39 protein-coding genes and 1 rRNA gene (1 of these 40 cut by a window edge) are annotated in these 41,490 nt (G+C 69.3%); 20 read left to right on the top strand and 20 right to left on the bottom strand.

What is annotated here, in order from left to right:
• Positions 1 to 8: 8 nt before the first annotated feature.
• Positions 9 to 125 (top strand): 5S ribosomal RNA (rrf, locus tag P2Q00_RS38610).
• Between the two features lie 69 nt (positions 126 to 194).
• Positions 195 to 746: a GNAT family N-acetyltransferase gene (locus tag P2Q00_RS38605; RefSeq protein WP_275778945.1), complete on the top strand. Its 552-nt coding sequence runs from the start codon at positions 195 to 197 to the stop codon at positions 744 to 746.
• 4 nt (positions 747 to 750) lie between these two features.
• Here the strand turns inward: P2Q00_RS38605 and P2Q00_RS38600 are convergent, their stop codons facing one another.
• From P2Q00_RS38600 to P2Q00_RS38565, 8 genes are all read right to left on the bottom strand, one after another.
• The gene (locus P2Q00_RS38600; RefSeq protein WP_275778956.1) at positions 751 to 2,253 is read right to left on the bottom strand and encodes a type IV secretory system conjugative DNA transfer family protein; all 1,503 of its coding nucleotides are present in this window, start codon (positions 2,251 to 2,253) and stop codon (positions 751 to 753) included.
• Positions 2,254 to 2,273: 20 nt separating this feature from the next.
• The gene (locus P2Q00_RS38595; protein WP_275778943.1) at positions 2,274 to 3,701 is read right to left on the bottom strand and encodes an ATP-binding protein; all 1,428 of its coding nucleotides are present in this window, start codon (positions 3,699 to 3,701) and stop codon (positions 2,274 to 2,276) included.
• Between the two features lie 12 nt (positions 3,702 to 3,713).
• On the bottom strand, positions 3,714 to 5,273 hold the full coding sequence (locus tag P2Q00_RS38590; RefSeq protein ID WP_275778942.1) for an SCO6880 family protein: 1,560 nt from the start codon (positions 5,271 to 5,273) through the stop codon (positions 3,714 to 3,716).
• Positions 5,270 to 6,616, bottom strand: a complete 1,347-nt coding sequence (locus P2Q00_RS38585; protein ID WP_275778941.1) for a hypothetical protein — start codon at positions 6,614 to 6,616, stop codon at positions 5,270 to 5,272. The genes P2Q00_RS38590 and P2Q00_RS38585 overlap by 4 nt, the downstream gene beginning before the upstream one ends.
• Complete coding sequence (locus tag P2Q00_RS38580) at positions 6,606 to 7,436, bottom strand: DUF8175 domain-containg protein (protein ID WP_275778940.1); 831 nt, start codon at positions 7,434 to 7,436, stop codon at positions 6,606 to 6,608. The genes P2Q00_RS38585 and P2Q00_RS38580 overlap by 11 nt, the downstream gene beginning before the upstream one ends.
• 198 nt (positions 7,437 to 7,634) lie before the next feature.
• Positions 7,635 to 7,943 carry a DUF8827 family protein gene (locus P2Q00_RS38575; protein WP_014673544.1) on the bottom strand — a complete coding sequence of 103 codons (309 nt, stop codon included), beginning with the start codon at positions 7,941 to 7,943 and terminating at the stop codon, positions 7,635 to 7,637.
• Between the two features lie 372 nt (positions 7,944 to 8,315).
• Positions 8,316 to 9,629 carry a S53 family peptidase gene (locus P2Q00_RS38570; protein WP_275778939.1) on the bottom strand — a complete coding sequence of 438 codons (1,314 nt, stop codon included), beginning with the start codon at positions 9,627 to 9,629 and terminating at the stop codon, positions 8,316 to 8,318.
• Between the two features lie 316 nt (positions 9,630 to 9,945).
• On the bottom strand, positions 9,946 to 11,310 hold the full coding sequence (locus P2Q00_RS38565; RefSeq protein WP_275778938.1) for a S53 family peptidase: 1,365 nt from the start codon (positions 11,308 to 11,310) through the stop codon (positions 9,946 to 9,948).
• Positions 11,311 to 11,656: 346 nt separating this feature from the next.
• Between P2Q00_RS38565 and P2Q00_RS38560 the strand changes: the two genes are divergently transcribed.
• From P2Q00_RS38560 to P2Q00_RS38545, 4 genes are all read left to right on the top strand, one after another.
• The gene (locus P2Q00_RS38560) at positions 11,657 to 12,262 is read left to right on the top strand and encodes a hypothetical protein (RefSeq protein WP_275778936.1); all 606 of its coding nucleotides are present in this window, start codon (positions 11,657 to 11,659) and stop codon (positions 12,260 to 12,262) included.
• A gap of 408 nt (positions 12,263 to 12,670) precedes the next feature.
• Positions 12,671 to 13,444, top strand: a complete 774-nt coding sequence (locus P2Q00_RS38555; protein WP_275778934.1) for a trypsin-like serine peptidase — start codon at positions 12,671 to 12,673, stop codon at positions 13,442 to 13,444.
• Between the two features lie 76 nt (positions 13,445 to 13,520).
• A complete protein-coding gene (locus P2Q00_RS38550; protein WP_275778932.1) occupies positions 13,521 to 14,528 on the top strand; it encodes a C40 family peptidase in 1,008 nt (335 codons plus the stop codon).
• Between the two features lie 241 nt (positions 14,529 to 14,769).
• Entirely contained in the window at positions 14,770 to 15,471 is a 702-nt protein-coding gene (locus tag P2Q00_RS38545; protein ID WP_275778931.1) for a phosphatase PAP2 family protein, read from the top strand.
• 80 nt (positions 15,472 to 15,551) lie between these two features.
• Here P2Q00_RS38545 and P2Q00_RS38540 read toward each other — a convergent pair whose 3' ends face one another.
• Positions 15,552 to 17,108 (bottom strand): FAD-binding oxidoreductase, encoded by a 1,557-nt coding sequence (locus P2Q00_RS38540; protein ID WP_275778929.1) that lies wholly within the window; start codon positions 17,106 to 17,108, stop codon positions 15,552 to 15,554.
• Positions 17,109 to 17,447: 339 nt separating this feature from the next.
• Here P2Q00_RS38540 and pstS point away from each other — a divergent pair, with 339 nt between their 5' ends.
• The 4 genes from pstS to pstB all read left to right on the top strand — a co-directional run bounded on the left by pstS (position 17,448) and on the right by pstB (position 21,591).
• Entirely contained in the window at positions 17,448 to 18,575 is a 1,128-nt protein-coding gene (gene pstS, locus P2Q00_RS38535; protein ID WP_275778927.1) for a phosphate ABC transporter substrate-binding protein PstS, read from the top strand.
• 138 nt (positions 18,576 to 18,713) lie between these two features.
• Positions 18,714 to 19,718, top strand: coding sequence for a phosphate ABC transporter permease subunit PstC (gene pstC, locus P2Q00_RS38530; protein ID WP_275778925.1), 1,005 nt, complete (start codon positions 18,714 to 18,716; stop codon positions 19,716 to 19,718).
• The gene (gene pstA / locus P2Q00_RS38525; RefSeq protein WP_275778924.1) at positions 19,715 to 20,770 is read left to right on the top strand and encodes a phosphate ABC transporter permease PstA; all 1,056 of its coding nucleotides are present in this window, start codon (positions 19,715 to 19,717) and stop codon (positions 20,768 to 20,770) included. The genes pstC and pstA overlap by 4 nt, the downstream gene beginning before the upstream one ends.
• A gap of 44 nt (positions 20,771 to 20,814) precedes the next feature.
• Positions 20,815 to 21,591 carry a phosphate ABC transporter ATP-binding protein PstB gene (pstB, locus tag P2Q00_RS38520; protein ID WP_275778923.1) on the top strand — a complete coding sequence of 259 codons (777 nt, stop codon included), beginning with the start codon at positions 20,815 to 20,817 and terminating at the stop codon, positions 21,589 to 21,591.
• Between the two features lie 259 nt (positions 21,592 to 21,850).
• On the opposite strand, the gene P2Q00_RS38515 is transcribed toward pstB, so the two are convergent.
• Complete coding sequence (locus P2Q00_RS38515) at positions 21,851 to 22,849, bottom strand: inorganic phosphate transporter (RefSeq protein ID WP_275778921.1); 999 nt, start codon at positions 22,847 to 22,849, stop codon at positions 21,851 to 21,853.
• Between the two features lie 7 nt (positions 22,850 to 22,856).
• Positions 22,857 to 23,477 carry a DUF47 domain-containing protein gene (locus P2Q00_RS38510; protein ID WP_030941586.1) on the bottom strand — a complete coding sequence of 207 codons (621 nt, stop codon included), beginning with the start codon at positions 23,475 to 23,477 and terminating at the stop codon, positions 22,857 to 22,859.
• 188 nt (positions 23,478 to 23,665) lie between these two features.
• Here P2Q00_RS38510 and P2Q00_RS38505 point away from each other — a divergent pair, with 188 nt between their 5' ends.
• Positions 23,666 to 23,995, top strand: coding sequence for a metal-sensitive transcriptional regulator (locus P2Q00_RS38505; RefSeq protein WP_275778918.1), 330 nt, complete (start codon positions 23,666 to 23,668; stop codon positions 23,993 to 23,995).
• Positions 23,996 to 24,019: 24 nt separating this feature from the next.
• On the opposite strand, the gene P2Q00_RS38500 is transcribed toward P2Q00_RS38505, so the two are convergent.
• The 8 genes from P2Q00_RS38500 to P2Q00_RS38460 form a co-directional block, all read right to left on the bottom strand.
• The gene (locus P2Q00_RS38500) at positions 24,020 to 24,187 is read right to left on the bottom strand and encodes a hypothetical protein (RefSeq protein ID WP_275778958.1); all 168 of its coding nucleotides are present in this window, start codon (positions 24,185 to 24,187) and stop codon (positions 24,020 to 24,022) included.
• Between the two features lie 127 nt (positions 24,188 to 24,314).
• Positions 24,315 to 25,145: an SCO4651 family lipoprotein gene (locus P2Q00_RS38495; RefSeq protein ID WP_275778916.1), complete on the bottom strand. Its 831-nt coding sequence runs from the start codon at positions 25,143 to 25,145 to the stop codon at positions 24,315 to 24,317.
• Between the two features lie 287 nt (positions 25,146 to 25,432).
• Positions 25,433 to 25,885, bottom strand: a complete 453-nt coding sequence (locus tag P2Q00_RS38485; RefSeq protein ID WP_275778912.1) for an NUDIX hydrolase — start codon at positions 25,883 to 25,885, stop codon at positions 25,433 to 25,435.
• A 52-nt stretch (positions 25,886 to 25,937) separates the two neighbouring features.
• Positions 25,938 to 27,095, bottom strand: a complete 1,158-nt coding sequence (locus tag P2Q00_RS38480; protein ID WP_275778910.1) for a CHAD domain-containing protein — start codon at positions 27,093 to 27,095, stop codon at positions 25,938 to 25,940.
• Positions 27,076 to 29,310, bottom strand: a complete 2,235-nt coding sequence (locus P2Q00_RS38475) for an RNA degradosome polyphosphate kinase (RefSeq protein ID WP_425579667.1) — start codon at positions 29,308 to 29,310, stop codon at positions 27,076 to 27,078. Before P2Q00_RS38475 ends, P2Q00_RS38480 begins: the two co-directional genes overlap by 20 nt.
• Before the next feature lie 350 nt (positions 29,311 to 29,660).
• The gene (locus tag P2Q00_RS38470; protein ID WP_275778907.1) at positions 29,661 to 30,620 is read right to left on the bottom strand and encodes an ABC-2 membrane transporter-related protein; all 960 of its coding nucleotides are present in this window, start codon (positions 30,618 to 30,620) and stop codon (positions 29,661 to 29,663) included.
• Complete coding sequence (locus P2Q00_RS38465) at positions 30,617 to 31,504, bottom strand: ATP-binding cassette domain-containing protein (protein WP_275778955.1); 888 nt, start codon at positions 31,502 to 31,504, stop codon at positions 30,617 to 30,619. The genes P2Q00_RS38470 and P2Q00_RS38465 overlap by 4 nt, the downstream gene beginning before the upstream one ends.
• Positions 31,505 to 31,620: 116 nt before the next feature.
• Positions 31,621 to 32,007: a GntR family transcriptional regulator gene (locus P2Q00_RS38460; protein ID WP_275778905.1), complete on the bottom strand. Its 387-nt coding sequence runs from the start codon at positions 32,005 to 32,007 to the stop codon at positions 31,621 to 31,623.
• 111 nt (positions 32,008 to 32,118) lie between these two features.
• On the opposite strand from P2Q00_RS38460, the gene P2Q00_RS38455 reads away from it, so the two are divergent.
• From P2Q00_RS38455 to P2Q00_RS38435, 5 genes are all read left to right on the top strand, one after another.
• Complete coding sequence (locus P2Q00_RS38455; RefSeq protein WP_275778902.1) at positions 32,119 to 32,658, top strand: RNA polymerase sigma factor; 540 nt, start codon at positions 32,119 to 32,121, stop codon at positions 32,656 to 32,658.
• 187 nt (positions 32,659 to 32,845) lie between these two features.
• On the top strand, positions 32,846 to 33,685 hold the full coding sequence (locus tag P2Q00_RS38450; RefSeq protein WP_275778900.1) for a cupin domain-containing protein: 840 nt from the start codon (positions 32,846 to 32,848) through the stop codon (positions 33,683 to 33,685).
• Positions 33,682 to 34,545, top strand: a complete 864-nt coding sequence (locus tag P2Q00_RS38445) for an ABC transporter ATP-binding protein (protein WP_275778899.1) — start codon at positions 33,682 to 33,684, stop codon at positions 34,543 to 34,545. The genes P2Q00_RS38450 and P2Q00_RS38445 overlap by 4 nt, the downstream gene beginning before the upstream one ends.
• On the top strand, positions 34,542 to 36,125 hold the full coding sequence (locus P2Q00_RS38440; protein ID WP_275778898.1) for an ABC transporter permease: 1,584 nt from the start codon (positions 34,542 to 34,544) through the stop codon (positions 36,123 to 36,125). The genes P2Q00_RS38445 and P2Q00_RS38440 overlap by 4 nt, the downstream gene beginning before the upstream one ends.
• A gap of 13 nt (positions 36,126 to 36,138) precedes the next feature.
• Positions 36,139 to 36,807: an ABC transporter gene (locus tag P2Q00_RS38435; RefSeq protein WP_275778897.1), complete on the top strand. Its 669-nt coding sequence runs from the start codon at positions 36,139 to 36,141 to the stop codon at positions 36,805 to 36,807.
• 49 nt (positions 36,808 to 36,856) lie between these two features.
• Here P2Q00_RS38435 and mshD read toward each other — a convergent pair whose 3' ends face one another.
• Positions 36,857 to 37,783, bottom strand: coding sequence for a mycothiol synthase (gene mshD / locus P2Q00_RS38430; RefSeq protein ID WP_275778896.1), 927 nt, complete (start codon positions 37,781 to 37,783; stop codon positions 36,857 to 36,859).
• A 181-nt stretch (positions 37,784 to 37,964) separates the two neighbouring features.
• Between mshD and P2Q00_RS38425 the strand changes: the two genes are divergently transcribed.
• From P2Q00_RS38425 to P2Q00_RS38410, 4 genes are all read left to right on the top strand, one after another.
• Entirely contained in the window at positions 37,965 to 39,764 is a 1,800-nt protein-coding gene (locus P2Q00_RS38425) for a bifunctional metallophosphatase/5'-nucleotidase (RefSeq protein WP_275778895.1), read from the top strand.
• 58 nt (positions 39,765 to 39,822) lie between these two features.
• Positions 39,823 to 41,004 (top strand): LmeA family phospholipid-binding protein, encoded by a 1,182-nt coding sequence (locus P2Q00_RS38420; protein ID WP_425579668.1) that lies wholly within the window; start codon positions 39,823 to 39,825, stop codon positions 41,002 to 41,004.
• A 187-nt stretch (positions 41,005 to 41,191) separates the two neighbouring features.
• Positions 41,192 to 41,314 carry a hypothetical protein gene (locus tag P2Q00_RS38415; protein WP_275778893.1) on the top strand — a complete coding sequence of 41 codons (123 nt, stop codon included), beginning with the start codon at positions 41,192 to 41,194 and terminating at the stop codon, positions 41,312 to 41,314.
• A 121-nt stretch (positions 41,315 to 41,435) separates the two neighbouring features.
• Positions 41,436 to 41,490, top strand: partial view of a hypothetical protein gene (locus tag P2Q00_RS38410; protein WP_275778892.1) — the 5' end (the start) only. Its footprint extends 74 nt past the window's final position; the window shows 55 of its 129 coding nt (coding positions 1-55); it begins with the start codon at positions 41,436 to 41,438; its stop codon lies off the right edge, out of view.

Raw genomic sequence — 41,490 nt, 5'->3', positions numbered from 1 at the left:
CATAGTGTTTCGGTGGTTATAGCGTGAGGGAAACGCCCGGTTACATTCCGAACCCGGAAGCTAAGCCTTACAGCGCCGATGGTACTGCAGGGGGGACCCTGTGGGAGAGTAGGACGCCGCCGAACAAATCTTGAAAAAGGCCCACACCGTAAATCGGTGTGGGCCTTTTTGCGTTTGCCGTTAATGTGATGCGCATGAACTACGTCATCCGCTCCATACGTGCCGACGAGTGGCCCGCCGCCAAGAAGCTGCGGCTCGCCGCGCTCCAGGATCCGGTCGCGCACCTTGCCTTCCTTGAGACGTACGAGGAGGCCGTGGCCAGGCCGGACTCCTTCTGGGAGGAGCGGGCCGAAGGCGCTGCGGAGGGTGCGGCTGGGGCGCAGCAGATCATTGCCGAGGGCCCGGACGGGGAGTGGGTCGGCACCTTGACCGTGCTGGTCGAGGAGGCGGGCACGAAGGACTGGGCCGGCTTTCCCGTCGAGCGGAGGCAAGGGCATGTCGTCGGGGTGTTCGTGCGGCCCGAGTACCGGGGGATCGGGCTGACGGAGGTGCTCTTCGATGCCGGTGCGGAGTGGGCCTGGGGTATCGGAGCCGAGCGGGTGCGGCTGATCGTGCACGAGGAGAACGGGCGGGCGCAGCGGCTCTACCGCAAGGTCGGGTTCGTACCCAGCGGTGTCGTTGTGCCGTTGGAGCAGACACCCGGGGAGATCGAGCTGGAGTTCGTTCTCGAGCGCGATGGAAGCTGACGGGCTACACCGGCAGTTCGTCGTGCGGCCAGCGGGCACGGCCCTGTTCGCGGGAGCGGAGCAGGGCCAGGGTCGGCAGGCCCCGGTCCGCGCCCGTGGCCAGTAGCTCCGGGAGCTGGGGAAGGGGAGCCACGGCTGCGACGTCGTCGAGGACGAGCGTCAGTGGTGGGTCGAGGCGACCGGAGGATGACCGTTCGGCCATGCGCCGGCCGCACTCGACCACGCTTGAGACGAGGGCCGTCAGAAGGGGCATCGCGCCCGGGTTGGTTCTGGGGTCCTCGATGGATTCCCCCACCACATAAAGCGTGCCCCCTTCGTGGACGAAGGAATCCAAGGCAAGGGCATCTGTTCGGTTTGGAGTGCAGGCCTCGCGGATGTTGACCGTGAAGAGGGCCGAGAGGGCTCGGCTGGTCAACTCCTGGGCCATGTCGCGGCGTTCGGGGTGTGCGGTGAGAGCGGCCTCGAGTTCGCCCGCGGAGCCGGGGGCCGCCTTGGGATTCGTACGGAGGATGCGGACCGCGTCCTGGACCTGGCTGCCCTGGGACCAGCGGTGGACGTGGCGGATGGTGCGGCCGTCGACGGCGGCGGCGTGCACATAGCTGCGCAGGAGCGTTTCGGCTGTTGCGGACAGAGCCTGGTCGAGTTTGGCCGTGGGGCGGATCGGGGCCAAGAGGGCGGCTGCTCTGGCTGCTGCTGTCTGCTTGTCCTCGCAGCCCGTGGTGGGAGACCAGTGGAGGCGGGCCGGGGTGTCGCAGAGGTGGGCGGGGTCGTAGAGGAGGACGGGGCCCAGTTTGGCCCGGGCGTCCTTGGTGTCCGACCAGACCGCCGGGTTGGAGGTGATGACGAGGGCCGGGCCTTCCGCGTCGCGCACGGCCTGGGTGGCGGTGACCTGGCGGCTTTCCCTGGGGGCTACGACGAGGGTTTCCCGGGCGCCGCCCACCCCGCCCACCGTCGTCCGTTCATCGGCGAACAGGGGGGTGGAGGGCGCGGGTGCGGCTTCCTGGTGGAGTTCCGTCGGCTGGGGTTCGGGCGGTGCCGTCCTCGGTGTCGGCACCTCATGAGGGGCCGGTACGTCGTAGTGCGTCGGTGGCGGCTCGGGCGTGGGGCGATCGAGCGCCGTCGGCCCTTCTGTGCGTCTCTTCAGACGGCCTGCGCGCCAGCGTGCGAACGTCCCCATCACAAAGACCATCAGTACGAACAGCACCATCAACTGGCCGATGAACAGGCCCCAGAAGAGGCCGTAGCCGGAAAGCTGAGTGCCCGGTGTCGCGGGCCAGGCGCCCGGGATGTCATGCGGTTGGCCGATGAGGTGGCGCATGGCGAGGGGGGTGCGGGTGAAGGTGACGCCGTCCGGCCAGCTGCCCTTGGCGAACCAGCCGGCGAGGCCCGTGGCCGACCACACCAGCAGGGTCATGCCGAGGAGGAAGGCCAGTATGGCGAGCAGGAGTCCGTCCGGGATGCCGCCCTGGGCCTCCCGGGCATCCCTTCGTCGGTCGTCCGGTCTCACCACGGTCCGCCTCCTGCTGGCTACGCCACTGTCGACTCGGACGGGCCCTCGAAGTCGCTCACGTGCTGTTCCATGAAGGCGGCCGCGCGTTCTTCCGCCTCCAGTTCGGCGGCGCGCAGGGCGTCGTCGTTCAGGGCGTGGTCGGCGGACGACTCCGTCATCGCGCGGTCGGTGAAGACCAGTGGGCGTTCCGTCTCGGTGATCAGGTGTTTGACGACCTGGACATTGCCGTTGACGTCCCACACCGCGATGCCCGGGGTGAGGGTGGGGATGATCTCCACCGCCCAGCGGGGGAGACCGAGGACGCGGCCGGTCGCCCGTGCTTCGTCGGCCTTCTGGGCGTAGATCGTCCTCGTCGACGCCATCTTCAGGATGGCCGCCGCTTCCTTCGCCGCCGCCCCGTCCACCACGTCGGAGAGATGGTGGACGACCGCGACGAAGGACAGGCCCAGCCGCCGGCCGAACTTCAGCAGCCGCTGGAACAGCTGGGCCACGAACGGGCTGTTGATGATGTGCCAGGCCTCCTCGACCAGGAAGATGCGCTTCTTCCGGTCGGGGCGGATCCAGGTGTGTTCCAGCCATACGCCGACGATCGCCATCAGGATCGGCATGGCGATGGAGTTGCGGTCGATGTGGGACAAATCGAACACGATGAGGGGTGCGTCGAGGTCGATGCCGACCGTCGTCGGGCCGTCGAACATGCCGCGCAGGTCACCGTCGACCAGGCGGTCCAGGACCAGCGCCACGTCCAGGCCCCAGGCCCGTACGTCCTCCACGGCGACGTTCATCGCCTCGGCGGACTCCGGTTCGGGGTGCCGTAGCTGCTCGACGATGTCGGTGAGGACGGGCTGGCGTTCGACGATCGTCTCGTTGACGTAGGCGTGCGCGACCTTGAGGGCGAAGCCCGAGCGCTCGTCCAGGCCATGGCCCATCGCTACCTCGATGATGGTCCGGAGCAGGGCGAGCTGACCGGTCGTCGTGATCGCCGGGTCGAGGGGGTTGAGGCGGATTCCCATGTCCAGGGCGGCCGTCGGGTCCAGGCGGATGGGAGTTATCCCCAGCTCCTGCGCGATGAGGTTCCATTCGCCGACGCCGTCCTCGCCCTGGGCGTCCAGGACGACGACCTGGCGGTCGCGGAAGCGCAGTTGCCGTAGGACGTAGGTCTTCTCCAGGGCCGACTTGCCGTTGCCGGACTCGCCGAGGACCAGCCAGTGGGGGGCCGGGAGCTGCTGGCCGTAGAGCTGGAAGGGGTCGTAGATATAGCCCTTGCCGGAGTAGACCTCGCGGCCGATGATCACGCCCGAGTCGCCGAGGCCCGGGGCGGCCGTGGGCAGGTAGACCGCCTGGGCCTGGCCCGTCGAGGTGCGGACGGGCAGTCGGGTCGTCTCGACCTTTCCGAAGAGGAAGGACGTGAAGGCGTCGGTCAGGACGGACAGCGGATCCCGCATCAGAGCTCAGCCCTACCTTCGGATGCCGGTGGCGAACGGGAGCGTGTTCACGAAGGCGCGATGGTGTTCTCTGTCGCACCACTCCAGCTTCAGGTACGACTTTCCGGCCGAGGCGCGGATGGTCCGCTTGTCGCGGGCGAGGGCCTCGGGGGAGCGGGAGGAGACGGTGATGTAGCCGACGAGGTTCACACCGGCCGCGCCGCTGGCGAGGTCCTCGCCGCGCTGGTCGAGGCGGTTGTGGGCGGCGACGTCACGGGGGTCCACGGTGCGGTTCATCTTGGCGGCGCGGGAGGCCTCCGCCTCGTCGTTGGTCTTCTCGGTCAGCATGCGTTCGATGGCCACCTCGGTGGGTTCGAGGTCCATCGTCACGGCGACCGTCCGGATGACGTCCGGGGTGTGGACCAGGAGCGGGGCCAGGAAGTTCACGCCGACCGGGGTCATCGGCCATTCCTTCACCCAGGCGGTGGCGTGGCACCAGGGCGCGCGGGTGGACGACTCCCGGGTCTTGGCCTGGAGGAACGTCGGCTCCATGGCGTCCAGTTCGGCCGGCCAGGCGTTGCGCTTCGTCATCGCCTGGATGTGGTCGATCGGGTGGTCGGGGTCGTACATGGAGTGGATGAGCGACGCCAGCCTGCCCTGCCCCAGAGGCTGGCGGACGCGGATGTCGGCCTCCTGGAGGCGCGAGCAGATGTCCGTCAGCTCACGCGCCATGACGACCGCGAGACCCGAGTCCCGGTCCACCTTGCGGCCGCTCTGGGGGCGGGCCGCGCGGGCCATCGCGTGTGCCTCGGCCGCGAGGTCGCGGGTGAAGTGCATGCAGGCGACGAGGTAGGCGCGGTGCTGCTCGCTGCTCGTCGACACCATGGACTGCAGTTGGTCGTACGACTGCTGCAGCCAGCCCAGCGACTTCTCGTCCCCGCGGATGGCGACGTCCTTGGCGTGGGCGTCCGGGTCGGCGGGGAGGGTGCGGGCGAGCATCTGCAGGCGGGTGACGAAGCCGTCGCCGTTGGCCACGTGCTTGAGGAGGGTGCCGAAGCGGTCGACGAGCGCTTCCTGGTCCTCGGAGTCGCGCAGGCCGACGCCGGGGCCCTCGATCTCGATGGCGGCCGTCACCGTCCTGCGGTCCGCGTGGAGGAGTACGGCGATCTCGTCCGGGCCGAAGGGGGCGGCCAGCCAGGAGATGCGGCCGATGCCGGGGGGCGGGCCGATTTCCACCTCGCGTCCGTCGAGGCGGGTGCCGGCCTCGATGACGCCGCTGCGGTAGAGGGTGCCCTGCTTGAGGGTGCGCTTGTAACTGCGGTTGATCTCGAACCACTTGTAGAACGTGCGGTGCTTGTACGGCACGTAGACCACCATCAAGGCGATCAGCGGGAAGCCCATCAGCAGCACGATGCGCAGGGAGAGGACGGGGACCAGGAGCCCGCACATCATGCCGAGGAACGCGCCCGCGATGATCAGCGCGATCTCGCCGGACTCGCGGTTCCGGCCGACGATCGCGTTCGGCCGGGCGCGGCCGATGAGATATGTACGGCGGGGCGTGACCGGATGGGACAGGTGGGACTCGGTCGTCAACGCCCTTCACCTCCCGTGCGGTTGGTACTGCTGTTGCGGGTGTTGCCGGCGTGCGGGCTGTTCACCGGGTTCGACGAACGGGGTGCGGGTGCGGCGGAAGGGACGGATCCGCCGCCACCTCCGTTCGAGGGGCGGGTGCTGTGGGCGGCTACTCCGCCGGCGGCCGGGTTGGCCGGGCGGGGGCCGCCGCCCGAGGACGACTGGCCGCCGCCTCCGTTGTCGTTGGCGCGGGCACTGTGCGTCTTGATGCCCTGCGCGACCATGGTCGCCGGGGAGCTGATGACCGCGGCGGCCTTGCCCTCGGCGCCCGCCATGATGCGGTTGTTGCGGCCGTTGGCGATCTCGTCGCCGAAGCCGGGTACGAAGCGGTAGATCATCGCGCTGGCGAAGATGGCGAGCAGGATGATCGCGAGGCCGGAGACGACGGCGGAGAAGGAGTCGGGGCCGTTCGCGGAGGAGAGCGCGCCCGCGAGGCCCAGGACGATGACAATGATCGGTTTCACGAGAATGACCGCGATCATGATGCCCGCCCAGCGGCGGACGTGGCCCCAGAGGTTCTTGTCGACCAGGCCCGCGTAGACGACGGTGCCGAGGAGGGCGCCGACGTAGAGGAGGGCGGCGCGGATCACCAGCTCCAGCCAGAGCACGCCTGCGGCGAGGATGCTGACCAGGGACACGACGATCAGCATGATGGGGCCGCCGCCGATGTTCTCGCCCTTGTTGAGGGCGCCGGAGAACGTGCCGAAGAAGGTGTCCGTCTGGTTGCCGGTCGTCTTGGCGAGGACGTCGGTCACGCCGTCGGTCGCCGATACGACGGTGTAGAGGATCAGGGGTGTGAACGCCGAGGCCAGGACGGTGAGCCAGAGGAAGCCGATCGCTTCGCCGATGGCCGTCGTGAGGGGGACACCTCGGACGGCCCGCTTGGCCACCGCCAGCAGCCAGAGCAGCAGGGTGAGGATGGTCGACGCCGCGAAGACGACTGCGTACTGCTGCAGGAACTTGGCGTTGGTGAAGTCGACGTTCGCGGTTTCTGTTACGGCCTTGCTGAGCTTGTCGATGGTCCAGGAGGCGGCGTCTGCGCAGCCCTTGGCGAGGGAGGAGAGGGGGTCGAGGGTGGAGGTGGGGTCGAGGGAGGGGGATCCGCCGGAGGATCCGCCTCCGGAGTCACCTTCGCAGATCTGCCTGGCCTGGCCCGACAGGAGGCCGCAGTTGCCGGCGGACTTGGTGGGGGTAGGCGTGGGCGTGGGTGCCGCTGCGGCGCGGGTGGCCAGCAGTACGGCGGCGGTCTGTACGGTGGCGACTGCGGCGGTGACCTTGAGTGCGAGGCGCTGGCTACCGGGCATAAGTGAAGCCTCCGTACTCCTCGACGGCCTTTGCCATTGCGTCAGCGCTGGAGGCCTTGTCGTCGCCGGGGACGGGCGCAGGGCCGTCCTTCTGAGACTGGGTCACGATCTTCCAGTCACCGTGGTTCCATTCGAGGCGCATCGTGGTGGTGAACCAGCTGTTCGTCACGGGGTTCGTCGAGTTCTCCCCGGCAAGTCCGAGGAGGCCGCTGCACCAGACCTCTACGGTCGCGCGGCTGTCAGTGGCCTCGGTGACTTTGGTGCCGATCGGGCTCGTACGCGATACGAACGTGGAGCCGGACGGGGCTGAGCCGTCCTCGTTCAGGCCGACGGACTTGTTGAGTTCCGGCGTGTAGGCCTTGTCCAAGGCCGACTCGAAGTTCGCGACCTGGGACGGGGTGATGACGGTCTGCAGAATTGCGTCACGCCTGGTCTTGCTGAACATGTCGGCCGAGCCCAGCGTCACCGCGTAGTTCGCGGCAGCGCTCTGCGCCCCCTGCTGGTCATGCGCGAACCCCGTAGGAATCCCGCCCGCCGTCGACCGCACCGGCTTGGTCCCGCTCGCAGCCGTGGACGCGGCCTTGGGCTTGCTCCCGTTCCCGCTGCTCGAAGAGGAATCGCCTCCTCCGCGGTTCGCGAAGGCGATCGCCGCGATGAGCAGTACCACCACGCCGACCACCGTGATCAGGCTCCGGGACGACGAGCGGCCGCCGCGCCGTGCGCCTCCGTACACATCGCCGCCGCTGTCGGGCAGTCGGGTCCGGGTCTGGCCCGTGCCGCCGTAACCGCCGGAGGCCTCGTGCTCGTCTCCGAGACTCATGCCGTGTACGCCCTCTCCAGCTCGTAGACATACGACGGTAGCCGTGCTGGTTCCCGCATGGGCGCGGTGTGGTGACTCGACATCAGGGAAACGCAACCTCAGCCGGTGGGCACGACGGGCGGGTGGGGTGGACGTGGACCGGGCGTGCCCGGCGGGGACTGGAGGACGCCTGCCGCAAACGGCCTGCTAGACCGCCATCTAGACGGCCATGCCGTACACGATGGTGAAGAGCGTGCCCAGGGAGCCGATGATGAATACCCCGGTCAGGCCGGCGATGATGAGGCCCTTGCCCTGTTCCGCGCTGAAGGTGTCGCGGAGTGCGGTCGCGCCGATGCGCTGCTTCGCGGCGCCCCAGACGGCGATGCCGAGGCAGAGGAGAATGGCGACCGCCATGACCACCTCGATCATCACCTTCGCCTCGTTGCCCAGGCTGCCGAAGGGGCCCCAGTCCGGAGCGATCCCGCCGATGATGGTGTTGATGTCTCCCTTGTCGGCCGCAAAGAGCATGTAAGTCACCGCCCCTGGTGGGTAGTTCCGGTTCCGCAGTCCCCTGCGGGTGCAGAGGTCAGGCTTATTCTCGCCGACGATGTCGCCGTCGTATGTCGACTTGGCGTCATTGATTGGCGGGTTTCGTACGAATAGCTGTTAGGTCACTCTGTGTATCACGGCAGGTCACGCCGGGCAATGAGGCCTGAGCGGAACCTGTGGTGGGGTTCCGTCGTTGACCCCTCTTACGACCTGAATCGTTTCTGACGGTGGGTCGGGTGAGCGGTCGTGCCGGTGTTCTCCGGGTGACGGACGAACGGAAGAAGAGTATCCGGTACGGCGAACGGGCCGCGGCTGGTGGCCGCGGCCCGCTCGGTGACGGAGAGTCAGTCGTCAGCCCGTGAAGGCGGAGACACCCTCCGGGGTGCCCCAGCCGGTCGGGCCGTCGTACCCCGACTGGGCGGTGCACAGGTAGGTGGTGGAGCAGCTGCCGTTGTTGCCGCTGGTCACGTCGTTCAACGCCGAGGTGCCGGCCTTCGTGTAGGGGAAGGAGGCCGGGTAGGAGGACGACGAGGGGGTGCCGGCGAGTGCGTAGACGCCCGCGATGATCGGGGACGAGGCGCTCGTGCCGCCGAAGGTGTACCAGCCTGCGGTGATGCCGTAGGAGTCGTAGACGGAGACGCCGGTGGCCGGGTCGGCGACCGCTGACACGTCCGAGATGGTGCGCTTGGTGCAGCCGGTGTCGGTCTGCCAGGTCGGCTTGGTGTCGTAGGAGGAGCAGCCGGAGCCGGTGCCCTCGGTGCTCGATGTCTTCCAGACCGTCTCCGACCAGCCTCGGGTGGTGGAGGTGGCCTTCGAAAGGGCGGTGCCGCCCACGGAGGTCACGTACCTGGAGGCGGCCGGGTATTCGGCGCCGTAGCCGCTGTCGCCCGCGGAGACGGTGATGGCGACGCCCGCATGGTTGAAGTACGAGGAGTCGTAGCTCGTGTCCGACGAGGACTCCGAGCCGCCGTAGCTGTTCGACACGTACTTGGCGCCGAGGGTGACCGCGCGGTTCACGGCCGTGCCCAGGTTGGCCATCGTCGCGGAGGTCGCCTCGACGAGCAGGATGTTGCAGTTCGGGCAGATGGCGGAGGCCATGTCGAGGTCGAGGGAGATCTCCTCGGACCAGCCGGTGTCGGAGGAGGGCAGGGAGGTCGTCGAGCCGGTCTGGCTGACCTTCTTGAAGCAGCCGTTGGCGGTGGTGCAGGCGGAGAGGCCGTAGTACGAGCGGTATGTGGCGAGGTCGGCCTCGGCGTTCGGGTCGTTGTAGGCGTCGACGATGGCGATGGTCTCGCCGGAGCCGTTGGAGGAGGCGGCGGAGGTGAGGCCGTAGGCCGACTGGAGGTCGGTGGGGCCGTAGCCGGAGGGGGTGGAGGCGTCGGCGGCCTTGGGGGTGACGCCCGTCTTCGCCGCCTGCTGCTTCTGGAAGGCGGTGAGGCCGCCGGTGACGCGGTAGGAGTTGCAGGCCAGTTCGCCCTTGTGCTGCGGGGTGGCGCAGGGGGTCGCGGTCCAGCTCGCCTTGGTGGAGGCGGTCTGCTGCGCCGCGTCGGCCTGGACTGCCGTGCCGAAGCCGGCGAGGAGCAGGGCGACCGTGGCGGCCGCTGCGGTGCCCATACGGCGCCGGCCGCGGCGGGCGGAGGGTCTGTTGGGGGGAGTGGAACGCATCGTGCAGCCTCCTGGTGTTCCGGTGGTCCTGATGGGGGTGGAACAGGGGCGGTGCGGGTGCGAGGCCGACCATCTCTTGTTGAGTACACAACAACAAGGGGCTGCTGGAATCCTGACCTCCGGCTTACCGAAGTAGGTGTGCCTTTTTACTCAACTCACAGCTTTTTCAAGGGAGTTGCATGGGAACGGGAAAACGGGCCGCGGCCGGCTGCCGTGACCCGTTTCCCTTTCCATGCCGCCGAGGAGGCCCCACGTACTCCCTCATTCCGGCGGCTCCCCGTGACCCGACGGGGAGGTGTTGTGCTGCGTACTGCTGTCAGCTCGCGGTGAAGGCGCCCAGGCCCTCCGGGGTGCCCCAGCCGGTCGGGCCGTCGTAGCCCGACTTCGCGGTGCAGAAGTAGCTGGTGGAGCAGGAGCCGTTGCTGCCGCTGGTCACGTCGTTGAGGGCGGACGTGCCGGCCGCGTTGTACGGGTACTGCGCCGGGTAGTCGCTGCTGCCCGGGGTGCCGGCGAGGGCGTAGACCGACGCGATGAGCGGGGACGAGGCGCTGGTGCCGCCATAGGTGTTCCAGCCGGTGCCGTCGGAGCCGTAGGTGTCGTAGACGGAGACGCCGGTGGCCGGGTCGGCGACCGCGGAGACGTCACCGATCATGCGCTTGGTGCAGCCGGTGTCGGTCTGCCAGGACGGCTTCGCGTCGTACGACGAGCAGCCGGAGCCGGTGCCCTCGGTGCTGCTGGTGTTCCACACGCTCTCGGTCCAGCCGCGGCTGTTGGAGGACGTGGAGAGCTTGGTGCCGCCGACGGCGGTCACGTACTTGGAGGCGGCCGGGTACTCGGCGCCGTAGCCGCTGTCGCCCGCGCTCGCGGTGATGGCGACGCCCGGGTGCTTGTAGTACGAGGAGTCGTACGTCGTGTCGGACGAGGACTCGCCGCCGCCGTAGGAGTTGGAGACGAACTTGGCGCCCAGCTTGACGGCCTCGTTCACGGCCGTGCCCAGGTTGGCGTCGGACGCCGACTTGGCCTCGACGAGGAGGATGTTGCAGTTCGGGCAGGTCGCGCTGACCATGTCGAGGTCGAGCGAGATCTCACCGGCCCAGCCGCTGTCGGCGGTGGGGAGGGAGGTCGTGGAGCCGGTCTGGGAGACCTTGCTGAAGCAGCCGTTGTCGGTCGTGCAGTCCGACAGGCCGTAGTACGAACGGTAAGTGGCCAGGTCCGCCTCGGCGTTCGGGTCGTCGTACGCGTCGACGATGGCGACCGTCTGGCCGGAGCCGTTGGAGGAGGCGGCGTCGGCGAGGCCGTAGGCCGACTGGATGTCGCTCGGGCCGTAGCCGGTCGGGTCGTCCTGAGCGGCGTTCGGCTTGACGGTCTTGGGGGCGATGCCCTTGAGCGCGGCCTGCTTCTCCATGAAGGCGGTGGTGCCGCCGGTGACGCGCAGCGCGTTACACGCGGCGTAGCCCTTCTTCGGGGTCGCGGCACACGCCTTCGTGTACTGCACGTGGGCCTTCGCCACCTGAGCGGCGATGGTCTTGGCGCTCACCTTGTGGGTGGCGGTGGTTGCCGCATCGGCATGGACCGCGGTGCCGACGCCGGCGAACACGAGGGCTGCGGTGGCGGCGGCCGCCGAGCCGATGCGGCGCCATCTACCGGATATGTGGGGGGAGTTGGGGGTGGACGTACTCAACGTACAGCCTCCTGGGAGTGGGTTGCAGAGGCCTGCGGTGGGGGGACTGCCGGGGGTTCCCGGCAGGGGCGGCGACCCGCGTAGACCATCGCTTGTTGAGTACGCGACAAACAAGACCGTTTCGGAATTCTGACTTCCGCATTACTGAAGTGGGGGTGCGGGATTGCTGCTCAATGGCGGGCGGATGAAGGGGGGATGGGGGTGGCTTGACTTCATCCACAGTGAACCGACAGATGGCGGACAGGTTTACGCGCGTCAATTTCCCGCCTACGCCGGTCAAGACTGCGTCATGTCCCATCTGCGGCTGAGAGGGCGGGAGTTGCCCGACGTACCTGGAGGGCAAGTGATGGCGACCCCGAAGAAGGGCAGCTCCGTGACCCCGCACCGCATCCTCCTCGCCTCGGCCGCAGGTCTCGCCTCCGTGCTCCTGCTGGCGGCGTGCGGCTCCTCGAACGACAACGCCTCCGGTACGAGCCCTGTCTCCTCCGCCCCGGCCACCACGGCCGCCCCGGATCCCGCGGCCTCCGCGCCGGTCGCCTCCGCCACCGCGCCCGCCGACGGCGGGAACTCCGGAAGCGGTGAGGCGGCCACGACGGCCATGGTGATGGCCAGGGCGATGACGGGCGGGGGCCACGTGGTCACCGACGAGAAGGGGATGACCCTCTACCGCTACGACAAGGACCGGCCGAACCCGTCCAGGTGGACATGTACCGGTGAGTGCGTGAAGACGTGGATACCGGTCATCGTGCCGGACTCCGTGCGGACCATGGGCATCGAGAAGAGCCTTCTCGGCACGGTCCACCGCGACGGCCGGACGCAACTCACCCTGGCCGGCTGGCCGTTGTACCGGTACGTGGGCGACACCGCGGCCGGGCAGCTGAACGGTCAGGGCAAGGACCGTCAGTGGTACGCCGTCACCCCGTCCGGCGCCAAGGTCGCCGGGACCGGCTGAAACGGGTCCGTAGGTGCTGCTGGGGGCCGAGTGTCAGTCCGATGGCCTAACGTGATGGTGTGGATTCGGAGAGTGACGGGAGGGTGTTGTGGTGAAGGTGGAGCCGCGGCGCAGGAAGGTGGAGCCGCGGCGCAGGAGGGGTGCACAGGCCTGGGTGGAGCATGACGCGGAGGCGGGGGAGCGGGCCTCACAGTACGGTGGATTCGACGCCGAGCGGGATGTCGGACCTCCCGGTGACCCCGCCGGCGCAGTCGGCGAGGTGGAGGGACGGAGGCAGCGAGCCATGCCCGTGTCGCCCGAGGCCTCGATGCACCCGCGCGGTCCGCAGCCGCCTGACGGGTCGTTCACGGAGAGATCTCAGTGACCGGCAGACCTTTTTCTCACCTTCGTCGGCCACAGTGGGTGCCGATGAAGCGCATCTCACGTATCAGTCGGCGTGCCACCAGTCCCCTGTGCGCGGCCGTCGTGCTCCTTGTGCCGGCGCTGACCTCCGCCTCCCTCGCCAATGCGGACGACGGGCCGGGGCCGCTCGGTGTGACCGCTGTCGCCGCGGACACCGCGCAGGCCAGGAAAGTCGGGGCCCTCTTCGACGCCGACCGGAGATCCTCGCTCGCCGGCGGGCACTTCTGCACCGCCTCCGTCGTGTACAGCCCGCACCGCAATCTCATCGTCACCGCGGCCCACTGCCTCAACGGCAGCAAGGACGGGGACCTCATCTTCGCGCCGGGGTACCGGGACGGCCGGGCGCCGTACGGGGTGTGGAAGGTGCGGCGGGCGTTTCTGCCCGACGGGTGGGCCAAGGGGCAGCACGAGGACAGTGACGTCGCCTTTGCCGTCGTCGCCAACAAGGGCGGCAAGGGCGTCGAGGACGCCGTCGGCGGGAACCCGTTCGTGACCGGTATGGCGACCGGGGCCACCGCCGTCACCGTCACCGGGTATCCCAGCACCCGTGAAGCGCCCGTCAGCTGTACCAACAGGCCGACCGTGCACAGCCGTACCCAGCAGCGGATCGACTGTCCAGGCCTCTCGGGAGGGACCAGCGGCAGTCCTTGGGTGAACGGGGACAAGGCTGTCGTCGGGATCCTGGGCGGGCATGAGAAGGGCGGGAGCACGGACGACATCTCGTACAGCGTGGTGTTCGGGGCGGAAGCCGCCGAGCTGTATCGCGATGCGACCGGCTGATCTCTGACCTCCCGGAACGGCAGGACGCGCCCCTAGACTGACGTGGGCTATCGGACTCCCGGTCGGCGAGGGGCGGTTGACGGTGCGTAAGGCGTGGATCGTGGCGACCGCTGTCGTCGGGTCGGGCCTGGCCTTCGTGATGCTGCTCGTCGTCGGGGTGTACGTCGTCGCCGGGAACCTCATCAACGGGGTGGGGGGCGCGACCAAGGCGCTCGCCAAGGGGGCCGTGCCCGCCGCGTACTCGGCCATCGTGCAGAAGTGGGGCAATCTGTGCCCCGCCCTCAACCCCGCGCTGCTCGCCGCCCAGCTCTACCAGGAGAGCGGGTTCAATCCGAATGCCAGGAGTGCGGCGGCTGCGGAAGGGATAGCGCAGTTCATTCCGGGCACCTGGGCCACGCACGGGGTCGACGGCAATGGGGACGGTGTCAAGAACGTCTGGGATCCGCAGGATGCGATTCCGTCGGCCGCCTCCTACGACTGCCAGCTCGCCTCGTACGTCAAGGACGTACCCGGGAGTCTGACCGAAAACATGCTGGCCTCGTACAACGCGGGGTCCTATGCGGTGATCAAGTACGGGGGCGTGCCGCCGTACAAGGAGACCCAGAACTACGTCAAGACGATCACCACGCTGGAGGAGAGCTTCGCCGCGCCCGTCAGTCGGGTGGATCCCAGCAAGCAGGCCGCGGGAGCCATCTACTACGCGCAGAAGAAGCTGGGGACGCCCTATCTGTGGGGCGGGGACGGGACCGCCGCGGACAACGGGCGTTTTGACTGCTCGGGGCTGACGAAGGCCGCGTACGAGAGTGTGGGGATCACGCTGCCGCGGGTTGCGAATGATCAGTACAACGCCGGGCCGCATCCCAAGCGGCAGGAACTGCTCCCCGGCGATCTCGTGTTCTTCTCCACGGACCCCACGGACTCCCGGGCCATCCATCACGTGGGGATCTACGTCGGCGGCGGATACATGATCGACGCGCCCAGGACCGGTGCGGTGATCCGGTTCGACCCCATCGACACCTCCGAGTACTTCGGGGCCACCCGAGTCACCGAAGATGGCGCGAAAGCGCTGCCCACCACGGTGTGAACCGAGCGTGAACCCACCCCCTGAGCTGCAGCGATGAGTCTCTCTTCGATAACGTCTGCGTGATCATTCGGTGGAGTGTGGAACGTAGTAACTGGGACCGTGCGTTCCTGTTCTCGTAGTCATCCGTCAGTCATCCGGGTAGCTGTCTACGACGTGTACGACGTGATCTACAACCACGGGGGTGGGTAAGCGGGCGTGCGCGAGTGCGTCCGGCAGCAGACGACGAAGGGGCCACAGCACCATGGCTGGACTCGCCGAATCCGGGTCGGACCCCGACGTCGACCTGCTCTACGACATCAATGGCCTGGCCAAGGATGCGCCGCACTGGTTCGACCGGGTCGTGGCCTTCGTAGGGGAGTACGGGCTGTTGCTGGCCATGGTGCTGCTCGTGATGTGGTGCTGGTGGTCCGTGCGGCGGCGGGGTGGCGAGGACGCCGCGTCTTCCGTGGCCGCGTTGGTGTGGGCGCCGCTGGCTGCGGCGCTTGCGGTGCTGGTGAATGTGCCGATACGGGGGTTTGTCGAGCGGCCTCGGCCTTTTCGTACGCACGAGGGGCTTGATGTCCTGGTGTCCGGGAAGACCGACTACTCGTTTGTGAGTGATCACGCGACGATCACCATGGCCATGGCGGTCGGGTTGTTCGTCGCCAACCGGAAGTTCGGGGTTGTCGGGATCGGGCTGGCGCTGCTCGAAGGGTTCTGCCGGGTCTATATGGGTGTGCACTATCCGACGGATGTGGTCGGGGGCTTTGCGCTCGGTACGGCTGTTGCGTTGCTGTTGTCGCCGGTTGCGATGCTTTTGCTGACGCCTGTGGTGAAGGCGGTTGAGCGGTCGGTTTGGGGTGGGTGGGTGGTACGGGGCCCTGCTGGGCGGGCGGCCGTGGGGCAGGACGCCTTGATTCCCGGGGCCCAGGCGGGGGCGGAGGAGCGGGACTTGGCCGCGTAGCCGCTCTGCGGGAAGGGCGGAATTGAACCTGCGGGCCGGTGGGGGCTGATCGCGCAGTTCCCCGCGCCCCTTACAGGGCGCTACAGCGCCTGGGGATATGTGAAGAAGCGGTTCGGGTCGTACTGGTTCTTCACCTGGGACAGGCGGGTTGCCGCGTCGCCGAAGTAGGCCTTTCGCCAGTTCGTCAGGGTCGGGTCCGTGTAGTTCTGGTAGGCCGCGCCCGAGGCGTACGGGCGCATTGCGTCGTGGGTGTTGGCCAGCCAGGTGCGGGGTGCCGAGCCCGTTGTGCCGGCGCGCCACGAGGTCAGGTACTGGGCCAGCATCCGGGAGCGGCGGTGGACGAAGGCCGTTGCCGTGGGGGAGACGCGGTTGACCGCGCCGCCCAGGGCCGTCAGCGCGATGCTGCCCGCGCCGCCGGGGACCGAGCTGATGTGGGTCAGCAGGGTCTGGATGCCCGCCGACGAGATCGAGCGGTCGAAGAAGTCCGAGCGGGCTGTGTAGGTTTCGCGGACCAGTGCGCCCTGCGGGTTGCGGTTCGGGGTGGAGCCGGGGAGGTGGCACTGGGGTTCGGTGGCGAAGGACGAGCAGCCCGCGTATGCCTCCATGGCCTCCGCGTAGGTGTGCCGCTTGAGCGTTTCGCTGCGCGCCGGGGAGCCGACCGCCGAGACCAGGCGGTCGAGGGCGTTCTGCAGCTCTCCGTAGGTGCCGAGCGAGAACGCCGCGACCGAGACGGTGGGTGAGCCGCCGTTCTCCAGATGGCAGGAGGACCAGATCTCGTCGGGCTGATCGGGGCCCCACTCCTGCCAGGCCTTCACCACGGCGGCGGCCTTCGACCAGGGCCAGGTCACGTACGCCGACACCGCCTGCGGCGCCGGGTGCGTCTTGAAGTGCAGTTCCGTGACGACGCCGAAGTTGCCGTTGCCCGCGCCGCGCAGGGCCCAGAAGAGGTCCTTGTTCTCGGTCGCGTTGGCGGTGAGCTGCTTGCCGTCCGCAGTGATCAGGGTTGCCTGCGTGAGGCTGTCGCAGGTCAGGCCGTAGGCCCGGGAGACCACGCCGTGGCCGCCGCCCAGGACCAGGCCGGAGACGCCGACCGTGGGGCAGGAACCCGCGGGTATCGTCACGCCCTTCGAGGTCAGCGTGCGGTAGACGTCGATGAGCTTGGAGCCGGCGCCGACGACGGCCTGGCCGCCGCCCACCCGTATCTGCTTCAGCTTCGAGACGTCAACGATCAGCTTGCCGTTGCCGGAGGACCAGCCCGCGTAGGAGTGGCCGCCGTTGCGTATCGCGACCTGGATGTTGTGGGCTCGGGCGTAGGCGAGGGTCGTACCTATGTCGTCGGCGTGTGCGACGTACGCCACGGCCGCGGGCTTCAGGCCGTCGAAGCGGGTGTTGTAGAGCTGGTGGGCTGTGGTCCAGTTCGCCTCGCCCGGGCGGATCAGGGTGCCGTCGAGGTCGTGGGAGAGCGCGGTCCAGTTGGCGGGGGCGGCCGCTGCGGACTTCGCACCGATCGCCGTACCGGAGGAAGCGGACGATGATGAGGCGGTGCTGTCCGCGTTGGCGGACAGGCCCCTGCATGCGGTCGTGGCGACCGCCGCTACAGCGGCCGCACCGCCTGCGATGAACGTACGACGTTCCATGTTCCGCCTCCCGATTGCTCTCGGGGAACGAGACGGCTCGCCGACCACACGGGTTCCAGCGGAAGTGTCACTCCTGTGTCACCGTGGATCTGGAACTGTCACCGTAGCGCCGGAACCTTCGTGTGCTCTCCCCGTGAGCATTCCGTGACCTAACCACACCGTCCGCAGGGGTTCACCTTCCGTTCATTTACGGCCAGCGGCGGCTTCACTTGATCTGCCTAATTTCAGCCTTACGCGACGCGGGCCGTCCCTCGGGAGGGGCGTGACCTCCGTCGCCGGGACTTCGACTCCGCACGCCGCCGGATTCAGGACGGCGGCTCCTGGAAGGAACTCTTTCAAGTGAAGCTTCAGCGCATGAATCGGCGGGCCATCGCCCTCGGTGCCATCGCCGCGTCGGGCGCCCTGGTCCTCACGGCGTGCGGCTCGGACGACACCAGCAGCAGCAGCGGCGGCGCCAGCGCGTCGTCCACCGGCAACGCCAGCTCGATCAAGTGCGACAACGCCAAGGGCCAGCTGCTCTCCGACGGCTCGTCCGCGCAGAAGAACGCGATCGACGCGTGGGTGGCGCAGTTCTCCAAGGCCTGTGGCGTGCAGATCAACTACAAGGCCGGCGGCTCCGGTGCGGGTGTCACCTCCTTCACCCAGGGCCAGCTCGCCTTCGCGGGTTCCGACTCGGCTCTGAAGCCCGACGCTGTCGCCGCTTCCAAGAAGGTCTGCTCCGGCGGCCAGGGCATCGACCTTCCGATGGTCGGCGGCCCGATCGCGCTCGGCTACAACCTGTCCGGCGTGGACAACCTGGTCCTGGACGCTCCGACCATTGCGAAGATCTTCGATAGCAAGATCACCAAGTGGAACGACCCGGCGATCGCCGCGCTGAACAAGGGCGTGAAGCTCCCCGACCTCAAGATCCAGGCGTTCCACCGCTCGGACGAGTCCGGCTCCACGGACAACTTCACCAAGTACCTCATCGCCGCGACGCCCGACAACTGGAAGTACTCCGGCGGTAAGGCCTGGCAGGCCAAGGGCGGCCAGTCCGCCGCGCAGTCCTCCGGTGTGGCCGCCCAGGTCAAGCAGACCAACGGCGCCATCGGCTACTTCGAGCTGTCGTACGTCACCGACGGTGTGAAGGCCGCCAGCATCAACACCGGTGCCAGCGCCCCGGTCGCGCCCAGCAGCGACAGCGCCACCAAGGCCATCGCCGACGCGAAGGTCGTGGGCACGGGCAAGGACCTGTCGCTCCAGCTGAACTACGCGACCAAGGCCGACGGCGCCTACCCGATCACCCTGGTCACGTACGAGATCGTCTGCGACAAGGGCAACAAGGCGGACACCCTGCCCGCCACCAAGGCGTTCCTGCGCTACATCGCCTCCGAGGACGGCCAGGCCCTTCTGCCCAACCTGAAGTACGCCCCCGTCCCCGCCGACATCATCGCCAAGGTCCGCACCACCATCGAGGGCCTGAGCTGATTTGAGTGCGGTCCGGTCCCGGGCCTCAAAACCCGGGACCGGACCGTACCGTCCGGTGCACCGCCGCCATGAGCCGTACATCGCGTACGGCTTCGCAGAGCCGCACTCCACGTGCGGTTCCGCAGACCGGAGAACCCGATGGACACATCTACAGAGATAACTGACACACCACCCCCCGCCCCCCAGTCCTCCGCCGAGCAGAAGCGCGCAGCTCGCGGTGCCACCCGACCCGGTGACCGGATCTTCCTCGGTCTGTCCCGTGGGTCGGGCATCTTCCTGTTGGTGATCATGGCCGCGATCGCGGTCTTCCTCACCTACCGCGCCTCCCTCGCGATCAGCAAGGACCACGGGAACTTCCTCACCACCTTCGACTGGAACGCCACGTCGATCCCGCCGGTCTTCGGTATCGCGGTCCTGGCCTACGGCACGGTGGTCTCCTCGATCATCGCCATGGTCCTGGCCGTGCCGATCGCCGTCGCGATCGCGCTGTTCCTCACGCACTACGCCCCGCGCAGGCTGAGCGGTCCCATCGCGTATGTGATCGACCTGCTCGCCGCCGTGCCGTCCATCGTCTACGGCCTCTGGGGCGCGCTGATCCTCGTACCGCACATGAACGGCCTCTTCGGCTGGCTGAACGACTACTTCGGCTGGACCGGCCTGTTCTCCTGGGACCAGGGCGCCCCGCGCTCGATGCTCACCGTCGGCATCCTGCTCGCGATCATGATCCTGCCGATCATCACCAATGTGAGCCGCGAGGTCTTCCGCCAGGTCCCGCAGATGCACGAGGAAGCGGCCCTGGCCCTCGGCGCCACGCGCTGGGAGGTCATTCGCATGGCCGTCCTGCCCTTCGGCCGCTCCGGTGTGATCTCCGCCTCGATGCTCGGCCTCGGCCGTGCGCTCGGCGAGACGATGGCCGTTGCCACCGTGCTCTCCCCGGACTTCCTCATCCACGGCAGCCTGCTCAACCCGGGCGGTGGCACCTTCGCCCAGAACATCGCCAGCAAGTTCGGCGAGGCGACCGAGTTCGGCCGTGACGCGCTGATCGCCTCCGGTCTGGTCCTGTTCGTCATCACACTGCTGGTCAACGGCGCGGCTCGCATGATCATCGCTCGCCGTGCGGAGTACTCGGGGGCCAACGCATGAGCCACGCCGCCATCGCCGAAAAGCCCGCCAGCACGCTGCGCGGCGCCAGCCTGCCGAAGTGGTCGCCCTGGGCGATCGCCGCCGGCTCCGTGGCCGTGGCCGTCGGCATCGGCCTCGCCGCGGGCCTCGACAGCAAGGTCCAGTGGGGCCTGATCGCCGGGCTGATCTTCCTCGTCGCCACGTACGCCATCGCCGCGAGCGTCGAGGGCCGCCGTCAGGCCAAGGACCGCATCGCGACCGCCCTGGTCTGGGTGGCCTTCCTGATCGCCGTGGTCCCGCTGGTCTCCCTGGTGTGGGTGACCATCTCGCGCGGTGTGAAGGTCCTCAACGTCTACTTCCTGACCCACTCGATGGGCATCGTCGCCGACTCCCAGCCGGGCGGTGGCATCTACCACGCCATCATCGGCAGCCTGGAGCAGGTCGCCCTCGCCACGCTGATCGCCGCGCCGGTCGGCATCCTCACCGCGATCTACCTGGTCGAGTACGGCCGGGGCAAGCTCGCCCGGGCCGTCACCTTCTTCGTCGACGTGATGACGGGTGTCCCGTCGATCGTCGCGGGTCTGTTCATCCTCAGCCTCATGCTGATCTTCAAGATGGAGCCCTTCGGCTTCGCCGGTTCGCTGGCCCTGGCCATCCTGATGATGCCGGTGGTCGTGCGCTCCACGGAGGAGATGCTCAAGCTCGTCCCGAACGAGCTGCGCGAAGCCTCCCTGGCGCTCGGTGTCCCGAAGTGGCGCACCATCCTGAAGGTGGTCCTGCCGACCTCCATCGGCGGCATCATGACCGGCATCATGCTGTCCATCGCCCGTATCACGGGTGAGACGGCTCCGGTGCTGCTGCTGGTGTTCGGCAACCGGTTCATCAACAACAACCCGTTCGAGGGTGCGCAGCAGTCGCTGCCGCTGTACATCTATCAGCAGTACGCGGCAGGCGCGGACGCGTCGTACGACAGGGCCTGGGCGGCCTCGCTCACGCTGATCGCCTTCGTGATGATCCTGAACCTGGTGGCCCGCGGCATCGCCCGCTGGAAGGCCCCGAAGACCGGTCGCTGACGCGGCCACTGGCGACCGAGAATTCTGGAAGTGAAGTAATAATCATGGCCAAGCGAATCGATGTAAGCGGCCTCAGCGCCTACTACGGCTCCTTCCGGGCCATCGAGGACATCTCGATGACCGTCGAGCCCCGTACCGTCACGGCCTTCATCGGCCCGTCCGGCTGCGGCAAGTCCACGTTCCTGCGCACCCTGAACCGGATGCACGAGGTCACGTCGGGCGGCCGGGTCGAGGGCAAGGTCATGCTCGACGACGAGAACCTGTACGGCGCCGGGGTCGACCCGGTGGCCGTGCGGCGTGAGGTCGGCATGGTCTTCCAGCGCCCGAACCCGTTCCCCACGATGTCCGTGTTCGACAACGTCGCGGCCGGTCTGCGCCTGAACGGCTCGTACAAGAAGAGCGAGCTCGCGGACGTCGTCGAGAAGTCCCTCAAGGGCGCGAACCTCTGGAACGAGGTCAAGGACCGTCTGAACAAGCCCGGTTCGGGTCTGTCCGGTGGTCAGCAGCAGCGGCTGTGCATCGCGCGGGCGATCGCTGTCGAGCCGAAGGTCCTGCTCATGGACGAGCCCTGCTCCGCCCTGGACCCGATCTCCACCCTCGCCATCGAGGACCTGATCGGTGAGCTGAAGGAACGGTTCACGATCGTCATCGTGACGCACAACATGCAGCAGGCGGCGCGTGTCTCGGACCGTACGGCCTTCTTCAACCTGGCGGCGGTCGGGCAGCCCGGCAAGCTGATCGAGATCGACGACACGGAGCGGATCTTCTCCAACCCGTCGGTGCAGGCGACGGAGGACTACATCTCCGGGCGCTTCGGCTAGGCCGGTACGGACCCCTCGCGGTGCTGCATGGCGGTGCCACCGCGGGGACGATAAAGGGCCCGCCCCTGGCTCCCGGGGGCGGGCCCGTCGTCGTTGTCTGCGGCTGCGTGGGGGTTGCCGTCCCTGGGGGCTGCCGCCCCCAGACCCCCGCTTCGGCCCGAAGGGCCTCGTCCTCAAACGCCGGACGGGCTGAGATGGGCTGAGCTGAATTCAGCCCCTCCGGCGTTTGAGGAGCGGGGGTCCGGGGGCGAGGAAACGCCTACAGGAACGCCAGGTTCACGACGCCGAACGCCCCCGCCGCCACCAGCGCCGCCGCCGGCATCGTGATGAACCAGCCCATGACGATGTTCTTGGCCACGCCCCAGCGGACCGCGTTCACGCGCTTCGTCGCACCGACACCCATGATGGCCGAGGTGATGACGTGGGTCGTCGAGATGGGGGCCTTGAAGATGTAGGCCGTGGTGAACATGATCGACGCACCGGTGGTCTCGGCCGCGAAACCCTGCGGCGGATCCAATTCGATGATCTTCCGCCCCAGCGTGCGCATGATCCGCCAGCCGCCGGCGTACGTGCCGAGCGACAGCATCACCGCGCAGACGATCTTCACCCACACCGGGATCGGATCGGCGAAGGTCTGGTGGCCGGAAATGACCAGTGCCATCACGACCACGCCCATCGTCTTCTGGGCGTCCTGAAGGCCGTGGCCCAGCGCCATGCCCGCCGCAGAGACGGTCTGGGCGATGCGGAAACCGCGCTTGGCCTTGTGCGGGTTGGACCGACGGAAGATCCACATGATCGCCAGCATCACCAGGTAGCCGACGAGCAGGCCGACCATCGGCGAGACGAACATCGGGATGACGACCTTGTCGAGGACGCCGTTCCAGAGCACTTCGGTGCCGCCCGCGAGCGCCGCGCCGACCAGGCCACCGAAGAGCGCGTGGGAGGAAGAGGAGGGCAGACCGAAGTACCAGGTGATCAGGTTCCAGACGATCGCGCCGGTGAGCGCCGCGAAGAGGATGCCCATCCCCCTGGAGCCTTCCGGCGTCTCGATCAGGCCCTCACTGACCGTCTTGGCCACACCGTTGCCGAGGAACGCACCCAGCAGGTTCATCGCCGCGGCCATCGCCAGGGCCGCTCGCGGGGTCAGCGCCCGCGTCGACACCGACGTAGCAATCGCGTTCGCCGAGTCGTGGAAGCCGTTCGTATACGTGAAGAAGAGCGCGACCGCGATGGTCACGACCAGAGCGAAGGTGTCCATGAAGGGCTCAGGACTCCTTGACGGCGATGGTCTCCACCGTGTTCGCCACGTGCTCGAAGGCGTCGGCTGCCTCTTCCAGCACGTCCACGATCTGCTTGAGCTTGAGCACCTCGATGGCGTCGTACTTGCCGTTGAAGAGATGGGCGAGGAGCTTGCGGTGGATCTGGTCGGCCTGGTTCTCCAGGCGGTTGACCTCGATCCAGTACTCGGTCAGATTGTCCAGTGTGCGGAGGTTCGGCATGGCCTCGGCCGTCAGCTCGGCCGCCCGCGCAAGGACCTCGATCTGCTGCTCGACGCCCTTGGGGAGTTCCTCGACGTTGTAGAGGACGACGAGATCGACGGCCTCCTCCATGAAGTCCATGATGTCGTCGAGGGACGATGCGAGGGAGTAGATGTCCTCGCGGTCGAAGGGCGTGATGAAGGAGGAGTTCAGCTGGTGGAAGATCGCATGCGTGGCGTCGTCACCTGCGTGTTCCGCGGCCCGCATACGCTCTGCGATCTCGGCCCGGGCAGGTGCGTCCGCCCCGAGCAGTTCCATCAGGAGCTTGGAGCCCGTGACGATGTTGTCCGCGGATGCGGCGAACATGTCATAGAAGCTCGTCTCCCTGGGGGTCAGACGAAAGCGCACGTGGGGTCCTCGGGGTGCTTCGGTTTCGGTCAGGCTGATGCTAGGCGCATCATCCGGCCACGGCTAATGGGCCGTCCCCCAGTGTCGCCCATCGGGCAAAGTGATCAGCAGGGGGGCATACCAAGGGCCCTATACCCAGCAAAGTTCGTTACGATATACCCACTAGGGGTATATGTCTGGAGGACGCGATGACGACCACCGAGGCGGCCGGCGCGGATGCGCCCTCCACACCGGGCACGCACGGCTACCACAAGCAGAAGGACGAGCACCTCAAGCGCCTGCGCCGTATCGAGGGCCAGATCCGCGGCCTGCAGCGGATGGTCGACGAGGACGTCTACTGCATCGACATACTCACCCAGGTGTCAGCCTCCACCAAGGCCCTGCAGTCCTTCGCGCTGCAGCTCCTGGAGGAACACCTGCGGCACTGCGTCGCCGATGCCGCCGTCAGGGGCGGTGACGAGATCGACGCCAAGGTCGACGAGGCGACGAAGGCGATCGCCCGGATGCTGCGCACGTGAACAGGCCCTAAGGGGGGCCTCCGGCTAGTCGCCGGAGGCCTCGCGCTCTTCGGTCACTTTCAGCACCTCGTCGATGCTCTCAAGGCTGAGCCGGTGCTCCGCGGCCGAGGCCGCGATGATCAGCTCTCCGCACAGCTCGATCTCGGCGAGGGCCACGTGGTCCTGAACTGCCGTACCGCCGACCGGAGCCACGTGCATCACCTCATCTCTGCCGTTACCGACTTCCTAGAGTAGGGAGCGGCCTACACACCGCGCATGGCACGGACGGGCTAGTTCTTGACGCTCCTCAGTCATCCTCGGGCAGGGCCCACTCTGCTGCTCACTGCTCGGCGATCTTCCCTGCGTAGATGTCCTTCGAGGCCGGCAAGCGTACGTCGACGGGGGCCCCGAAGTCGTACAGCAGCGTCGTCGAGGCGACCGCGACGGTGCCCTTCTGGAGGCCGTTGACAAAGCTGAACCGGTGCCGGATCTTGCGGATGCGGCCCTGGTCGTCGAGGTAGACGTCGAACGGAACCTCGGCCGTGGCGAACCCTTTCGCCGCCGCGGCGAGTGACTCCCCGATGCCTTTCGACGCGCCCTTCGCCGCCAGCGCGAGATCGGCGGTGCCGCGGTAGTGCCGCACCTCGACACCGGCCAGCTCGGTCCGGCCGACATACGTCGCCGTCCGCGTTCCGCGCAGCAACTCGGCTGCGGCATAGGGGTCGGTGGCGCCGCCGGTCACCAGGTTGCCGTCGGAGAGGGTGGTCGTGTCGACCCGTACCCACTTGTCGGCGGGCACCCCCGCGCCCCGGTTCTTCATGAACAGGGCGCCGGGCGCGAGGAGTTCGGTGATCGGGCGGTGGTCGGCGGTGCCGGCCGGGTTCTGCGGGAGCTGCACCTTCAGCCGGCCGAGCTGCCGGTGGTAGTCGTAGTCTCCCTCGCCGCGGATGGTGACGCGGGTGCCGCCGATGGCCATCTCCATCGATGTGGTGGCCTTTGAACTGCCCGCGGCCACCAGGGTGTCGGCGGCCCGGTGGAGGGTCTCGACGGGGTCGGAGGCGCGGGGGTCCTCGGCGGCGGACCCGGTGCCGGAGCAGCCGCCGGCCCCCATGCAGACACAGATCATGAGCCCCGCCGTGAAGACCGTCCCCCTGTGCTGCCGCTCCGCCATCGCCTGCCTACCCCCAGCCGGTGGTACGTCCGTCACGGGCCCCCTGTCGTTCCGGATAACGACGGGTGGGTGGGGCCGTCACGCTCATACCAGGCCCGCTGCCGGAGGCAGCTGATGGACACAGCACCGAGGCTGGGTAACGTTGTCAGTGTGGCGGAGCAGGAACATCGCACGACGACGGTCGAACAGGGCCGGTTCTGCATGGCACGGTGCAGTTGCGGGTGGCGCGGGCCGGCCCGCAGAGCCCGCAGCCAGGCCCGGGCGGACGCCGAAGGGCACGCGAACGTTCAGGCGTGACGCAGCGTCGTCAGCAGCTCGTCGACCAGGGTGCGGTCCCGGTACTGGGTCAGCCGGCTGCGGGCGGCGGCGGGGGAGAGCCACAGGATGCGGTCCACCTCCGTGGTGGGGGCGAAGCTGCCGGAGACCGCCTCGGCCGCCCAGTAACGGACCTGTTTGGGGCGGCCGTTGGCGAAGTAGCGCAGGGTGGTCAGCTCGGCGCCCGGTTCCGCCGTGTAGCCCGACTCCTCTGCCACCTCGCGCAGGGCGCCCGTCAGGTGGTCCTCGCCCCGCTTCAGCTTGCCCTTGGGATGGGACCAGTCGTCGTATTTCGGCCGGTGGACCAGGCAGATCTCCAGCTCGCCGTCGACCGGGGAGCGTCGCCACAGGACGCAGCCGGCTGCCTGGATGAGGGTGTCGTTGGTCTGGGCGTCGTTCGGGTGGGTGTCGTTGGTGTGGGTCACGGGTGGTTCACCGCCTCCTTCGACAGGGGTTACGGGCGCCGGGGTCACCGGCTCAGGACGTGCTCACCGCCTGCTTCTGCCAGCACTGCTGGAAGGCGAAGCGGGCCGCCTCCACCTCGTGCCGCTGGTCCGCGTGGAGCACCCCGAGCGCGTACGCCGTCGCCGGGGCGATCCGGGGGGTGCGGGCCGCCGAGGCCGCGGCGGCGGCCGCCTCCGAGGCGTCGCGGTGCCGGTCGAGGGCCTGGCCCGCGGTCAGCAGGCGGACGTCGATCGGGCCGCCCGTGCCGTAGAGGGCCTCGCGGGCGTAGCGGTGCAGGCGCAGCAGCAGGCGGACCTGGTGCCAGGGGGCGTCCTGGGGGTGGGGGGACGGGTCCGGGGAGAGGCCGTGGATCAGGGCCACCGCGTTGTAGGGGCTGCCTGCGGTGACGAGGGGGAGCGCGGCTACGGCGTCGGTCAGGCGCTCCTCGGCTGCGGCTGCGAGGGGGTGGAGGCCGGTGGTGGGTGCGGTGGGGGTCAGGGGGACTTCGCTGGCCAGTACGGCGATTTTGTCTGCGACGGCGTGGAAGCGGGAGGAACCCAGGGCCTGGAGGGCGGTGCTGTGGGCTCGGGTGCGGGCCAGGGTCAGCTGGCGTTCGAGCAGGGCGCCTGCTTTGGCTGCGCCAACTGTCAGGTTGCCGCGGTCTGTTGGGGGCGGGGTAGGGGGACCGGCGGTGCCTTGTGCCGTTGTGCCCACCCGTGCCGCCCCAGCGGCACGACTGCCCACAACGGCGGCCGGTGATGTAGTGGCAGCAGCGGTCTGGGCAGGGAAGACCGCCGCCCCCGACAGCCGCTGCAGTGCCAGCACCAGGCGTTCCAGCCTTGCCGCGTACGCGTGCTCCATGGTCAATGTGCCTGACAGCCAGGCCAGTTCGGGCTTCAGGCCCTCCGACCATTCCGTCTCCAGGAGGGGGCGGAACGTGTGCAGGCTGCCGCTGATGCGGCGGACCGAGCGGCGCAGGGCGCGGGCCGCGTCGACGGAATCCTCCGTGCCGTTCGCGGCAGCGGAGCCGGTTTCCCGGTGCTGCCGCAGGGCGCGGAGGAACTCCGTGGCCTGGGCCCGCAGGTAGCCCGCGAGGGCTTCTCCTGTGGGGGTACCTCCCGCTCGAGTGGATTCGAGAGTGGGGGAGGGCCCGGCCGTGGGGTCCGTCGGGTCAAGGTGTTGCTGTGCCACGCCGGCGCCTCCGGGCGTCTATGAGCATCTCCTGGATGTTTCGCAGGGGTTGGCCGTCCGCGTCGGTGGCGTGCCGAATCCATTCGCCGTCCGGGCCGAGGTGCCAGGAGGAGGTGGTGTCGGACATACCGGTCTCCAACAGCCGGTTCAGGGCTGCGCGGTGGGCCGGGTCGGTAACCCTGACCAGGGCCTCGATACGGCGGTCGAGGTTGCGGTGCATCATGTCGGCGCTGCCGAGCCACACTTCGGGTTCGCCGCCGTTGCCGAAGGCGAAGACCCGGGAGTGTTCGAGGAAGCGGCCGAGGATCGAGCGGACCCGGATGTTCTCCGACAGGCCCGCGACGCCCGGGCGGATGGCGCATATGCCGCGCACCCAGACGTCGACCGGCACACCCGCCTGGGACGCGCGGTACAGCGAGTCGATCAGGGCCTCGTCGACCATCGAGTTGACCTTGATACGGATGAAGGCCGGACGGCCCGCACGGTGGTGCTGGGCCTCCTTGTTGATCCGCGCGATCAGTCCGTCGCGCAGGGACTTGGGGGCGACGAGGAGACGGCGGTACGTCTCGCGCCGCGAGTAGCCGGACAGGCGGTTGAAGAGGTCGGAGAGGTCCGCGCCGACCTGCGGGTCTGCCGTCAGCAGGCCGAGGTCCTCGTACAGCCGGGCCGTCTTGGGGTGGTAGTTGCCCGTGCCGACGTGGCTGTAGCGCCGTAGTGTGTCGCCTTCCTGACGGACCACCAGGGACAGCTTGCAGTGCGTCTTCAGGCCGACCAGGCCGTAGACGACATGGCAGCCGGCCTCCTCCAGCTTGCGCGCCCACTTGATGTTGGCGTGCTCGTCGAAGCGGGCCTTGATCTCGACCAGGACGAGGACCTGCTTGCCGGCCTCGGCGGCGTCGATGAGCGCGTTGACTATCGGGGAGTCGCCGGAGGTGCGGTACAGGGTCTGCTTGATCGCGAGGACGTCGTCGTCCTCGGCCGCCTGCTCCAGGAATGCCTGCACCGAGGTCGAGAAGGAGTCGTACGGGTGGTGCAGCAGCACGTCCCGGCTGCGCAGGGCGGCGAAGATGTCGGGCGCGGACGCCGACTCGACCTCCGCGAGGTCGCGGTGTACGCCGGCGACGAACTTGCGGTACTTCAGCTCGGGACGGTCGAGGCCGGCGACGCGGAAGAGGCCAGTGAGGTCCAGGGGGCCGGGGAGCGGGTACACCTCGGCCTCGGAGATCTTCAGCTCGCGCACCAGCAGGTCCAGGACCTCGCGGTCGATGGACTCCTCGACCTCCAGGCGCACCGGCGGCCCGAAGCGGCGCCGCATGAGCTCCTTCTCCAGGGCCTGGAGCAGGTTCTCGGCGTCGTCCTCCTCGACCTCCAGGTCCTCGTTCCTCGTCAGCCGGAAGGCGTGGTGCTCCAGGACCTCCATGCCCGGGAACAGCTCCTCCAGGTGGGCGGCGATGACGTCCTCGATGGGGACGTAGCGGCCGGGGGAGCTCTCCAGGAAGCGGGACAGCAGCGGCGGCACCTTGACGCGGGCGAAGTGCTTGTGGCCGGTGACCGGGTTGCGGACGACCACGGCCAGGTTCAGGGACAGACCCGAGATGTACGGGAAGGGGTGCGCCGGGTCGACCGCGAGAGGGGTCAGGACCGGGAAGATCTGGTGGCGGAACAGGGTGAAGAGGCGGGCCTGCTCCTTCTCCGTCAGCTCGCTCCAGCGGACCAGGTGGATGCCCTCCTCCGCGAGGGCGGGGGCGACGTCCTCGTGGTAGCAGGCGGCGTGCCGGGCCATGAGCTCGCGGGAACGGGCCCAGATCATCTCCAGCACTTCGCGGGGCTGCAGGCCGGAGGCGGAGCGGGTGGCGACACCTGTTGCGATACGGCGCTTCAGGCCGGCCACCCGGACCATGAAGAACTCGTCCAGGTTGCTGGCGAAGATCGCGAGGAAGTTGGCCCGCTCCAGCAGGGGGGTGTTCGGGTCCTCGGCGAGTTCGAGGACCCGCTCGTTGAACGCCAGCCAGCTTCGCTCCCGGTCCAGGAATCGTCCCTGCGGCAGCTGGGGCCCGTCGTACGGTGCCTCCTCGTAGGCGTCGAGGTCGGCGTCGATGTCGGGTTCCAGGTCGGAGACCGCGGCCGACACGGTGTGCGGGCGGTGCGCGGCAATGGAGCCCACGGAGGGCTGCGCGTGCTGAACCTGGGCCTGGGCGGTGTCTGGCTGACTCATGAACCCATTCTTCCGCGTTCCGAGCGATACGGGCGCGTCGGAAAGCGCGGGAGGGAGTGGATCCGGGAATGCGCTTACGGAGCGGAGGGCGTCCCCGTTCTCCGCAGGCCCCTCGGGGGGCGGCGAAGGATGCGGCACGGAGGGCGTCATTGGCTGAGCGTCGCAAGACTGTCTGAACCGTTGGTTACGGCGACATGGCGTGCGGGATATCGGGGAGCGGCTCCCGGGCGTCTACGCAGGCCGCGCCGGTGTAAGAGCCGATGTAAGAGTCGGCAGACGGGGCTGGGACACGCATCCGGAGGATACGTACGCCCTTCCCCTCGCGGAAGGACGTACGCGGATCTGTTGCGTCACACCGTGCGGCGGCGCAGCACGAGGAACGCGGCGGTGACGGCGAGTGCGGTCAGGGCCAGCAGGACGCCGGTCTCCAGGAGCTGGCGGGGCCAGTAGTCCGACGAGTGCAGATACTCGCGGCCGAAGTGCGCGATGTCGTGCTTGGCCAGGCAGCGGCGGTCGTCGTAGCAGCCGGGGTCGGGGATCTCGGTGCCCTTGGAGGTGATCGCCCAGCTGCGGGAGTGGACCTCCGGCTGCCGGTAGCGGCCCTGGAAGGGCCAGGCGTTGGTGCGGAACGCGTTGACCAGGAAGTACCCGAAGCCGGCCAGGGCGAGGGCGGGCAGCGTACGGCGTACGGCCAGGCCGGCGAGGGCGCCGAGGGCGAGCCCCAGGAGCGGGGCGGCGACGGTGGCCGGGCCGACCGAGAAGTAGAAGGCGCGCGGGCCGATACCGGCGATCAGGAGATTGCCGTGCGCGTTCCACAGCAGGCGGTACAGCACGGTCAGCACGGTCATACCGGCGGTGACGAGCAGCGCGGGCATGGCGAGCTTGGTGGCGAGCCAGCGGGCGGGGGAGGGGGACTGTCCCCAGACGAGCTGTGCGGTGCCGAACTCCAGCTCGCGGGCGGTCAGCGGACCCGCCGCGAACAGCGCGACGCCGAACGAGGCGAGGGTGATCAGCGTCCCGGGGTCGTAGAAGAGGTCGTTGTACGCGCCCGAGGTGAAGCCGAGGAGCGCGTGCGAGGAGGAGGTGGAGAGCAGTACGCCGGCGTAGCCGAAGGCGTCGAGCTTGTCCTGCGCGGCGCTCGCTCCGGGGCCGTACAGCCACAGCATGAAGACGGCGGTGAAGGCGACGAAGGCGAGCCAGACGAACAGTGCCGTGCGGTGCAGCCGCAGGACCGTCCAGACCAGGCCGCTCGGGCGCAGTGCGCTGCGGCGGGGTGCGGCGGCGACGGGGGTGTGGAGGGTGGTCGTCATGCCTGCACCGCCGTGCGGGTCGAGGTGGTGCCCGGGGTGAGCAGGGCGGGGGCGTCGGGGGAGCGCAGGTGGGCGAGCAGGAGTTCCTCCAGGGACGGGTCCTCGGTGGCCCAGCCGCCTTCGACCGGGCCGTCGCGGCGGATCAGCGCGGTCAGGCCCCGGCCGGACGCACGGGCCTCGACGACCGTGTGCGGGGCCAGGTCGGCGGGCGTGCCGCGGCCGGTGACCAGGGTGTGTGCGGCGAGCAGGTCGTCGATGCCGCCGCCGAGCCGTATCCGGCCGCCGCCCAGGAGCAGCAGATGGTCGCAGGCGTCGGCGAGCTCGCTGACGATGTGCGAGGACATCAGGACGGTGGTGCCGCGTTCGGCGGCGTCCGCCATCAGCGTGCCCATGAGCTCGTGCCGGGCGAGAGGGTCGAGGTCGGCCATCGGCTCGTCGAGCAGCATCAGGTCGGGCCGCTTGCCGAGGGCGAGGGCGAGTGCGACGCGGGTGCGCTGGCCGCCGGAGAGTCGGCGGATTTTTTGCCCGGGCTGCAGCGAGCCCTCCTCGATGATGCGGGCGGCGTACGGCGCGTCCCAGCGGTCCGGGTTGAGCTCGGCGCCCATGCGCAGGGTCTCGGCGATGGTCAGCTGCCCGTACAGTGGCTTGTTCTGCGCGAGGTAGGCCACCCGGTCACGGAACTCGCCCGGCGCCCCACCGAAGACGTTGAGGGTGCCGGTGGTGGGGCGCAGCAGGCCTCCGGCCAGGGCCAGGAGGGTTGACTTGCCTGCGCCGTTGGGGCCTACCAGGGCGCTGATTCGGCCTGCCGGCAGCCGGAAGGAACAGTTGTCCAGGGCGGCGGTGGCTTTCCTGCTGTAGCGCTTGGTGAGTTCTGTCGCCTCCAGGGCGACTTCTGGGGTGCCGCGGTGGGGCGTCTGTCGTCTGCTGCGCCGTCGTGGCTGGTCGCGCAGTTCCCCGCGCCCCTTTGGGGTGGTGGTTCGCCCGCCCTGCTTTTCGGAACTCAATGGTCATCCTTCGGGAAGTGTTCGTCGAGGACGGAGGCGAACAGGGCGTCGACGTCCTCGCGGTCGAGGCCGGCCGCCCGGGCCCGCTCGGCCCATGCGGCGAGTTCGGCTCGCAGCGGCGAATCGACCGGGTGCGTGCCCAGCGTTCTGCGGACGAAGGTGCCCAGGCCCCGTCGGGCCTCGACCAGGCCCTCGCGTTCCAGTTCGCGGTAGGCCTTCAGGACCGTGTTGGGGTTGATCGCGGTGGCCTCGACCACCTCGCGTGCGGTGGGCAGCCTGTCGCCCGGTTCCAGCAGGCCCAGGCGGAGGGCCTGCTTGGTCTGCTGGACGATCTGGAGGTAGGTGGCGACGCCGGAGCGCCGGTCGATGCGGTACTCGACCACCCGTACAACCACCCTTTCACTAATTGAGTAGTGAAAGGGTGGTGGAAGCAGTCCGGGAAAGTCAAGCGGAATCGTGTGAACCGATCCGCCCGGCCCGTGCGATGAGGTGACGTGAGCGAAAAGAGAACCGACGGGGAGCTGCTGCGGGCCGCCGCGGACGGGGACCGGCGTGCCTTCGAGGAGCTGTACCGGCGGTACGCCCCGTGGCTGACCGCCCGGCTGCGCGGCCGCTGCGCCGACGCCGGGGTGGTCGACGACGTCGTACAGGAGACGTTCCTCGCGATCTGGCGGGGCAAGGCCCGCTACCGCGAGGACGGCGATGTCGCCGGATGGCTGTGGCGGATCGGCTCGCGGCGGCTGATCGACGCGCTGCGGGGCGACGGGGCACGGGGCCGGCTCAGGCAGACGCTGGCGCGGCTGCGGCACCGGGACGAGGCGTCCGCGGAGGAGCGCGTGCTCGCGGGAGTGGAGCACGGGGACCTCGCGGGCGCCCTCGTCCGGCTGTCACCGGAGCTGCGCGCGGTGCTCCAGGCCACCGTCATCGACGGCCTGACCACCCGCGAGGCGGCCGTCCTGCTCGGGATACCGCCGGGGACGGTCAAGACACGGGCGATGCGGGCCCGTAAGCAACTGCGGGAGGCGCTGGCATGAGCGGGCGGGTATGCAATCGGGTCTGCCGGGCCGCGCGCCGGCGCGGGAGTGGCGATATCGGCGGGCTGCTGTGCGATCGGGTCGGCAGGGACGTGCGCCGGCCGCGCCGGCATGCAGGTGGCGTTATGGGCAGGCAGGTGCGCGATCTGGGTCTGCCGGGCGGCGCGCCGATGCAGGAGGTGGCGGAATGACCTGGCATGTGGATGCAGAAGATCTACGGGCCTACGCCCAGGGCGAGCTGGCGCCGCCCGCGCTGTGGTCCGCCGACACCCACCTCGTCGCGTGCGCGCAGTGCCGGGAGGTGCTGGCTTCCGTCGGCGACCCTGTCGACGCAGGCTGGGAGCGGCTGGACGCCGAACTCGACGCGCCCCGGCCGGGGCTGTTCGAGGGGCTGCTGATGCGGCTGGGGGTCGCCGACCACACCGCGCGGCTGCTTGCGGCCACGCCCGTGCTGCGCCGTTCCTGGCTGGGCGCGGTCGTCGCCGTACTGCTGATGAGCATCGCGGCGGCGCACACGACCGCGGCGGCGCCCTCGCCCACCCTCTTCCTCGCCCTCGCGCCGCTGCTGCCCCTCGCCGGGGTGGCCCTGTCGTACGGGCCCGCGCTGGACCCGACGTACGAGATGGCGGTGGTCGCGCCGATGCACGGGTTCAAGCTGCTGATGGTGCGGACGGTCGCCGTGCTCGCCGCGGCGCTCGGCCTCAGCGGGCTGGCCACCCTCGCCCTGCCCGGGTACGGGCTGGGCGCCCTCGCCTGGCTGCTGCCCGCGCTGGCCCTGACCTCGACCGGCCTGGTCCTGACCGCCCGGCTCGGCCCGGTGCTCGCGCCGTCGCTGGTCGGCGGGGCCTGGGTGGCGTTGCTGCTGGCGGCCCATGCCTACGACGCCTCCGACACGCTCGTGCCGTTCACCGCGGCCGGCCAGGGGGTGGCGGCGGCGGTCGCCGCGCTCGCCGGCGGGCTGCTCTTCCTCGTACGTGACCGTTTCGACCGCTTCCAGTCCGTCCGCTTCCAGGGGGATGCCGTATGACACCGACCGTTTCCGCCTCCGGGCTCAGCCTCCGCTTCGGCGGGACCCAGGCCCTCGACGATGTGTCGCTGCGGCTGACCTCGGGCGTCACCGGGCTGCTCGGGCCCAACGGGGCCGGAAAGACCACCCTGCTCAGGGTGCTGGCCACCGCAGTGCCCGCCGACCGGGGGGCCTTCACCGTGCTCGGGTACGACCCGGCGACGGCGGCCGGACGGCAGGAGGTGCGGCGTGAGCTCGGCTATCTGCCCCAGACCCCCGGCTTCCACCCGGACTTCACGGCCTTCGAGTTCGTCGACTACGTGGCGATCCTGAAGGAGCTGACCGATCGGGGCGCACGTCATCGCGAGGTGCGGCGCGTGCTGGACGAGGTCGACCTCGCCGATGTGCGCGGCAAGCGCATCAAGAAGCTGTCCGGCGGTATGCGGCAGCGGGTCGCACTGGCCGCCGCGCTGGTCGGCGACCCGGGGTTCCTCGTCCTCGACGAGCCGACCGTCGGACTCGACCCCGAACAGCGCATGCGCTTCCGGGAGTTGATCGCCCACGCGGGAGAGGGCCGCACGGTTCTCCTCTCCACCCACCAGACGGAGGACGTGGCGATGCTCTGCCACCGTGTGCTGGTGATGGCGGGCGGCCGTATCCGCTTCGACGGCACCCCGGCCGAGCTGACCGCACGGGCGGCCGGACGGGTGTGGAGCAGCACGGAACGCGACCCCGGCGCGAAGGCGGGCTGGCGCACCGGCACCGGCTCCTTCCGCAACGTCGGCAGCCCGCCCGACGGCGCCGAACTGCTCGAACCCACCCTGGAGGACGGCTACTTGCTCACCCTGGACGACGCGGGCGCGGAGGTGGCGGCGGCATGAGCGCGGTCATGGAGGCGACGGCCCCGCCCGTCGTACGCGGCGAACAGCGCCGCACCTGGGCGGCCGTGTTCGCCCTCGCCCGCTTCGAGGCGCGCGAACTGCTCCAGCACATCCCGGTGGCGGTGACCCTGCTGTTCTACGTCGGCTACACCGGCTGGAAGCTGATGTCGCCCCCGGACGGCATGGACGCCTACCCGGCGCTCCAGGACGCCGACCGCGCGACCCAGACCGCGCCCCTGCTGTTCGCCATCGCCCTGTTCGTCTGCGTCAACCGGGCCGCGCTGCGCGATCGCCGGCGCGGTACCGACCGCCACTTCGATGTGCTGGTCATGGAGCCGTGGCGGCGCACGGCCGCGCATGCCCTGTCCGTGGTGCCGTTCGGTGTCCTCACCGCGCTGGTCGTGGGGGCCCAGTTCACCTGGCAGGCGCTGCGGCCGGGGGCGGTGGGGCACGGGTCGGTGTTCGAACTGGCCGTGGCTCCCCTGTATGTGCTGCTGTTCGGAGCCCTCGGCCTGCTGGTCGCCCGGCTGATCCCGTCCGCGTTCGCCGCGCCGCTTGCGGTGATCGGGCTGTTCACTGCGCTGCTTTTCGTTTCCACGGGGACGGGGGGTGCGTGGACGCGGTGGTTGTCGCCGGTGGTGGGTGAGAGCAGCTCGTCGACGTTGCCGTCCGAGTTGATCGGTCGGCCTGCGGGCTGGCATGCGCTGTATTTGGGTGGGTTGGTGCTGGTGGCGGCCTTGGCCGCGGTGCTTTTCGCTCCGCGGGATGCCGTGTTTCGTCTGCCGCGCCGTGGTGGCTGGTCGCGCAGTTCCCCGCGCCCCTTTGGGGCGCTGGTGGGGCTCGGGGGTGCCTTGGTCCTGGCGGTGACCGGGGCGGTCGGGCAGTCCGGAGGAGTCTCCTCTGAACTGGCGGCGGCTCGGGAGCGGGCCTCGGTTGCGCCGGAGAAGGAGCAGTCGTGTGTGCGGCACGGGGGCTCGCAGTACTGCGCCTTCGGTGAGTGGACCGGGCGGACGGGTACCTGGGCCGGGGTCGTCGACCGGATTCAGGCCCTTGCGGGCGGTGCGGCCGCCGATCGGTCCCTGCTCGTACGGCAGCGGATCGACGCTCGGTACGGACTCGACGGCGACTCGGCCATCGCCCCGTCCACCACGCCCGGCCAGGTGACCGTCGGCACGCGCTGGGGCGGCAACCGGGTCCCGGAGTTCGCGGTCGGTGTCGCATCCGTGCTGGTCGGCGGCGATGAGAAGAAGGGCGGCGAGCTGTGCGACGGCCGTGTGGTGACGGTGATGTGGCTGGCGCTGGGCGGCGATCCCGACCCGGTCGCCGACCTCAAGAACGTCCGCCTCGACGACAGCCTGAGCGGCTCGGCGGTGGTGCTGGCGCCGACGAGCTCGCTGTCGATGTCGGCCGGACAGACCGATGTCGTAAGGGAGTTGCTCGTCTCCAAGCCGCGCGCCGAGGTCACGGCCGCGGTCAAGTCCCACTGGGCGCAGCTGACTGCTCCCGGGGTGACCACGGCCGAGGTGGCGCGGGTGCTGGGCACCGAGGTGCCGAAGGGGGCGGACGAGTGTGGGAAATGAGCGGAGCGTCATCGTGAGCGGGGATTTGGTGTCGGCCGTGGCGCGTACGGTGCCGTGGCGGGCGCTCGCGGCGGGCGGGGGTGCGGGGCTGCTGATCGTCGCCCTGCCGCGGCTGTTGTCGGACGGCCCGCCGGACGGCTGGCTCGCGCTCACCCTGCTGCGGACCGCCGCCCTCGTCTTCGCACTGGGCCTGACGTTCCTGCTGGACGACCCTGCCCGGCATCTCACCACACCGGTCGTCACCCGGCGGTGGGTGCGCTCCGGCCTGCGGGTGGTGCTGGTCGCGCCGGTGGCCGCGCTGTGGTGGACGGCCGCACTGGTCCTGGTACCGCACGGCGCACGTCCCCCGGTCGGTGCCGTCACCCTGGAGGCCGGCGCGATCGCCGCCCTGGCCCTGGCCGCCGCGGCCACGGCAGTACGCCTCACGGACGAGCCCGAGCCGGGCCCGTCGGTGGCGGCCGCGGTTTTGACCACCGTGACCCTGGGGGCGTTGCTCATCCCCGCCCGCTGGACCCTGACCGCCGCGGTCGGCGACCCCCGTTGGGGGGCCGCGCACGATCGGTGGGCGGTGGTGCTGGGGGTTGCGGTGGTGGCGTGGGCAGTTTGCCTGCCGGAGCCGGTGAGGAGGCGATCGCTGCTGTTCAGGCGCCGGTCAGGCACTCTCAGCCCGTCCAGCGTTTGAGGACGAGGCCGCAGGCCGATGGGGGTCTGGGGGCGTAGCCCCCAGGGGGTCACGTCTCTGTGCGGTACATCAGATCCGTCTCGTACGTGGTGAAGCCGAGGCGCTCGTACACCGACACCGCCGCCTTGTTGTCCCCGTCGACGTACAGCATCGCGTCCGGCAGCCCCTGCGCCTCCAGGTGCCGCAGCCCGATCGTGGTGAGGGCCTTGCCAAGGCCACCGCCCTGCGCACCCGGCCGCACGCCGAGGACGTACACCTCGCCCAGCCGCTCCGCCGCATGCACCTTCGTCCAGTGGAAGCCGATGAGTTCGTCGCCGCGGAGGGCGAGGAAGAAACCCGCGGGGTCGAACCACGGCTCGGCCTTGCGGTCGTCGAGGTCGCGCTGGGTGAGGGAGCCCTGCTCGGGGTGGTGGGCGAACGCGGCGGCGTTCACCGCGAGCCAGGCGGCGTCGTCCTGGCCGGGGACGAAGGTCCGCACGGTGACGTCCAGCGGCAGCACCGGCTCGGGCAGGTTCAGGCCCGTCAACGGCCGCCGCATCTGCCGCAGTTCGCGGAACAGCGTGAGCCCCAGGACCTGCGCGAGATGCCGGGCCGCGGAGTGCCCGCCGTGCGCCCAGACCCGCAGCCGCTTGCCGGAGGCGGCGAGCAGCGCCGAGCCGAGCGCCCGCCCGTGCCCGTGCCCGCGGTGCGCGGGGTGGACGACCAGTTCGGCGGCCGGGGCCTCCACCGGGTCGGTGTCTTCCAGCTGCGCGTAACCCACGAGTTCGTCGCCGACCAGGAGCAGCAGATGGGACACGCCCTCGCGTTCGCCGCCGCGCAGCTGCAGCCGCCCCTGTTCCGACACCGCCTGCTGACCGTCGTCCTCGGCGGCCTCGGCGAGCAGGGAGAGCACGGCCTCGGTCTGCTCCGGGGACAGCGCGGAGTAGGTCTCGATGGAGCGGGTCCGGCCGGGCCGGGCGGTGTCGTCGCTGGTCATGCGTACGAGGGTAAGGGGAGGCGCCTACAAAGTGACGACCCACGGTCTCCGCAAAGTGGCGGTCAAGGTGAGGGCAAAGGGAAACCAGGATGTAACCAAGAATCCCTTTTCGCGCTACGCGCGTTGACCCTAGGCTGCGCCCGACGGGGCCATGACATTCAGCAGACCCACAGGGGGGCGCATGCCAGCCACTGCCCAGCCGTACCCGCGCCGCAGACGGACCTACCGTCTCCTCGCCGCAGCCGCCGGACTCGCCACCGTCGGCGCCCTCGCCGCCGCGCTCCCGGCCGACGCGCACGAGACGAAGGGCGGCGGCCACCACCCGAGCCGCTACCAGGACGTACAGCTGCTGTCCTTCAACGACCTGCACGGCAACCTGGAGCCGCCGTCGGGCTCGTCCGGCCGGGTCACCGAACTGCAGGCCGACGGTACGACGAAGACGATCGACGCCGGTGGCGTCGAGTACCTCGCGACGCATCTCCGCGAGGCCCGCAAGGGCAACCCGTACTCCATCACCGCGGCCGGCGGCGACATGGTCGGCGCCTCCCCGCTGATCTCGGGCCTTTTCCATGACGAGCCCACCATCGAGGCGCTGAACAAGCTCGACCTGGACGTCACGTCCGTCGGCAACCACGAGTTCGACGAGGGTGCCAAGGAACTGGCCCGGCTGCAGAACGGCGGCTGCCACCCCACGGCCGGCTGCTACACGGACGAGGAGTTCGAGGGCGCCGACTTCCCGTACCTGGCCGCCAATGTCCTCGACGAGAAGACGAACAAGCCGATCCTCAAGCCCTACTGGGTGTGGAAGAAGAAGGGCGTCAAGATCGGCTTCATCGGCGTGACCCTGGAGGACACCCCGGGTGTCGTCTCCGCCGAGGGAGTCAAGGGCCTGAAGTTCAAGGACGAGGTCGAGACGATCAACAAGTACGCGCGCGTGCTCCAGGCACAGGGCGTGAAGTCGATCGTCGCGCTGATCCACGAGGGCGGCCTCCCGGCCTCCGGCTCGTACAACTACAACTGCGACTCCCCGGGCGCCGGTGACGGCATCTCCGGCCCGATCGTCGACATCGCCAAGAACATCACGCCGTCCGTGGACGCGCTGGTCACCGGCCACACGCACGCGGCCTACGTCTGCACGATCCCCGACCCGTCGGGCAGGCCACGCATGGTCACCTCGGCCGCGTCCTTCGGCCGGCTCTACACGGACACCACGCTCACGTACGACCGCCTGACGGGAGACATCGCCCGTACGTCCGTGAAGTCGGCGAACCACGTGGTCACCCGGACCGTCGCCAAGGCGCCGGACATGACCGAGCTGATCGGCAAGTGGAACACCCTCGCGGCTCCCATCGGCAACCGCGCGATCGGTTACATCTCCGCCGACATCCCCAACACCGGCACCGAGTCCCCGATGGGCGACCTGATCGCCGACGCACAGCTGGCGTACGGCAAGGAGCTGGACCCGGAGACCGACCTGGCGCTGATGAACCCGGGCGGCGTGCGGGCCGGTCTGACCTACGCGGCCAAGGGGAGCGAGGGCGACGGCGTCGTGACGTACGCCGAGGGCTTCACCGTGCAGCCGTTCTCCAACACCGTGAATCTGCAGGACTTCACGGGCGCCCAGCTGATCCAGGTGCTGAAGGAGCAGGTGAGCGGTACGAATGCCGCCGCTCCGAAGATCCTGCAGCCGTCGTCGGGCCTGACGTACACCCTGGACCTGACCAAGGCGGGCGCGGACCGGGTGGTGACGGACTCCATCAAGCTGAACGGGGCCGCCGTCGACCCGGCAGCCACCTACCGCGTCGCCACCAACAGCTTCCTCGCGGGCGGCGGCGACGGTTTCACGACACTCGGGCAGGGCACGAACGACCTGGTCGGGACGGACGACCTGGCTGCGCTGGAGAAGTACCTGACGGCCAACTCCTCGGCCACCAGCCCGATTTCACCGCCGACGGTCGGCCGGATCACGACCGTGAGCTAGATCGCATACCGGAAGTAGAGCTTGCGGGTGGGGGGCGTTCGCATGGTCGGATGGCTCGATGCGTGCCCCCCACCGCAATATGACGCATTCTGGTACAAACATAAACGACTTTGTGGCGAGTGTCTTTGTCGCAAGCGAGGTCGAGGAGGAAGACGAGCCCTGGGCCCCGCCCAACCACCGCCGCGGCGGCCGCCGCCGTAGGAGAAGCCGCTTCGCGGGCCTCCCGCTCGCGCTGAAGATGGTGGCGGGCGTCGTCGTCCTCGCCGCCTTCGTCACCCTCGCCGACCGCTGGGCGCTGCTGTACGCCGAGCGCAGGGCGGCGGATGTGCTCAAGGACCGGATGCACCTGAGCGCGGCCCCCGAAGTGGACATCGGCGGCTTCCCCTTCCTCACCCAACTCGCCGACGGCAGGCTGAAGTCGGTGAAGGTGACCGTGCCGGACGTCGCGGCCAGCCGGGTCACGCTGGCCAGGGTGACGGCGACCGCACACGACGTACGGCTGAACGCGCCCGACGGACCGGCTTCGGTACGGGGAGCGGGGATTCCCCGGCTCGACGGCGACGTACTCCTCTCCTTCGACGACCTGAACCGCGAACTCGGCGCATCCCAGGTGACGTTCACGGGACGAGGCCACGACCGGGTGCTGGCCCGCGGCACCTTCCCGGTGGCCGGACACGACCTCCGGCTGCGGGCCGACGCCAGCATCGGCCGGGACGGCGACCACGGCATCGCCACCCAGATCGGCGGAATGCAGCTGGACATCGGGGACCTGGCGACCTACCGGCCCGGCACCCGCGCCTCCGAGGGCCTGCATCTGACCCGCGGCTCCGCCGCCCGCCTCACGCACGAGAAGAACAAGGCGAGGGCGTTGTTCGCGGTTCCCGCGGTGGTACGGCGGCTCGGTGTGCCCGACTGGGCCGTACGCGACGCCCTGCGGTCCGACTCCGAGCTGGCGCGCGTGACCGGCTCACCGCGCTTCATCCACCAGGCCATGCGTCTCAACCTGATCGACCTGGCCCTGGACCACCCCGAGCTGCTCAAGCGCCTCGGCTTCGACCCGGCCGTCCTGGACGCCCTGCCCAGGCTCACCCGCCCGGTCCTGGCCGACCGCCTGTCCCTGGGCTTCCGCCTGCCCACGCCGCACAGCGGTGAGCTGCGGCTGCGGGATGTGCGGGTGGAGAAGGACGGGATCAGGGTGCGGATCGAGGGCTCCGGCCTTGCCGTCGGTCGCTCCCGCTAGTTCTCGATAAAACCTGTGTGAGTACGGGTTCGGTTCCGCGAATGACATAAGAATCTCTCACAGCATCAACTCAGGAACCTCTAAGCGGAATTGGTCTTTTTTCTCTGCGGGAATGCCGTAGTGTTTTCCATGTCGAAAGCGAACGACGCAAACGGCAGCCAGTAAAGCGAAAGCTGAGGAGAACACGATGAGCTTCCACAAGATCGCCCCGGTCAAGAAGCACCACCCCAAGCCGGCCCCGGCCCCCAAGAAGAAGGCCCCGAAGAAGCCTGCTCCGGCCCCGCGGCGCCGCCCGGTCGGCCACAAGTAAACCCGGTAACCCGGTATAAGAATTCATCCGCTAACGAAGAATTCACCCACGTAAATCACAGGCAATTGCAGCAGATCGGTAGAAGGACTGTTGCAGAATCACGACACAGAGGGACACAGACATGAGCTTCCACAAGATCGCCCCGGTCAAGAAGAACGACTGCAAGAAGGGCGCCC

The sequence above is a fragment of the Streptomyces coacervatus genome (assembly GCF_029223485.1).
Lineage (GTDB): Bacteria > Actinomycetota > Actinomycetes > Streptomycetales > Streptomycetaceae > Streptomyces > Streptomyces coacervatus.
This window is presented reverse-complemented; position numbering and strand designations above follow the sequence as displayed.

What these genes read in the sequence shown, in the direction of transcription:
- P2Q00_RS38605 (WP_275778945.1), top strand. Translation starts at nt 195, where the DNA reads ATGAACTACGTCATCCGCTCCATACGTGCCGACGAGTGGCCCGCCGCC.
- P2Q00_RS38595 (WP_275778943.1), bottom strand. Translation starts at nt 3,701, where the DNA reads ATGCGGGATCCGCTGTCCGTCCTGACCGACGCCTTCACGTCCTTCCTC.
- P2Q00_RS38585 (WP_275778941.1), bottom strand. Translation starts at nt 6,616, where the DNA reads ATGCCCGGTAGCCAGCGCCTCGCACTCAAGGTCACCGCCGCAGTCGCC.
- P2Q00_RS38580 (WP_275778940.1), bottom strand. Translation starts at nt 7,436, where the DNA reads ATGAGTCTCGGAGACGAGCACGAGGCCTCCGGCGGTTACGGCGGCACG.
- P2Q00_RS38575 (WP_014673544.1), bottom strand. Translation starts at nt 7,943, where the DNA reads ATGCTCTTTGCGGCCGACAAGGGAGACATCAACACCATCATCGGCGGG.
- P2Q00_RS38570 (WP_275778939.1), bottom strand. Translation starts at nt 9,629, where the DNA reads ATGCGTTCCACTCCCCCCAACAGACCCTCCGCCCGCCGCGGCCGGCGC.
- P2Q00_RS38560 (WP_275778936.1), top strand. Translation starts at nt 11,657, where the DNA reads ATGGCGACCCCGAAGAAGGGCAGCTCCGTGACCCCGCACCGCATCCTC.
- P2Q00_RS38555 (WP_275778934.1), top strand. Translation starts at nt 12,671, where the DNA reads ATGAAGCGCATCTCACGTATCAGTCGGCGTGCCACCAGTCCCCTGTGC.
- P2Q00_RS38545 (WP_275778931.1), top strand. Translation starts at nt 14,770, where the DNA reads ATGGCTGGACTCGCCGAATCCGGGTCGGACCCCGACGTCGACCTGCTC.
- P2Q00_RS38540 (WP_275778929.1), bottom strand. Translation starts at nt 17,108, where the DNA reads ATGGAACGTCGTACGTTCATCGCAGGCGGTGCGGCCGCTGTAGCGGCG.
- pstC (WP_275778925.1), top strand. Translation starts at nt 18,714, where the DNA reads ATGGACACATCTACAGAGATAACTGACACACCACCCCCCGCCCCCCAG.
- pstA (WP_275778924.1), top strand. Translation starts at nt 19,715, where the DNA reads ATGAGCCACGCCGCCATCGCCGAAAAGCCCGCCAGCACGCTGCGCGGC.
- pstB (WP_275778923.1), top strand. Translation starts at nt 20,815, where the DNA reads ATGGCCAAGCGAATCGATGTAAGCGGCCTCAGCGCCTACTACGGCTCC.
- P2Q00_RS38515 (WP_275778921.1), bottom strand. Translation starts at nt 22,849, where the DNA reads ATGGACACCTTCGCTCTGGTCGTGACCATCGCGGTCGCGCTCTTCTTC.
- P2Q00_RS38505 (WP_275778918.1), top strand. Translation starts at nt 23,666, where the DNA reads ATGACGACCACCGAGGCGGCCGGCGCGGATGCGCCCTCCACACCGGGC.
- P2Q00_RS38495 (WP_275778916.1), bottom strand. Translation starts at nt 25,145, where the DNA reads ATGGCGGAGCGGCAGCACAGGGGGACGGTCTTCACGGCGGGGCTCATG.
- P2Q00_RS38475 (WP_425579667.1), bottom strand. Translation starts at nt 29,310, where the DNA reads ATGAGTCAGCCAGACACCGCCCAGGCCCAGGTTCAGCACGCGCAGCCC.
- P2Q00_RS38470 (WP_275778907.1), bottom strand. Translation starts at nt 30,620, where the DNA reads ATGACGACCACCCTCCACACCCCCGTCGCCGCCGCACCCCGCCGCAGC.
- P2Q00_RS38450 (WP_275778900.1), top strand. Translation starts at nt 32,846, where the DNA reads ATGACCTGGCATGTGGATGCAGAAGATCTACGGGCCTACGCCCAGGGC.
- P2Q00_RS38445 (WP_275778899.1), top strand. Translation starts at nt 33,682, where the DNA reads ATGACACCGACCGTTTCCGCCTCCGGGCTCAGCCTCCGCTTCGGCGGG.
- P2Q00_RS38440 (WP_275778898.1), top strand. Translation starts at nt 34,542, where the DNA reads ATGAGCGCGGTCATGGAGGCGACGGCCCCGCCCGTCGTACGCGGCGAA.
- mshD (WP_275778896.1), bottom strand. Translation starts at nt 37,783, where the DNA reads ATGACCAGCGACGACACCGCCCGGCCCGGCCGGACCCGCTCCATCGAG.
- P2Q00_RS38425 (WP_275778895.1), top strand. Translation starts at nt 37,965, where the DNA reads ATGCCAGCCACTGCCCAGCCGTACCCGCGCCGCAGACGGACCTACCGT.
- P2Q00_RS38420 (WP_425579668.1), top strand. Translation starts at nt 39,823, where the DNA reads ATGCGTGCCCCCCACCGCAATATGACGCATTCTGGTACAAACATAAAC.
- P2Q00_RS38415 (WP_275778893.1), top strand. Translation starts at nt 41,192, where the DNA reads ATGAGCTTCCACAAGATCGCCCCGGTCAAGAAGCACCACCCCAAGCCG.